The following is a 57,671-nucleotide window of genomic DNA, read 5'->3' on the forward strand; positions in this document are numbered from 1 at the left end:
ACCTATCCCGGTTCAACTAGAGAATTATTTCATCATAAGTTAGAACAGCAACATAAATACATAAATCGGGATTACTTTTTATGTTTTTCACCTGAACGGATTGATCCGGGCAATGCTACGTTTCAAACCAAAAATATACCCAAAGTAATTGGCGGGATAACGGAAGAAAGTTCTGAATTAGGCCAAGTCCTCTACGGTTCAATATTAGACCAAGTGGTGGTGGTAAGCTCGCCTGAAACAGCTGAAATGAGTAAATTACTTGAAAATACCTTCCGCAGTATCAATATTGCGTTTATCAACGAAATGGCGATGATGTGTGAACGGATGGATATTGATATTTGGGAATCGGTCGATGCGGCTGCCACAAAACCGTTTGGCTATATGCCTTTTTATCCCGGTTCAGGAGTTGGTGGACATTGTATCCCGCTTGACCCGATGTACTTGTATTGGAAAGGGAAACAAAGCAAGTTTTTCAATAAATTCATTGAACTGTCGCAAGAAATCAATATGAATATGCCATTTAATGTCGTGGATAAAATTCATGAAGCCCTAAACATGCAGGAAAAATCAGTGAAAAACGCCAAAATCTTATTAGTTGGTTTGTCTTATAAATCAGATATTAGCGACATCAGAGAATCACCAACCTTAGATATCTTTGAACGATTACGAGAAAAACACGCCGATGTAGCTGTTCTGGATCCATATGTTTCTTCATTTAAAGACCAACATGGGGAAGAGATCCCAGTGATTCAAGCAACTACCTGCGATTTTGCTTCATATGATTGTGTCGTTATTTTAACAAAACATAGCTCCATTGATTATCAAACGTTACTAAACGAAAGCCAAACAATTGTGGATATGAGTCATACCTACAAAAAAGCCAAAGAGAAGATTTTCAGAATTGGCGGTGGAAAACATCCGCGTCAGGTAGTCAAAAAAATATAGAAACTATTACTGTTATCTTGCCTCACCTTCACTTTTTTACATTCCTGATTGATTTTTGTTCAAAGAGTAGTTGAGTTCAAATTACATTTCTAATATCTCTAAAATATAATTACTAGTCTAGTGCGAAAAGGAGAGATTCGGTGGCAAGAAAAGGAGAAAATATTTATAAAAGAAAAGATGGGCGCTGGGAAGGACGATATGTAAAAGGAAAAAAAGAAAGTGGCAAAGTACATTATGGATATATTTATGGTACTAAGTACTCCATAGTAAAAGATCAACTTATACTAAAAAAATTTGAAAATCAAACAAATAATAATAATTCTTTTATAGAATATGATGGTAATTTCCAAGATTGGACAAATTATTGGTTAGAATTATACGTGCGACCGAATGTCAAACAAAGCACATTTTCTAGTTATAAAAATAAAATGAATGTACATGTAATCCCAATTATAGGGCACTTGAAATTAGAATCAATACGAAAAAAAAATATTGAAGAAATATTGAAAACAATGGCGAAAACTTTACAACCAAGCTCAATCAGAACAGTTTTCTCTGTTTTACAAAAATGCTTTAATCAAGCCGTAGAGCATAATTTTTTGTTTGTAAATGTGTGTACGGATGTTGAGCTTCCTAAGATAAAAAGAAAAGTCAACAAAGTATTATCGATTAAGGACCAAGAAGTACTTGTTAAAGAAGCAAACAAAGAGCTTAAATATTTTTCAATTATTCTAGCTTTAAATACAGGGCTAAGAATTGGGGAAATATGTGGTTTGAAGTGGGAAGATATTGATTTTGTTAATGAAACATTAGAAGTTAATCGAACTATACTGAGGATTTATAAAAGAAGTGGGGACAATGGTAAAACAATAGTTGTTGAAACCATGCCTAAAAGTTATAGTTCTCATAGAAAAATTCCTATGACAAGTTTTTTGATGGAGAAATTAACAGCTGTTAAAAAACAGTCTAAGAGTGAATATGTTATTTCGAATAAGTATGGAGCTTTAGAACCTCGTACAGTTTCATATCGTTTTAAAACAATATGTGAAAAGTGTGGAATCAAGGACATTACTTTTCACTCTTTAAGGAGAACCTTTGCGACTAGATGCCTAGAGTTAGGTGGAAATATTGCTGCAATAAGTTCACTTTTAGGTCACTCGTCAACGAAAATGACGTTGGATTTCTATGTAACATCCTTTTTTGAAGAAGAGAAAAAAATAATTAATAAATTGAATCATTTTAATTAATTTTAAAAGAGGATCAAACTTTAGCAAAATTTTTGTAGATGTCTACTTACATTAAATGTGAACTTTGTTTTAGGTATAGTGGAGTATCTATTATAGAGTTACTCGTTAAATAAGGTGTTTTTTATAAAAAGTAATAAGCATATATAACAACGTAATTAGATTTTGAAGAAACTAATCCATACTTATTAAATTATAATATATTTTTTTTATGATTATGTTCGTACGTAAGTTTCGATAGCTAACCATTTAATCCACAGTAGTTTAAAAATAAGGGAAAAGCCAAAATAATTTAACTTTTTCTATTGAAATTTCAACCGATATATATTATTTTAAATCAATTTTTTAGTACAAAACAGATAGATACTTATTTTATATAATGTACTCTAATAATAAAGAAAATAGGAGAGTTAAAAAAATGAAGAAAAAAGTGGTAATTATATTACCCTATCTATTTGGTGTTATATTCATTACTGCCATATTTTTCTTTAGAAGATTCAATTATTCAGAATATAAATTTGTATACTTATTTTACTCAATTAATTTTGTATACTTATTTGTCAAAATAGTGTTGTCATTTTCATATAAACCCTGTTACCATCCAGTAAAAAAATTTAAAGTATCAGTAATTGTGCCCAGCTATAATGAATCTGTAGAATCAGTAGTAAATTCTATAAGGTCAATTTTGAAGCAAACTTATGAAATACACGAAATAATATTTGTTGATGATGGAAGTAGTAGTGATGAAGCTTTTAAAGCAGTTAAAAATATTGATATAAATAAATTGAAAAATATAAACCCATTAAATAGAGGGACTAGCTTAATCAGCATTCGTTTAAAACAAAATCTAGGAAAAAAAGAAGCTCAAGCTATTGCTTTTCAAAGAGCCACTGGGGAGTTATTTTTATTATTAGATTCTGATGGAGAAATTACTACTAATTCACTTGAAGAAATGGTGAGGCCTTTTTACTCGGATAAAGTGGGTTCAGTAGTTGGACGAATTGAGGTTAGAAATGTTAATGAAAGTTATTGGACTAAAGTTCAGGATATATTTTACTCTAATTCCTTTCAATTAGGCAGATCTGCCCAGTCTCAAACGGGTTCTGTAATTGTATGTTCAGGAGCATTAAGTTTACATCGTGCCAGATTTGTCAGGCGTAACTTAGATGTGTTTAAGAAAGAAAAATTTTTTGGTGTACCTTGTTCAGCGGGTGATGATAGGTTATTGACAGATATTTCCTTGGAAAGATGTTATAAAACAGTTTTTCAGTATACCGCCGTATGTTATACAGATGTTCCAGTTACTTTTAGACAATTATTTAAGCAGCAATGTCGGTGGGCAAAATCAGCACATATTATATCCCTTTATTCAATTAGATATGCATTTATTAGACCAATTGCGATTATGTGGTCAATGACCGAAACTTATCTCTGGTTATATAATTTGGTTGGTATGTTTGTTGTGTTATATAAAGGGGGCCTTAAAATTACGATAGATATAGCAATTATAGCGAGTATATATTTTATATTGGTTAGCTACCTAACCAATATTTACTATTCTAAGAAAAACATTCTTACGTATATTTTTTCAATTTATTATTCATTAGGTTATTCAGTAGTATTGCTTTTTGTTAGAATATATTCACTCTTAACGATTTTTAGAACAGGTTGGTCAACTAGATAGATATAGAAAAATGGTATTGTATTTTGGAGATAATCATCTTTTAAATAAAAACATACTTAGAGAAAGTAGCTCTATATTTCTCAATTTAAGTCGAACATATATTTTTAAACTAGATTTGTTACTCTTACAAAAATTTATTTTTTAGTTGCTTATTGAGTTTTTTTGAATCTTAAAAACTATTCTATTTAGAAAGTTTATCGCTAAAATTTCTTTTCACATTAGGAAGAAATAGCAAGTCATGATAGCTTTCTCCAAATTTTACAAGCGATTGGCTACCGCGTTCTACTGTTAATTATTGGAAAAAAGCCCTAATAAAGGTCACTTGAAACAGAATCTCAATAAGTGATCGACCTACAATCCGCTTCTGTCATCTATAGTATGACAGGCGATAGCCTGTAGGTCGATCACTTTTCTTGTTTTCATTCTGCTTAGTGAGGGTAACGCCCTTATGAGTGTTTGTCTCGATCTCCAGAAAGTTTAAGATGAGCAGCAGCAAATTGGCTTTCTTGATCATTTGAGAGAGAGGTTACTTTTAAATTTTCATTTTACGTCTGCTGAAATTGACTATTATACAACGATGCATACAATGAAGGCTGGGCCAGCAATTCCTGATGAGTACCCTTTTCTACAATATCGCCATCTTTCATCACTAAAATCAAATCTGCATTTTCAATCGTAGATAAACGATGGGCAATCACAAAACTGGTACGATTACTTGTCACTTCATCCATCGCTTTTTGAATATGAGCTTCTGTTCTTGTATCCACGCTGGAAGTTGCTTCATCTAAAATAACAACTGGCGGATTTGCTAAAATAATTCTGGCGATCGTTAATAATTGTTGCTGACCTTGAGATAACGAGCCATTTTCACTGGAAATGATGGAATCATAACCATTTGGTAAGGTACGGATAAAGTGATCACATTGAGCAATTTTAGCTGCTTCAATAATTTTTTCTCTAGTCGCATCCATTTTACCGTAAGCGATGTTTTCAGCAATAGTTCCTTCAAACAACCATGTGTTTTGTAGAACCATTCCGAACATTCCCCGTAAATTCATCCGTGAAAGATCTGTAATATCAACGCCGTCAAAAGTGATTTTTCCGCCATTTAATTCATAAAAACGCATCAATAAATTAACTAATGTTGTCTTTCCTGCTCCTGTTGGCCCAACGATTGCTACCATTTGTTTTGGTTTAACTGAGAAGTCAACTTGCTTCATCAAGATTTTTTCTTCAGAATAACCAAATTTTACTTTATCAAAAGCAATCGCTCCTGTCGGCTGATCGATCACTTTAAGGTCAGTATTTTCAGGTATATCTTCTTCGGCGTCTAAGATTTCAAAGATTCGATCAACTGCGGCTAATGCAGCCTGAATGGAATTAATCACATATGAAGCGGTAGAAATTGGTTCGGAAACTTGATTGATGTATTGTAGATAAGCTTGTAGTAACCCAATACTAATACCGCCTTGTACGACTAAAAATGCACCCAGAATCGCACTAATTATAAAAGCTAATTGATTAATTAAACGAATCGCTGGATAAATCGCAAAGTTCATAAATTGAGCATTTAAAAATGCTTTATAATGATTTTGATTTGTTTCAGCGATAATCTGTTTTACCTGATCTTGTTGGTTAAAGGTTTTGGTTACCAAATTTCCAGATAAAAATTCTTCCGTTTGGTTATTCATGATGCCAAGTTCAGCTTGACTTTTTTCAGCTAATGCTTTGTTTTTATTAGATATTTTTCCAGTTAAGAATGAACTTAATGCAATTAAACCAATAACAATCAATGTTAATTTTACATCGATATAAAAGAGCATGATTCCTGCAAAAAGAATTGTTGAGATTGATGTGAAAAACTGATTGATCCCAGTTAAGAAAACTTGTGAAAGCTGGTTTAAACTTGTTGTTGTTCTGCTTAAAATGTCCCCAACTTGGTGTTGGTCAAAAAACGACATAGGTAAAGCTTTGAATTTTTTGGTGACTTCTTTTCGCACTCTTAAAGTAATTCGTTCACTTAGAGAAGCCATTACTCGCTCTTGAATGAATGACATTAAACTGCTGAAAATTGAAAATACAATCAAAAGAAGTACAGGAATCAGCATAGCGTCTTGGATCATTGAGAAAGTTATTTGTCCGATTCCTTCCGTTTTGATAAGCGCTAATAAATCATCTATTGCAATCCCCATAACAAAAGGCATGGCAATTACTAATGCATTACCGATCAGACTACTTAAGATTAATCCTAAAAATATTGGACGTTCCTTTCTAATTAATTTAAAGAAACGTTTTAAGGTTTGTTTATTTACTTGTTCTACTTTTTCCATTATGCTTGCTCCTTCCATGAGATTCCTTGTGAGCGGGCAAATTCTTGATAGGTTTGGTTGCTATTTAAAAGTTCAGCGTGAGTTCCTTGACCGACAATTTTACCTTCATCCAGAACGATAATATTATCTGCCTGCTGAATTGTGCTTAAACGTTGAGCAACGATTAATAATGTTTTATCAGACATTTCATTTTTTAGTGCTTGTCTAAGTGCTGCATCTGTTTGATAATCAAGGGCAGAAAAACTATCATCAAAAATGTAAATGTCAGCAGGTTTAATTAACGCACGAGCAATACACAAACGTTGACGTTGCCCGCCGGAGAAATTTGTCCCGCCTTGAGCAACAAACGAATCATAACCTAATTCCAATGTTGATAAAAACGTAGAAAGTTGAGCTATCTCAGCGGCATGGTTCATCTCAGTCGGTGTTGCATTAGGCAATCCCATTTCCAAATTACTTTTAATAGTTCCGCTAAATAAAAATGCTTTTTGTGGAACATAACTGATTCTAGAACGCAGTTCCTCTTGTGTAAGATCTCGAATATCAACGCCATCAAATAAAATTTTTCCGCTAGAAATATCGCTAAGGCGGAGTAAAAGTTTGGCTACAGTACTTTTTCCTGAACCAGTTCCGCCAACGATTGCTGTGGTTTTACCTTTAGGAATCTTAAAATGAATATCTTCTAAAACAGGTTCATCGGCATGGTCATAACTAAATGTCACATGATTTAGATCAATTAAAGTTGCTTCAGCATTCTGTTTTTCTATCAGAGTAACAGCTTTTTCAGCATCCAGAATCTCAGCTTTTTTATTAAGGACTTCTTCAATCCGTTCCACGGAAGCCAGCGATCTTGGCATCATAACAAGAACCATCGCGGCAATCATTAGATAAGCTAATGTTAATAAAGAATATTCCACCACAGCTGAGACAGTACCGATCTGAAGGGTTCCAACGGCGACTAGATTTCCGCCAAACCATAAAATAGAAGAAAAAACGATTCCCATTAATAAGAAAGCAAAAGGAGTAATAAAAGAAAAGATTTTATTAACTCGAATCATGCCATCCGCATATTCAGAAAAACGTTTATTTGTCCGTTCTTCCTCATAATCTTGATTGTTAAAAGCACGAATCATATTAATTCCTGTGAAAAATTCTCGTAGCGTAACAATGATTTTATCCATTTTTGGTTGAATCTGTAAAGATAACGGTGTGCCTTTTTTCATTAGAAGATACACGATCAAACCAAAAAGTAAAATCGCAATTAAAGGGACTAAAGCAAGCGTTGCTGAATAAGTAAACGTCATATAAAGTGAAAATGCCGCAATAATTGGTGCAGGCAAGATTAATTGTAGAAACAAGACAATCATTTGCTGGATATTATCCACATCATTTGTCATTCTCGTTAATAATGAGCCAGTACCGAAATAGTCGGCATCTTTCATTGAGAATGTTTGAATTTTATCAAAAAACATTTTTCGTGTTTCAAAACCGAATTTCGCTGCTACTTTAGCAGAAAGATAACTTCCGATGATAGCTGAAATGGCACCAAATAATGCCATAGCTAGCATTTGTAAGCCAATAATCTGGATAGAGCGACTATCTCCACTGGCGATCCCTTCGTCAATTAGTTTAGCAACTAACATTGGAACGCCTAGTGTTCCAATGATTTGCAAACAAAGACTAAGAATTGTTACCAAAATTAATTTAATGTTTGTTTTAATGAAAAAATGAATGATCTTCATTATAAATTCCTCCTTTTACATCAATCCTAAAGAATTCTACACCTTCAAGTGGCTTGAATGTCAATGTTTTTTGTTTATAATTAAAAAGAAGAGGTGATTTTATGGAAAAAGAGAAGTTATTAACTGTCGGACAAGTCGCTGAGATGATGAATTTACCCAAGTCTAAAATCCGCTATTGGGATGATATGAATTTGCTGACATCATCAAGAAACAGAGATAATGGCTATCGTATGTTTGATATGGAAGATTTATTGACGTTGAGTGATATTGATTTTTACCGTAGATTGGATATTCCTATTAATAAAATGACGAATCTTTATCGTAAATCTCCTGAGGAATTATGGGCAATTTTAGATGAAACGGAAACTAGAGTAGCAGCGGAATTAGCTGAACTTGAAAAAAGACAACAAGGGATCAAACGTAGAAAAGAGCAGATCCTTAGTTTAATAGAATTAAAAGAAAAAGGTTTTACAGATGATCCGCTTGATGTAGAAAGAATTATTCCGATTGATTTAAATGATCCTAATGAGTTAAAGGATTACATTGAAAACCCGGCAAATTTAATCGTGTATAATGAAGGGAAAACAAGCAAAGAATTTATTTATGGTTTTTCTGTTAAAAAAGATGAGTTTGTCGAAGAACAAACGCTTTGGCAAAAATCAGATCAACCAGAAAAACGGAGAAAACAGTTTTTATTAACGATCCAGTCAGATAATCCGCTAGAAAACAATTTTAATCAAGTCCAACAACTACTCAAAGAGCAAGGATATCAAACTGGTCCGGCGATTGGTCGTTATATTATGACTGCAGAAGACAAAGAAGGACGTTATATTGATTTTTACAAAACTTGGATTGACGTGAAGAAATAAAATAGAGTTGACAGATAACGAATGGGGACTAGTTAAAATGAAGAAAAGATGGGGCTTGATTCTGCTAGCTGTTATGCTAGTAATCTTTGTAATATTTTATTTTACAAGGCAAAAAAATGATAAACCAGAAACGTTGTTTAACAAAGAAAATATTGAATTCTGGATTCTCAGTGACCCACACTATTTTGATAAAAGCTTAACCGATTCAGGAGAAGCTTATACTAAAATCAAACAAACTGCAGCTGGTAAAGAATTGGATTATCAAGCAGAAAGCTGGCAAGCACTAATTGACAATGCGATCAAACAAAAGCCGGATATGTTAATTGTAACAGGTGATTTAACGTTAAACGGTGAGAAAGTCAGTGCGGAAAAACTAGCAGAGTTATTGAAACAACTAAGCGATCAAGGGATAAAAGTATTTGTAATTCCAGGAAATCATGACGTAAATGACGGCTGGGCACGAAAGTTCGTTGGCGATAAACAAGAAAAAACAGAGGCAATTTCCATAGCTGATTTCAAAGAAATATTTGCTGCTTGCGGTTATCAAGGCGCAACTAATTATGATCCTAATTCGTTAAGTTACTCAGTAGCAGTGAATCAGACCTATGATTTTCTTTTTCTCGATTCAAACATTTATACAGAAGACGGGCATCAGTTAACTAGACCTACCACAGGGGGAACAATTCGTGGACGAACGATGAATTGGGCAAAGAAACAGCTAGAAAAAAGCCGACAAGCAAAGAAAAAGACCTTAGTTTTTATGCATCACAATCTGTATCCTCACAATGAAATGCTGTCTAACGGATTTGTGCTTAATAATGCTGAAGAATTTAGGCAAGTATTGGCGGACTATCAAGTTCAATTTGTTTTCTCTGGACATATTCATGCACAAGATATTATGACTAAAACGATTGATGAACAGCCGATTACAGAGATTGTGTCTAGTTCATTTGCAATTGCGCCGCAAAGTTATGGTGTTGTAAATTTAACCAATACGACCTTCGATTATCAGAAAAAAGAAAATAATGTTGATCTTTGGGCGAAGGAGAATAACATCCCGAATCCCGATATATTGAACTATAAAAAGTACATGAAAGAAATCTTTGTCGAAGATGGCAGAAAATTAGGTTATGCTCAGCTGATTGAAGCTGGTATGGAAGATGGCAAGGAATTGGATATTGCTGCAGATTTCGTGGGTGAAATGAATTATCGCTTTTTCTCTGGGAATGATTATTCTTCAGACGAAGAAGTGAAACAGCTAAAATCAGAGCAGGGTTATCAAATTATCGCAAAATATAGTCCGTTTCTAAAAGAATATCTGGATTCAATCATGCAAGATAAAAATGAAGCAGATAATCAATTGAGCAAAGACTACTAAATAAAATTAAAAATAGGTTGTTTCTTTGTAAAGCAGAGAAGCAGCTTATTTTTTTGAAAAAATGTCTTGATAGCTTTTAGTTATCATACCTTGGAATTAACTATTAGTCCTTTTTAGATTTTTATACTATTATGATAAGAAAAACAGCATTAAATAATCAATGTCATTTAAAAAGGAGCTATCATCATGGAATTAATTTCAAGTGAAAAAGGTTTTGAACTAGTACATAAAAGTGGCAACTGGGTATTGAAAAAAGACATCGGTTTTTCACCAGTAGAAATGTTAGTTGCATCAATTGGTGCATGCGGTGCCTATGTATATGAAAAAGTATTAACCAATTCTCAGGTAGAATTTGAGTTTGAACACGTAGAAATATCTTATGAACGGGCTGAAACAAAGCCAGCTAAACCGTTGAGCCGAGTAGAAATCGTATTTTCTCTTCATGTAACAGAAGCTGATCAAGGAAAAGCGGAACGTGCCTTAAAATTAATCGCTAAGAACTGTCCGGTCATACAATCACTAGATCCAGAAATTGTGGTTGTAGAAAACGTGATTTTTCTATAGTTGATTAACTATTACAAGTACGTATAAATAGGAGGAATAATATGAAAAAGTCTCTAACTGTTAGTTTACTCGTTTTTATGGTGTTTTTGACTGGGTGTAATGCGGCAGAAAAAACTGAATCCAGTGAATCAGAAACCAAAAAAGCGGTTGTTCATTTTACTGAACCAGCTGAATTACTGACCTTAGATACCACGCAGGAAGAAGATTTTACTAGTTTTAATGCTCAAAATCAAGTTTTGGAAGGGTTGTATCAATTAAATGATAAGGATGAAACTATACCTGCAGTAGCAAAAGCCTTGCCAGAAATTAGTACGGACAAACTGACCTACACAATCTCATTACGTGATGATGCCAAATGGTCAAACGGTGATCCAGTAACGGCACAAGATTTTCTCTATGCATGGCGCAGAGCTGTTACACCAGAGACAGCGCCATCGTACGCTAGCTTATTTGTTTCGTCAATAAAAAATGCCGATGAAATTTATCAAGGTAAAATGAAGCCGGAAGAACTTGGTGTTGAAGCGCCGGATGAGCACACTCTGGTTATTCATTTAATCAAACCGATTCCGTATTTCACTTCTTTATTAACTTTTGAAACATTTTTCCCAATCAATGAAGCTTTTGCTGAAAAACAAGGTAGTGACTATGGAACTTCTAGTGAAACAACCCTTTACAATGGACCATTCACTTTAACTGGCTGGGAGCAAAATTCAGATACATGGCAATACGTGAAAAATCCTGATTATTGGGATCAAGAGAATGTAAAAGTAGATGAAATCCAAACGACGGTTGTCAAATCAACTAGTACAGCGGTCAACTTATATCAAACAGATGAATTAGATCGTGTGGTACTTGATGGCGAATTTTCAAAACAATATAAAAATGATGCTGATTTTGAAAATCAAAATGACACTAAGATGGGCTATCTTCGTTTTAATCAAGGTCAAGGCAAATTATTAAGAAATACACAGTTACGTAAGGCGATTTCATTGGCTATTGATCGTGAAACTTTTGTTGAAAATGTTTTAGGTGATGGATCAATTGCTGCAACTGGCTTTATCCCGCAAAATTTTGTTCAAAACCCTGAAACGGGCGAAGATTTCCGTAAAGAAAATGGTGTTCAGCAAACATTCGATAAAGAAGCGGCACAAGAAGCGTTAAAACAAGCAAAATCAGAGCTTAAACAAGATGAGTTCACCTTAGTTTATTTAACCAAAGATACTGATACGGATAAAAAAACAGCTGAATACTTAGCAAGTCAAGTAAACGAAGTATTGCCAGACGTGAAATTCGAGATTACTACCTTACCAAGTAATAATCTGCAAGAACGCTACTTAGCAGGAGATTATGATATTGCTTTTGGTCAATGGATGCCAGATTTTAAAGATGCAATCACTTATTTAGATATGTTTGCTTCTGATTCAGGACTCAATCACATTAACTACAATAGTCCAGCATACGATCAATTGATTGAAGCCGCTGTTAATACAGATGCATCGGATGAAGGAAAACGCTGGTCTGATTTATTACAGGCAGAACATATTCTATTAGCTGAAGACTATACAATTGCTCCGATTTATCAACAACAGACAGCTCTTTTACAAAATCCGAAGATTACGGGAGTAGTAAAACATAGCTTCGGTTCCCCTTATAGTTTTAAATATATCCAAGTAATTGAATAAAAGTGTGGAAAGCAAAACGAATCTAACCGTTTTGCTTTTTTTGTTAAATAAAATTAGTGGTTATTGCTTGACATATGAATGAACGTTCATGTATTATGGATATATAATATATGAGCAATTATTCATTTGAAAAAATAAGTTGTATCTTTTCAGAAAACAAGCAAAAGGAGGAACTACAAAATGGAAACAACTAAAACACATACACACGATTGCACGAATAACGATGGTCACAATCATAGTCATGAACATGGTCATGGGAAATCTCCAGTAATATTGTTCTTTATAGGATTAGTTCTATTTATAGCTGCATTTTTTATGCAAGAACAATCATTTCTTCAAAATATTTCCTTCCTAACAGCAATGTTATTATCTGGTTATCATATTATTTTAGAAGGCATTGTTGATACAGTGAACGAATCTGAGAAACAAAAGAAATTTATTCCCAACGTGCATATTTTAATGACACTAGCTGCATTTGGCGCTGCGATTATTGGCAAGTATGAAGAAGGTGCATTGCTGATTATTATTTTTGCTGCAGCTCATTTTCTTGAAGAGTACGCTGAAGGTCGAAGTAAAAGAGAAATTACCAACCTACTGAAAATGAATCCGACAGAAGCTCGCTTAATCCAGCCAAACGGTATTGTGAAAATAGTTGATGTTTCGGATCTAAAAATAGGTGATAAGCTTCAAGTCTTAAATGGCGATCAGATTGCAACAGATGGAGTTATTTTATCAGGTAATACTTCCATCGATGAATCATCAATTAATGGTGAAAGTATTCCAAGAGAAAAAACAGTAGGCGATGAAGTTTTTGGCAGTACTATTAATGGCAATGGCACATTTACGATGGAAGTTACCAAGGATAGCAGTGAAACAGTATTTGCTAAAATTTTACAATTAGTTAATCAGTCACAATCAAACTTATCCAAAACAGCGACTAAAATTCAAAAATTAGAACCACGCTATGTAACCATTGTTTTAATAGTAGTACCACTTTTTATTGCCTTAGGACCAGTTGTTTTCAATTGGACTTGGGATGAAAGTTTTTATCGAGGTATGGTTTTCTTGATCTCTGCTTCTCCGTGTGCGCTAGCTGCTAGTGCGGTGCCAGCTACATTGTCAGCAATTTCAAATTTAGCTAAAAGAGGTGTGTTGTTCAAAGGCGGTTCATACTTAGCTAACTTGGCAGCCATTAAAGCAGTTGCTTTTGATAAAACAGGAACGTTAACCAAAGGAAAGCCGGTCGTAACCGATTTTTATTTCATTTTAAATTCTGGAAAACAAACGGAGCAACAATACATTGATATTGTTGTCGCGATGGAAAAGACTGCCAACCATCCTTTAGCAAATGCGATTTTGGAAAAATTTACAGCAACAGAAATACTAAACTTAAGTGTTGATAATAAAATTGGCACAGGATTAGTAACTAACTATAAAAATGATACTTACCAAATTGGGAAACCAGAAATTTTCAGCTCTGTAACTTCTCAAGTCAATGCTCATAAAGAAATATACGCAAAAGAAGGTAAAACTGTCGTTTACTTCGTAAAAAATAATGAAGTTGTCGGTGTGATTGCAATGATGGATGTTCCGAATGAAAATGCGAAACCTGTAATTAGTTACTTAAAATCACAAGGAATCCATACGACTATGATTACGGGTGATGCAGAATTAACAGGACGTGCAGTAGGCGATCAAATTGGGATTGATGAAGTAGCAGGTAATGTTTTGCCTGAAAATAAAGCGGCGATAGTGAAAGATCAGCAAGAACGTTATGGTTCTGTTGCAATGCTTGGTGATGGTGTTAACGATGCACCAGCTTTAGTAACTGCTGATATTGGTGTTGCTATGGGAGACGGAACTGATATTGCGATTGATGTAGCTGATGCGGTTTTAATGCAAAATGATTTGACTAAATTCAGCTATGCTCATAAAATTTCTAAACGCCTAGATCGGGTTGTTTGGCAAAACATCATTTTCTCCATGTTTATAGTAGTAATGCTTATAACATTGAATATCTTAGGGAAAATGGATATTACGATTGGTGTGATTGCCCATGAAGGAAGTACTTTGCTAGTTATTCTAAATGGGTTACGTTTATTAATTCCTTCAAAAGAATAAATTCAGGATCAGTGTGGGGAAAACAAGATATTTGTTTTTCTCACGCTTTTTTTTGCACAACACCAACTAAATTTGTTTAAGCAATTAGATTATTTATAGGTATAATTAAAAGTAAATTGCGATATTTACATCATTAATAATAAATTTGTTTTGATTATAAATGCTTGTATATTACATTTATGAATATCATTTTCAAAAAGAAAAAATCCGTTGTTTTATGATTATTTCTTTTTTTTGTTTAAAAACTAGTAATATAATTCATCTTTTTGAGCACAAATCTATTTGTTAATCGTTTAATATAATTACATACGTACAAAAAAGCACTTCCTATTCTACACAGAAACAGGAAATGCTAAAGGCTGAAAAAGAAAAATACTACAATTTTATTGGGGAAGATATTTTTCTTGAAAAAATAAACGGAAATTTTCTTATTTATATATAATATATATCCGTAAAAAACAAAAAATTGATATCGAAATTATTATAACTTACTTTTCAAAGGAAAACTTATCAATTTTTTGTATTTTATTTGAAAATTTTGAGAAAAAAGATGTTTATTTTAAGCCGTCATGATAGCCGTCAATAATTTTTTAGGAAAGGAAGATCAGCTATGGCTAAAAAAGGCGAAAATATTTATAAACGCAAAGATGGACGTTGGGAAGGAAGATACATAAAAGGCAGGCGTGCAAATGGTTCAATCTACTATGGATATGTATACGCATTGAACTATAAGGAAGTCAAAGAAAAATTAGTAATAAAAAAAGCCGTAACTTTTTCAACAAGTAATGTTAATGAACGTTTTTATGGGACCGTGAATGATTGGTTTGATTATTGGCTTGAAGCAGTTGTGGCTGCTCAGGTTAAACCAAGTACGTTTGACAGTTATAAGAGCAAAATAGATTGTCATATACGACCTACAATTGGCAATATTCATTTAAGTGATTTAACTTCAACAAAAATTGACCAGTTCATCAATACAACTAAAGAAAAAATATCTACAAATTCACTCCATGCCGTATTTAGAGTACTTAAGACTGCTTTGAAATATGCAGAAAAATTAAAGTTTATCAGCAGATCACTTTATGAAAACATTAAACTTCCAAAAGCTAAGAAGTCCCACATCGCTACATTGACACAGTCCGAACATAAATTTCTTGTCAGCGAAGTGAAAAACTTACCTCAGGGATTACCAGTTTTAATGTCATTAGAGACAGGTATGCGCATTGGTGAAATTGCAGGATTAAAATGGGAAGATATTAATTTTGAAAACCAGACAATCACGATTCGCCGCACTTTGCAAAGAGTCAGTACGCCGTTAAAAGAACAATTTAAAACGCATATTATAGAAGAAAGACCCAAATCAGAAACTTCAGAACGTGTTATTCCCTTATCCTCAACTTTATTAAAACGACTACTTAATGATATAAAGACGAGCCGTAGCGAATATGTAATATCAAATGGTGTTAAATACATGGAACCGCGAACGATTCGCTATCAATTTAGACGGATACTGGAAAAGCTAAGATTACCCAACTATTCTTTCCATGCATTAAGGCATTCCTTTGCCACACGTTGTCTAGAAAAAGGTGTAAACATAGCCGTGATTAGTTCGCTAATGGGACATTCATCTACAAAAATGACCTTAGATATTTATACAAATTCAAATTTGAACGAAGAGCGTTTAGCAATTAAAGCAATTACTTATTTATAATTGGCAATTACAAATAAGCCGTCAAGTAAGCCGTCAAAAAATTAACAGGTCTTTGCTATGCAAAGATTCCTTATAGTTTATCCCATTCCTGTGTATAACAAGAGAAAAATTATACTTGTTAAGATGAGCGTGTAAAAAAACTAATCCAACGTAATTTTACAATAAAAAGTAAATAATAACTATTCTACTGCTCCGTCTTTAAAGCTTCAGTAAGGGAAAATAAGCGACAAGCATTAAATAAAAAAGCTACCTAATATTATTGATACTGAATTCTAAAAATAAGGAGGAAAAAAATGTTTAACATAGCTTTAGTCAGTCATTCTCAAGGCGGTCACTCTCAGTACATAGAGGCTTTAAACGAAAAAAATTGTTCTATTCACTTTTTTGAACCTCAAGACTTAAATGAGCAGATAAAAAATATGGACGCTGTCATGATTAAAGAAGCTTCTTTAGAAGAAATTGGGCAAACTTGTGAGTTAATTATCAGAATCAGGAATTTGACTAGTCGGTTTATTTGGGTGTTATCGGATTGCTCAACCAAAATAAATAGAATGGTCTATCTTCAATTAGGTTCTGATGGAACCTTTGACGATCGGTACGATTCAGATGAGTTTGGATTATATGTACAAACAGCACTTGATCGTAGAAAAGAAAATACAGAAGTTCTTTCCTCCAAAATTGTAAGTGAAGGAGGGACAAAAAATCATGAGAAGGATCCAATTTGTTTAATTCCTAATAATTTTTCTGTTGAAGTTGAGGGAATAGGAGAAGTTAGCTTAACAAAATTGGAATTTCAAGCATTAGAAATTTTAATTGGCCATAAAGGGGAAGCTGTGAGCTACGAAGAAATGTATCGAACAATTTGGGGTAAAGAGACAGAGGACCAGAAATATCGTATTTCTAATCTTATTTTTCATCTAAGAAAGAAAATAGGTGATGATCCGTTTAAACCTAAATATATTAAAACTGTACGTTCTAGAGGCTATATGTTATCCGTATAGTGTAATACCTCTCTTAAATTAGTTTTCTCTTTTTTAAATTAGCATATTTTTATGTTGATTAAAAAATTGAAATATATGTTTCTATAATTGAAACAAAATTATTTTAGGGGAAAGGAGGAAAATAAATTAATGAAGTTAAGGAACAAAGGTTACTTTGTCGGAATACTTTTTCTAGTTATTAGTATTTTTAGTTATGTTTCATTAAAAGAGATTAGTCCCTTGCTTGCTGCGGATAAAAACTATTCATTAGAACTAGGTGATTTGTCTAGTGAAGATAAAAAAGCTATACCAGTAAAATTGACTATTAATAATCCGAAGAATGAGGAGTTAACGTTTAAAGCAACAGGATTGGCTGGTATTTCAGCAGAAGATTTTTTAGAAGGTAAAACAGAAAGTGATTTATCAACTAGCAGCATAATTGATTTTTCAGAAGATTCTTTTACGATCAAAACTAAAGAATCTAAAAAAACATTAGTTGTACAGTTTTTTGTGCGAACTTTTGCAGGAAACGAAGCAAAAAATGGTCAAGTTTTCCTATCGAATAAGTCTGGAAGGGTGGCCGAATTAACGTTTGATTTACCAAAAATTGCTGCTGAAAAAGAAGTCAAACAAGTAGAAAAATCAGTTGAGCCGCTAGCAACATTTAGTTTGCCAGAATATTCAGTAGTAGCAGCCAATGAAAAGTCAGTTTCAACGTGGACAGCTTTTGCCAGTGCTCTAGCTGATTCTACAGTAGATAAGATTACCTTAGCAGCTGATCTTTCTGCAACAACCAACCCATCACTTGCGGCTAGAGCCTCTTTAGAGATTGATGGACAAGGACATCAAATCGATTTTACTGGAACAACTGGGCGATCAATCAATATGGCTCAAGGTAGTACGACAGGTAGCGTTCTAACAGTGAAAAACTTGAAATATACTGGAAACAACGCAACAGCTGTTTTTAATGCCAGCGCAGCAAATAGTAATAATTGGACAGTCAATTTTGACACTATTACCACATTATCAGGTAATTCCAGACCGTTGATTACAGCTGTAAATAGTGTAGTAAGTATCACAGGAAAGAATGTTTTAAGCATTGTTCGGGCAACAAATATGATTGCTGCTAAAGAAGTTTATGTTCAAGGGACTGAAACAGAGCGAGTAGCAATTGAAATCAATGATGGTGGTAATTTTGTTAATTCAGCTATTGCTAATGGGAAATTTCTTGTTGAAAATGCTGATTTAACTGTGCCTTCTGTATCTAGCCTTTACAATGTGACAGGGGCAACTACGCAACTTGATATTAGAAATTCAACAATTTCTGCAACAACAATTGCGAATTTTATTTTTGGTACATCTATTAATACTACAATCAGTAATAGCAAAATAGATTTTCCAAATATAACAGCTAATTTCCATAGAAACAATGCAGCGGTATCTTCTCTGTTAATTGATCAAAAATCAGAAATTAATATAACAAGTAACGCAACCGGGGACATAATTGATGCATCTGGAACAATGTCTTTTACTGTGGATGATTCAGTTTTCAATACAAATACAGGTGGACAAATCTTTAATAATTCAGCTGCAGGAACTGATATGAATGTGCAAAATAAAGCTACATTTACAGGTTATAGTAAATCAAGTAATGCAGTCAGAGCGACTGAACAAATTGATATTACAGTTAAAAATGAAGGTACGACACTTAATCTTTCAGGGAATTCTACACAAACAGCCGATAGTGGTGGTATCATCTCGATTGCTGCAGCGAATTCTACGTTAAATGTAGAAGACAAAGCATACTTTAAAATTCATTCATTACAAGAAGGAACAGCTACTCCAGCTGTTATGATTCAAAGTAGTGGTGGTAGTTTTAATGCGAGTGGTGAATCAATTCTTGATATGGTTTCAGAAGGGCAAAGTAATGCATATGCTGCTACAGTAAGATTTAGATTAGAAGGAAATATGTCATTTAATGTTTCTGGAAAATCACAGATCAACATTAACAAGATGCGTGGCGGAGCACCGGGGATTCGGATGTACGGTGCAAATAATAATATCCTAGTTTCTGAAAACTCGGATTTTACTGTTCATAATGTTGGGACAGGCTCACCACAGGCACCAGGAGCGGATAATCGGGGACAAGGAATTATTTTCTACGATTCAAGTGCAAGTGGACCACACAGTTTTACGCTAAAAGATCCGGGAAGCCGAGTGAAAATTTGGGCGGAAAATGGCGCTGGGATAGACACTTGGCGTCCGAATACTGTTTCGGCAACAGAAGGAACGTATTTTGAAGTGATTGGTAATACATCAAGTGGGGCGATTTTCAATACGTATGGAAGTAGAGATCTAACGTTTATTTTAGACAAGCCAATGTACTATGACTTTAGAAATAATGGTGGTAAAGAATTAATGTCACCAGGTTCTGCTTCAACGTTTGAATCAATTCACTCAGATGTTTCTTTCTGGATACCTAAATCGGGACAACCGAATTATGGTAACGATGGGAATCCATTCAGAGCATGGACATTGCTGGATTATAGTTTGAAAGGTAGTACTATGCTTTTAAATACGTCTAGTGATTCTACTTTTAATACTAATACAGATTCTTTTGGAAATAGTGGAATTAATCGTTTTTCAAGGATGTCAGGAAATAATGCTAATCCAATTGTAGATGAAATAAGAACTCCGACTAACTCTGATAAATATATCTATGGTCATGTCAGTATACCAGAAGGTAAAGATGGTTTTCGGGATGCATGGACAGATGAAGTACATGTAGAACTAGAGGTGAAATTACCAAACGATTCTGTTACCCACAAAATCTATGGAACAACTGTTCAAGATGGTGATACAGGTAAATACAGTATCTATGGTGAAACAGCTAGAGCCGGCATTTTCAAGGCGGATATGTCATCTATTATTCCAGATGGACAAGAATTTATTCCAACTGGTACGGAAGTGAATGTTGTTCGCGCTTGGCGTGGATCAAGTGATGTACCGCAGGCTAATGACTCAAGTGTACACATTGGTAGTCCTGATGATCCGGTTCATGGCGATTTGTGGGCAACAGAAACAGTAATTTCAAAAGATGTGACACCGCCAACTCAACCTGTAGTTACAACTGACTTAACTAACGCGACGAAACAATTATCTGGTACAAGTGATGAAAATGGAGCAAAAATTTTTGTCAAAGTCAATGAGATGTGGTTAAAAGATGCTAATGACGTAATTGTTACGACATTAGTTGAGGATGGTGAATGGATAATTAACTTGCCGAATTATGTTACTAAAAATGATAAGGTGGACATTTATCTAAAAGATAATACAACTATCGATCCAGTTCCAACTTTTGAATTGCCCAAAACATACACTACTGAGCCTGATGGAATCAACGGTAACATCAATGAAGAAGTCACAGGTTATGATAGTTATGCTGGTTATCATGATGCGGTAAAAAATGGATCAGAAGATAAACGTTTTAATTCTGCTAAAAGGCTGATTACAAAAGATATTATTCCAGATCAACCGTCTCTTTTAAAATCTGTTGAGTCAAGTGGAGGAACCTCAACTTCAGTAGGTGATGTTTTGACATACAAACTAATAGTAGGAAATGCCAAAAATGATTCAGCTGATTGGAAAAATGTCTTAGTAGTTGACGCTTTGGCAGAAGGGTTAGAATTCAATCCTGCAAAACACAAAGTTACAGTCAATAATGTTGAAGTAGGTACAGATAGATACACCTACGATAAGACTTCAAGAATATTAACAATTGAAGCTGGTAATTTAAGCAAAAATACAGAAATACCAGTGACGTTCCAAGTAACTGTAGGACAAAGTGCAGTAGACAAAGACTTAAAAAATAAAGCGACTGCTCACGGTGACTCACCTCAAGAAGATCCATTTATTCCAGGCCCAATTAATCCGGATGCAACGCATAAACAGATTGAGGTAACTTCGAATGAGGTTGGCTTACCTGGTGGACCGGCATTTGGTGTTTTAACGTTTGTTTCAGCGCCGACTGCTCTCGACTTTGGTGTTAAAACAGAAAGTTTAAATGGTAAAACAGTTGCTGATAATCCACAAATTGTAGGTGAACCGCTAGTTGTTTCTGATAATCGTGGAAACCTTCAAAAATGGACGATGACTGCTACTTTATTAACACCATTAGCTAATGGAAATGCTATTTTTCCTGATGCAATTCATTATATAAACGACGATTCGGATGAAGTAATCACTGGTTTGTCGAAGCCGATTTTTACTCATACAAATGAGGAGGTTGGTGAATATAATATCAGTGAAGAAGAATGGGTGAAAAAAGGCAATGGCTTCAAAATTGAATTGGAACCTGGAGCAGTTAATAAACTTGGTAAATATCAAGCGACAATCCAATTCAGTTTGTCAGATACGCCTTAGGAATGGAGGAATAACAAATAATGAAAAAATTAAATATTCTGGTTGTGTTCCCCATTCTATGTACCCTACTTTTTCTTTTCAATCCAATCAGTGTACTTGCTGAAGAAGCGGGTAATGGTGGAGGAATTCAGACAACGGGTGAAATTGGATTTTATGAAGAAACGAAAGCAACCACAGAACCGACTGAACTTCCCGCAAGTGGGACAGAACGGCCAACAGAAAAACCAAAAGGAAAATTTCCTTCAACTGGAGAGTTAGTGAAAAAAAGTTTATCAATTAGTGGTGTTGCATTAGTTATTATTGCAGCAATAATCTTTTTCTGGAAACGTAAAAAAGCTGATGGTAAACAGGAAGAGGGGAGCTAAGGAATGAAAAAGCAACGATTGATTTCAACTTTACTTCTTCTTTCACTAAGTTTCGCAGGGCTTGTTATACCGATTGTTGGCTATGCAGATAAAGATAGTAAAGAAGGGAATGCAGGCATTGAATTGACTGAAATTCCAGACGAAGAGGGGATTCGTGATCCCGAAAATCCAGAGATTATTGTTGAGCCAGGAGATAGTCCAAGTACAGAGGGACGCTTGCGCATTGATTTTGTTCCGCAACTAAATTTTGGTCAATATGCGATGACTGACAAAGACATGTCTTACCCGGTAAATGCTCAGCTGTTTAAAGATAAAACAAGTGCAAGAGGAAATTTTGTACAAGTTTCTGATTATCGAGGTGGGCAGCAAGGATGGACATTGCAAATTCGTCAAGAGTCTCAGTTTAGAAATGAACATGCGAAAAATCCAGAACTAAATGGGGCAGTAATCTCATTTGATAAATCATGGATAAATTCTACCCGTAATCAAAGTGAAGGACCGATTGTCTCAAAAGAGATTATTAGATTAAGCAATATTGGTGAAACCTATAATCTGGCTGATGCAAAACAAGGCACCGGTTTTGGAACTTGGAGTATTTCATTTGGAGCATCATTTGATAATAAAAATGGTGCACCAGCAACGTTAAGTCCACGTTTATTAAAGGACAAACCTGTATTGGATTCGGCATTTGGTAACCAACAAGTGTACGAAAACAGTGCAATTACCTTAAGTGTGCCTGGATCTGTTAAACGTGATCCAGTACCCTATTCAACGGTGCTAACTTGGATTATAGCCGAGTTACCATAAATTAAGTACAAAGAAAACTAGGAGGAAATACAAATGAAATTAACACACAAATTATGCGGAGCTGCTTTGTTAGCAGTAGTAGGCGTAGCAGTAGCTGCTCCAAGTGCAACACAAGCTTTGGAAGGAACTAGAAACGGAACAGCAGATATCGAGTTCACAAAAAATACTTCTGAAGATACAACAATGACTGATCCAACTGGTACAAGACCGGTTGATACTGGTAGCGAAATTGATCCAACTCACGTTGATGAGTTCGGTATTATCGCAGTAACACCTTTAGATTTTAAAGCACATTCAGCAGTAGTAGGAGCACAAGAATATGAAGCATCACCTCACGTTGCAAATAAAGGAAATGACGATGAATATAATGTAGAAAACTACGTAGCAATTAAAGATGTACGTTCTACAGTGGATCACACTTACAAATTATCAGCAGCTTTAACAAAACAATTTTCAGCTACTGTTGAAGGTACTGAAGTTAAATTAGACGGTGCAACGTTGACATACAAAAATATCAATGTAGCAGCAACAATGAACCCAGATTTACAACCAGCAGACGATAAAAAAGTATTTGGTGATGGAACTGGCGTGCAAACAATTTCAGAAACTAGCGGTTCAATGCCAGTTTATACAAACACTGATGCTAACGGTGGTAAAGGTCGTTATGAAGTAACATTTGGTGACGATGCAAAAGGAACTGATGGGAACTCAGTTGTTTTAAATATCCCAGCAACAGTTGACGTTCGTACTGCAGCTTACAATGCAACAGTAACTTGGACGTTATCAGATACATTATAAAAAAGGATTCAACATGGTGTAATTAAAGACCTACAGAAACAGGTTCACCGACTCAAATAGTCGGTGACTTGTTTTCATGTTTTGAGAGAAGGGAAAGATAGTGTCCATGAAAAAAAGAATAGTCATTTGTTTAGCCTTATTCGTATACATAGCTTTTGGGGTAGGTTTTTCAGAAACTAGTTTCGCTGAAGACGAAAATACTCAGGCAGCAGACCTTGGCTTAGGATTCACATATAAAGTTGTAAAACCAGAGAATCAACGTAGCAGTGTGGGATATTTTGATTTACGTATGAATTCAGGACAAAAACAAACCGCCGTAATTGAGTTAGCTAATGGCTCCGACGAGGAAATTACGATAGGTGTTTCTTTGAATGGTGCTAAAACTAATGGCAATGGAGTGATCGAATATGGCCCATCTGCGATTGAAAAAGATAAATCACTAAAATACGATTTTATTGATATTGTAACAGGCCCCAAAGAAGTAGTTTTACCACCAAAATCAATGGTGCCGTTAAATTTAGAAATTGCAATGCCTGAGTCAAGCTTTGATGGCTATATTTCAGGTGGCATTCAATTAAAACAACTAACAAAAGATGAAAAAAAGGATACAGAAAAAACCGGTATAACTAATGAATATGCTTTTCTAGTTGGAATGTTATTAAGTGAAACAGATACGGTGGTTGAACCAAACCTTGAATTAAATAAAGTTTATGCAGGTTTAGCTAATTATCGTAATGCTATCTTTGTAAATTTTTCTAATATTGAAGCAGCTTATCTTGAGGACATGACAGTTGATGTTCAAATCATGAAAAAAGGTTCTGAGGAAGTTTTATACGACACTAAAAAAGCTGGGATGCGGATGGCGCCTAATAGTTTAATTGATTTTCCTGTTGAAATGAATGGTGATCGAATGGTTCCGGGGGACTATAAAGCGCATATTTTAGTAACGGCTGATGATAAAAAATGGGAATGGACGAAAGATTTTACGATTACAGACGAAGAAGCGGATAAGTTTAACGATCAAGATGTTTCCTTGACGCAAGAACGAGGAATTGATTGGAAATTAATTGCTGGAATCGTGGGCAGTGTATTAGCAGTTGTGGTGATTATTTTCTTACTTGTCCGTTTTGTTCAGAAGAAAAAACTACAAAATCAAAAGAAGCAAAAAAGAATGAAAAAGAAAGCTACTATGAAAGAATAAATTTAATGGAAGAAAGGGGATAGAAACTTTTGAGCATATTAGATATGTCTTTTATAGGTTTATTATCCAGCGCTATCCTCTTTTTGCTTTTTGGAGTAGCGCTGATCTACTTTAGCATTTCTACAAATAAAAAGTGGCAAAAGCTTAAAGGTCGACGTGAAAAGAATAAAAAAAAGCAAAAAAGACTTCAGCGTATACGGCGAGAATTGCAACAAAAAAAGAAGAAACAATCACGGATAGCAATCCTTTTCATTACATTATTTTTGGTGACAGCCAGTGGTGCGGTTTATGCCAGGTATTATCAATTAACCAATCTAACTGCGGAAGATGCTGATGCGGTTGCAAAAGCCTATTATCTAGTTGGTGAAATGGAAAAGCAAATTAAATCAGTAGAAAATGGTGCAAGTCCGGAAAAAACGGTTAAAAACTTACGTAATTTAAGTGCTCAATTAGCTAGTGCTAGTGTTAAAACAGCCTCACAAGGTATGTCTGTCGAAGGTCAAAAACTATTAAATAGACACCTCTCTTTAACCAGAAATCTGGCAGTAAATATTAGTAATCAAAATCAGGAAGCGTTAGCCAATCCAACAATTCGAGAGATTTATTTGAAAGACATCGATAAAGTGACCACTAGCGAACAAAAAGTTTTCAAACACTTTAAAGTTAATGAATCAGCTTTGCAGCAAAAGAAATAAATCTTGAGAGGTGAGGGTATGACACACAAAAAAAAGGCAGTGAAAAAGCCTGAAAAACAGCGCTCTTCCTCTCTAGGAAAAAGAAAGAAACAACGCTCAGTAAAAGAACGGCAACAACCTGAATTAAAGGCTAAAAAAAAGATTAGTCAAACTAAGTCTTCAAGAAAAATAACAGGTAAAAGCAAACGAACAAAAAGTTCAACAAAAAAGAGATACCAACAACAAAAACGACGTAATAAGAAATTAAAAGTATTACTTATCCAATTAGGTTTAACGTTTGTCATTAGCCTGACACTGTTTTCAACGATTAGCTATTTTACAATTCGAACGCCAAAAATGGAAGGATATGCAATGACGGCGACATTAACGAATAATGATCGAGTCTTAGTTAATAAGCTTGGAACCACTAAAAGATTTAAAATGGTCTACTTCAAGCATCCTGTTACTAAGGAAACATCTCTGAGAAGAATCATTGGTTTACCAGGAGATGAACTTTATTACAAGAATGATCAACTATATATCAACAATAAACTAACACCAGAGCGGTTTCTTGAATCTGCTATTGTCGAAGCCAAACAATCTGGTTTTTTACTAACTCAAGATTTTACCTTAAAACAAATTACGGATGAGACTCGAATTCCAGAGGGGCAATATTTTGTTTTAGGTGATAATCGGCAATTTTCTACAGATAGTCGTGATTATGGTTTGATTGATGAAAAAAATATTATTGGTGTCGTTGAACTCCGTTTTTTCCCACTACATACAGCGACCCGTTTTTAAACAAGCGTTACATAAAATAGAAAAAGTCAAAAGAAAGAGCAAGCAAAATGACCAAGCGAAAATTAAAAAAACAACATAACGTTCGAGAACAAAGCCAGCAAAATAAAGATTATATGCGTTTAAAAAAAAATCATTCAATTATAAAGAATAGTGTAACCATTTTTATCATAATTTGCTGTTTCCTATTCTTATTTCGCGTAAAGCCCCACAGCGTCAGCGGCCAATCAATGGCTCCAACTTTTGAGAATAACGATCGTATTTTTGTTACAAAAGGAAAAGCCCCGATCAGATATGATATTGTCACTTTTTCTCCAAAAGATAAACCCAAAGAGTCGTATGTAAAAAGAGTTGTGGGTCAGCCAGGAGATACTATTTGGTTTGAAGAAAATAAACTTTTTATCAATCACCAAATGAAAGCACAGTCGAAAGTTCCTGTTAACGATACAGATAAACGGGCAATTGATCTACCAGATGGAACCATCAAAATTGATGTTTCAGTTGCAGTGATGAATCAACTAAAAGAGCTAAATAAAATTCCTGAAGATGAGTACTTTTTATTAGGAGATAATCGAAATCACTCAACCGATAGCCGTATGATGGGACTTATCCCGAAAAAACAAATTGAAGGAGTCGTTTCATTTAGGTACTACCCAATTAATAAAGTGGGATTTGTACGCTAGAAATAAGGTGTTGAAAGCGAGGAGCATATGGAAGCTGTAAAAAAATGGCTACAAAAAAATAGCGGTTGGCTATTGTTAAGTATAATTTTGCCAATAGGGATTATGGCACTAGCTTATTATCTTATTGGTATTTATCCTGGAAGTGAGCGGACGATTTTAGCGAGTGATGCTTTTAGTCAATATGCTAATTTCCATGCCAGTTTTAATAATGTACTGCATGGAAAACAGAATATTTTTTATACTTGGTATGGTTCTTTAGGGTTAAATTATTGGGCTTTTTCTGCTTATTATCTGAATGGAATTTTTACTCCAATTGTCTACTTTTTTGATAATCAGTCAATGCCGGATGCGTTGTACGTAATTACATTAATTAAATTTGGAGCAATGGGTGCCTCTTTTTGGGTATTTTCGACCCAGACTTTTAAGTTACCTAATTGGCTACATGTATCTTTCAGTACAGCCTATGCCTTAATGGCTTATGCAACTGCGTATTCTGAAGTAATTATGTGGCTAGATGCGTTTGTTTATCTACCATTAATTATTTTAGGCATTCATCAAATTATGGACAAACGAAAACCAGTATTATTGTTTATTAGTTATTTACTGTTGTTTCTGTCTAATTTTTATCTGGCCTTTATTATTGGTGTATTTAGTTTCCTCTATTTCTTTATACGGTTATTGACAGATCGGCAACGGTATAAAAAAAGTATTCTGCCTTATTTTGTTACGTCCTTTTTAGCTGGGGGCGCATCAATGGTTACGATCTTGCCAACTATTTTGGATTTGAAGAATAATGGTGAAAGCCTAAGTGAGTTTCATCAATTTTGGCAGCCGGATACGGGTATTTGGGATTTGGTTACTAAGTCGATGGCAGGTGTTTATGATACAAGTAAGTACGGTAGTGCACCGTTTATTTATGTGGGGTTACTGCCTTTAATTTTTTGCTTATTTTATTTTGTCAGTAAAAAAAATTCTCTTCGTAATAAATTGTTGTATGGCAGTCTATTTTTAGTATTAATAGCAAGTGTCTATGTATCTTCGTTGAATTTATTTTGGCATGGGCTTCATGCGCCAAATATGTTTTTATATCGTTTTAGTTTTCTCTTTTCTTTCTTGATTTTACTATTAGCTGGTTATAGTTTGGAAACGTTCCGGAAAGAAGATGTTGAAAAAGTAATCAATGTGGTTTTGGTTTTACTAGGTTTATTTTTGGCAGCTTACTTTTTTGCGAATAAACAACGCTATGACTATGTATCAGCTTCAGCGTTTATTATGAATATAGTCTTACTAGTTCTTTATCTTATTTTGTTCGTGCTTTATCAAAAAGAAAAACTGAAAATGTTACTGCCCATGTTAGCCGCAGTTGTAATGATTTTTGAAACTGGTTTTAATGCACAAGCAATGATTACAGGAATAAAAGACGATTGGGGTTACCCTAGTCGTTATGTATACGATCAAAATTACGAAAAATTAACGGAACTGATTGGACAAACCAAAGTAGACAATCAAGGTTTTTATCGTTTAGAAAATTTAGATGCTGTGACTCGAAATGATAGTTTTAACTATGGCTACAGTGGTGTAACTATGTTTTCTTCAATTAGAAATCGACATTCATCCGCGTATTTAAACAATCTTGGTTATCGTTCTTCAGGGAGTAATCTGAATATTACTTATTCAAATAATACCATTATCATGGATTCACTTCTGGGGACTAAATACAATCTGTCCAAGCAACCAGTTATGAAATATGGTTATAAAAAAATTGCAACAAAAGGCGATTATAGCTTATATGAAAATAGTTACGCGTTGCCATTAGGAATGTTAACGGATGAAAAAATCTATAAAAAAGATGCTGTTAATAATCAAACCGAATTAATGAGTCATTTATCGGGAATAGAAGAAAGTCTCTTTAGCTTTGGAACAGTAAAAGAGGCGAAGTTGGAAAACGTAGTTTTGGAATCTAACGGCGAAAGCTTAGTTTACGGAAAACAAGATATAACCAAAGATGCAACGATTAAATGGACTGTAGATATACCTGCAAATACACAAGCTTACTTAAGTTTAGTAGCATCAGATCAAAATAATATGGCTAAAACTGATGTTGTTGTAACGGTGGATGGTGTATCAAGAAGAAGTAGTATTCTCGAATCAGGACAATATTATAACCTTGGCTACTATAAAACTGCTGAAACTGTAGAAGTAACAACAACGTTTATTTCTTCAAATGCTAAAATTACTATTTATCAGCCCGATACAGCTCTTTTGAATATTCCGCGTTTTGAGGAATCTATAGAACAAGTGAAGAAAAAAGGAGTGACCTTTGAAACAAGTGGCAGAAAAGCTAAAGCTGAAGTGACGTTAAATGAAGATTAAGTAATTTTAACCACAATTCCTTACGATAAAGGTTGGACTGCTTATATTGATGGTAAGAAAACAGAAATTCCAATATTCAAAGAAGCATTTCTAACATTGCCAGTTTCCAAAGGGACTCATGCTATTGAATTTGTCTTTTTACCACAAGGCTTTATTTTAGGAGCAAGTCTGTTTATTCTTTGCATCGGATTATTTTTGATTTTTGTTTGGAGATTAAAAAAAACATCAGATTTAACGGAGGAGCATTGGAATGAAGAATAAATTGGTACATTTTTTATTACTATTGATAATCAGTGGTTTAGCCGGCTGTTCAGCTAAATTATCAGATATAAAGGAAGCTTTTTCAGCACAGGGAATGGCCTTTACTTTTCAATTGCCAAGTTCATGGGAAAATGATCCGAAATATCAAGAAAATTATGGACAGAACGCGGTTTTTGCAGCAGCAGACACGAAAAGTAATTCCAAGATGTTCATTAGTGCAACACGTAAAGACATGATGGATTTAAAAGATTTTGGTAATAAAACTCGGCAACAACTTAGTCAGACATACGATTATAAGAATGTTGAAGATGTGTATATGAAAGAATTTAAACTTAACGAGTATCCAGCATATAAATATACGGTATTTACTAAACTTAAGGAAAAAGAATTCTGGGCGCATATCTATTTTATTGAAACTCAGACTGGTCTGGTTCAATTAGTGTATTATTCTGCTGATGACAGTAACTATGAAAATAGAGCAAAAATTATTGATAATTCTGCTCGTTCTTTAGTAGAAACCAAAGCGGATGAAGCATATGAAGAGACTAGCACAGATCAACAAAAAGCCGATGTCTCTGATAGTGTAAAGGTAGCAAACGACAAATACGTATTTGAAATCAAAGGATTTCGAAAAATAAAAGGTACAAATAACGAGGAATTGCTAGTTATTCGTTTTGAAACGACAAATAATCTGGAAACCAATATTCTAGCTGACATCATGAAAGAAGTTGTCAAAGTCACTCAAAATGAACAGCTATTGAGCGAAACTACTTTACCTTCGAGTGAAACAGACACACCTCTGGGATTGCTGGAAACACAAAAAACACAAGCTGTGACAAAGGACCAATCCGCTGAAACAATCTTAGTTTATAAATTGAAAAAAAACTCAGGAGAAGTAATCTTAACTTTCTTACCAGAGCAATTTCCAGAGCAAGAGCCAGTTATTTTAGACTTAGATTTACTGAAAGGATAGAAAATTCAATAGGGAGCACGTTTAGATGAGAACAAAACTATTTATTTCATTCTGTCTCTGTTTAGTATTTATCGTAGGCTGTAAAAAAACAGAGTTCAGTGAACCATTATCTGTAGCTGACAAAGTGCTGGTTTGGGAAAAGTCGCAAGAGAAAAATTTTGGTAAATTTGACTATCTTGATATCACAAAAGAAGAAGCGATTAAACTGATGACAGAAAAGTTTGAGGTTGAGATGCCTAAATTATATACAGAAGCAATTCCAATTATAGAAGAGGCGTTGCAAACGGATGAAAATGATCAAGAAGCCCCAGTTTATACAGTTAAGGCTACAGGAAACACATTAAGCATGAGGGCAACTTACCCATATAAAAATAAAGCAGACGGAAAATATTACTCTTATGGTACAGTGGAACTAATTTATGAATTTGATGAAAAGAAAAAATTAGAATGGTTAAGCTCGCAAGAAATCACGCTAGTTAATTATCCAGAAACTCAAAAACTTTATCTTAACGAACCGATTAAAGCAATTGAAAAGTTGTCTGAATTAGCTGGTGTGACAGAATTACAGCAAAAAGTAACAGCTTTCAACAAAAAATTCAATCAATCACCAGAAGAGTTGGAAGGACAAACTCTTCAAATTGAAAATTCGCTAAAACAAGCAGAAAAAGAGCATCAAGTTGGAAGAAACCTTGGAATGGAATTTAATGAAAATGGAACTTTAAATTTGGTTCGTGTTTTTATAAAAAACTATACAAAAACTTGAATGAATGACGTCCATTAATTAAGCAATTTGCCTGAAAATAGAAAATGAGGTCAACATTTTACAAAAAAACAATAATTACGGAAGTAATTTTATGAAAGAAAAACAATTGGTAATATTAATGATTATTATAAATATAATAACAAATAAAAGTGATGGTTTTTTTGTAGAGTAAATAGATTTTTCTCAATAATTTAGAATGTTATGGATTTTCAAAAGGAATGATTGTCAAAAAAACGGCAGACATTCCTTTTTTTTGAACGTTAGATTATAATTATAATTACATGAAACTTGTTAAAATAAGCTTTTTTTAGTTTCTTATAACTCGGACGATCCATTTTAAGGATCGATAATAACAAAAAATGATAATTTTAGTTTAATGATAAATTTAAGGTTTAAATCATTGTTATTTATTAAAATTATAAATATTAACAATAAAAAAACGTCCGTAAAATTTGCTGATGGCTGTGTTTTTTTGAAAAATGCTCAGGGTTACACTATTAGTTACACAAAAATAGAAATAAATGGGTTATTCGGTTTGTTTGTTGAGTCATTTTCTGCTAGAATATATAGAGGTAGGTGTTTTTTTAGAAACTTCTATTGGCGTGTTTTGTTAAGTAGGTTCAGTAAGTAATTGTTAGAGAAGCAAATGAAGAATCAAAAAAACAAGCTATTGAAAAAGTGTTGATTATTTTTAAAGTATAAAAAGTTATGTTATTTGTTACTACGTTACATAGAAAGCTAATTTCAATTAGTATTAAGCTGTTCAATTGGTATAAGTAAGAATAATCATTTGCTGTTTAATTTGGTATAAAAAAAAACAAGAGACAGACCCATTAAATACAAGGAAGTGAGCATATGCTAAAAATTTTTGGTAAAGGTAAAAAAAGAAAGAAATACGAAGATTACGACGAATATGATGACGATGAGTACTATGATGAAGACGAGTACGATGATGAAGACTACGACGACGATGATGAATATGATGATGACGAAGACTACGACGATGATGATTACGATGACGACGAAGACTACGACGATGATGATGAATATGATGACGACGAAGACTACGACGACGATGATGAATATGATGACGATGAAGATGACGAAGAAGAAGAACGTTCATTATTCAAATCGAAAAAGAAACAACCAACTCCAGCTCCAAGAAAGCTGAAGCAAGCAGCTAAACCAAAAGCCAAAAGACCACCAGTTAATCAAATTATTGATGATGAAGAATTAGAAGAACTTCAAGACGAAAATGAACAACTTCAAGATCAACTAAGAGAGTTAAAATCAGAATTACGTAAGAATAAACGTGAAACAGCGCAATTACAAAATGAGTTGGAAGCAGCTCAACAAACAAATGAATCTTTAGAGAATGAATTATCAATGGTTCAAGCTGTGCCAAAAGATTATGAAGCTCGAATGACTGAACTTGAACAAGTGAAAAGCAAATATAATAAACTTTTACGTGAAAGTAATCGTCAAATTGATGAAACGGACTTAAATCGTAAAAAAGCTGAACGCTTTGCTAATAAGGTTAGACAATATGAGCAAGAGCTGCTAGCTAAACAAGAAGAAATCGATAAACTATCTGAAGATCGTATTGTTATCATGTCATCAGATACAACAACTGATTCTGCTGTTCAGGAAGAACTAGAGAGCGTTCGTCGAGAATTAGAAAATACAAAACGCGAGTTAGCTCAAAAATCAATCGAAGAAGATCAACAATTATCGAAAGAAGATATTGGTGAAGTCTTATTAGATGCGAAGAAACAAGCCAAAGAAATTGTCGGACAAGCAAATCAACAAGCGCAATTAATTGATACTGAAACGAAGAAAAAAGCTGAAGTATTAAAACGTTTAGAGCGCGCTGAACAAGAATATCAAAACTACTACAAACGTATCAAAGATGTTAAAGAAGAATCAGAACAGGCCTTTAACCAAATCATTAACTTGGTAAAAGACGATCCGTATAGAAAAGACGACTCATTTGAATAAGAAAGAGAGGACACGAAATGAAAAAAAGAAATCTAAACAATAAAAAAATACGTATGTTAAGTGTTGGGTTGCTTGCTTCAAGTGCTGTCCTTTCTGTTACCGATGTTCAGCCGATTGTTGCCAAAGAAATTGATAGTAACGCAACAGAAGGAACCGAAGAACAAGAAGATGTACCGATTTTATCTTCAACTGAAGAACATGAAACAACAGAAAGTACAGTTGAAGGGACTGAAACTAGCTCTTCTACAGAATCTAGTTCAGAATCTTCAACAACTGATAGTACGAGCAGCGATTCTACAAGCTCATCAAGCAGTACAGAATCAACAACGTCTGATAGCTCAACATCAACAACGGATTCATCAACGAGTACAAGTTCTAGCTCTAGTACTACAAATTCTAGTTCAAGTACAACAAATAGTAGTTCTACAAGTCCATCAAAACCACAGCCAAAACCTCAACCGTCAAAACCAAGTCAACCGGTTGAAACAAAGCCGTCGGTTCAACGACCTGTTCAAGGACCAAGTGTAAATACTCAACCGAGCCGTCCAAGTGGGACAACCTCTGGGGCGACTGGCGGCAGCAGTTCATCTGCTTCAGATCAAGTTTTTCATGTAAGCCCTAATTTGACAACAAAAAGCTTTATTGAAGTTATCGCTGAGGATGCTCGTGTCATTGCTGGTGAGAATAATCTATACGCATCGGTAATGATTGCTCAAGCAATCTTGGAAAGTGCTTCAGGTAACAGTGCGTTAGCGTCTGCTCCTAACTATAATTTATTTGGAATTAAAGGAAGTTATGAAGGAGCAAGTGCTAATTTCCTTACAAGTGAGGATAACGGTTCAGGCAGTATGTTTACTATTCGTTCTGATTTCCGAAAATATCCATCTTATAAAGAATCACTGGAAGATTACGTAAAACTAATCAAAGGTGGAACTGATTACAGTAATTCTTTTTATAGTGGTACTTGGAAAACAAATACGACTTCGTATAAAGATGCAACAAAGTATTTAACGGGTCGCTATGCTACAGATACAAGCTACAATTCTAAGCTAAATGGTTTGATTGATGCTTATGATTTAACAGAATACGATACGCTTAAGGATAAAAATTCAAGTAAAAAAGCTAAAAAAATCACTTTAAATACCTCATTCAATAGATTAGAGAAAAAAGATGATAAAAGCGATCAAAACAGTGAATATCTGACTCATATTGTGAAAAAAGGTGAATCACTAAAATCAATTAGTGATCTATATAATATTTCAACATTAGCGATTCTTGAGAAAAATCAATTAGATCGCCGGATGCTATTTATCGGACAAAAATTGAATGTTCCTAAAGAAGAAGATAAAGTAACTGTTGTACTAAAAGAAGAAGCTGTGGATCGTTCATTAGATATGGCGCAAAAACTTTCTAGTGCATTCACAGGAAAAGATACTAAACAAACAACTGCGAAAAAAGAAACTAATAGTACTAAAGACTCAAAAGATTATCAAGTGAGTGCAACACGCAAAAAGACTAAAGAAACGTATGAAGTGAAAAAAGGAGATACTTTAGCAAGTATTTCTAAAAAGACTGGTATTTCTGTATTGTCGTTAAAAGAGTGGAACGACTTGGATCAATATTTCTTAACAGAAGGTCAATTACTTGTTCTGTCACCAATCTATGATCTTCAGTCATAAAAAACAAGAGAGGAGAACGGTTTAATGAATGATTATTTCGATGTATTTTTTCATCAGCAGGCAATCCCAGTCACTACAGGGACCGTTCTCTATCAAAAAGATAGTTTAGACGAGATTAGTGATGCGTATGAAACACTCTACGAGCGTATCACAGATAGATTCCTTACAATGCGTGAGAATGATGAAATTTCTCGAAAACTTATCTCAACACCTGTAAAAAAACATTTAGAAATTCAGTTTTTTCAAACTCAACTAAATTGGGATGTATTATTAGAAGAACTAGAAGAACTATTTCCACAATTCATTTGGACTAAAATAATTGAAGAAGTTGACGATGCTTTTAGTACATATTTCTGTGAATTAATCCCCTTGTCGTTTAGAAAAGATGAAGAACCAGTATATTTTAGTGTTTCAGATAGTTTAGAACAAATGGGGTATTCAAAATCTGATTCTGTCAGCAGTATTTTAGAAGCTAAGCTTCTTTCTGAGTTCCAAGAAGAAGATAACTCTGTTGACGAAGAAATATTAAGTTTTCCAGTAGAAGTTTCTATAGAAGAGAACATTGAAGAAGACCCAGTAGAATTTGAATATGAAGACGAAGTTGAAGAACTTGAAATTGAAGAAGTCGAACCAGAACCAATGGATGAAGACGAAAGCCCAGAAACCGATGTAATCATTGAGCCGAAAGAGGATCTTGATTTCACTATAGCTGTTCGCTCAGAGCAAAATGAAGTTTTATTTCTTAAAGAAAGCTTGAAGCGTGAAAAAGCGTCAAAGGAACGGGTGCGGGTAGCAAAAGAAAAATTGGAGTTCGAGCTGCTCGCCATCGAAAATAGTATGCTGGTAAACGGATTGAAACGGTTCAAAAAGTATCAAAAATCTTCTATTGATGAAGAGGATTGGTACAAACCGGTAAGAATTGATTTAATTCAATATGATGATCTTTATAAAAAAGCCAAATTTGTTGAACAATCTTGGCGTTTAAATCGTCAGTTGGTTACAATTACAGAAAAAATGACTGTGACGAGAGATCAATGGGTTTATGAACGTGCACGCGTGGAAAAAATTAAAAATAGTGTTTCTGAAATGGATTTACAATCTATGATGGAGCAATGTCATTTGATTAATGAACGTGTTAAAATTCGTCCAGGCTTCCTATTTTTGAAACCACAAGTGAAGTTATATCAAATTGATTATGAACAATTAGAAAAAATTAGTGCATTTTTCGATATTATTCAAACAGAAAATCGATTATTAGAGTCTGTAATTGAACAAAAAGATCCTGAAGCAAATTAAAAAATGACTATAAAAGAGGCAATAAAACAAACAGAATTGGTTTGTTTTATTGCCTCTTTTGCTTTAAATAGATGGGATTTTAACTATTATTTATTGAAAGAATTAGCAAAAAAGAGATAGATTATCACTTATTTTTGATATAAATGTCATATATAATTTGTAATAATTCCTTATTTTTTGTAACATAACAGATGTTGTTTTATTTGTTTGATAAAAATTTCTGAAAAAAACATGATTTTTTCCAAAAAATATATCATTAAAGAAGCTAGTGCGAACAAGTGTTTTTAGCCGTTTTTTTTGTGAGCTGTCATGGAATGAAAACACTCGTAACGAATTGTCACTGGATTTTCACCTATGAAATATTTTTAGATGTTAAAGTATGCAAAGTCGATTAACAAACGACAAAATACTTTTTTACAAAGGAGAAACAACATGAAATCACTTAAAACGATTTTATTAGCAACAACTTTGACTGCAGGATTTGGAATTTTTATGGGAACGACTGACGCACATGCCGATAGCTTATATACAGTAAAATCTGGAGATACTTTATCTACTATCTCTCATCAATTCAGCGGAGACAGCAGCTTAATTGATTTAATCGCAAAAGATAATAATATTGTTGACATAAATATGATTTTTGAAGGTGAAGAGTTAACAATCCGTACGGACAAAGAAGCAGCTCCAAAAGAGCAAGCTCCTGTAGCACAAGAAGCTACAGCATCAACAGCTACATCAACAGAAGCCGCAGCTACTACTGCAGTAACAACTTCTTCTGCAAAAGAATGGATTGCCCAAAAGGAATCTAGCGGTTCATATACTGCTACTAACGGACGTTACATTGGTAGATACCAATTAGATTCATCGTATTTAAATGGTGATTATTCTGAAGCTAATCAAGAACGTGTAGCTGACAGCTATGTTGCTGGACGCTATGGTTCATGGGAAGCAGCTCAAGCTTTCTGGATGGCTAACGGCTGGTATTAAGAATAACTATTTAGAGATACATAAACTAAGTTAGACACATAGTTTAAGTTCCTATCATTCAACTAGTTAATAGAAAAAAATTAATTTTGAGTTTAAACCATTACTAAATTTTAGTGTTGATTTAAGCTCTTTTTTATTGTAAAAGCACGTAAGGAAAGGATTTGATAAAAATAGGGTATAATATGTTAATAAACAAAATAATTGTATGTTAAATAATTTACTCAAGAAAGGGTGTTATTGATATGCCAAAATTTTATAAGAATTTGAAGACCGGTGCAATCATTAGTGAGGCAGAATTTAAAGAAAAATTGATGTCTAATGTAACGGAAGTGGGATCTGATTTTGGTATGATGGGGATGGGTTCTGGAGCTTATAGCAATTTTGGAAATGAAATTTTTGAAGGAGAAATCGATAATTATAGCGAGTATGTTCCGTATGACCCCGATCAAGAGGAATAAAACTATAGGCTATAAGATGTGAAAGGAGAAATGAGGAAATGAAAAAGCAATCATTTTTGAATAGTATTTTTCGATTATTACGTTTTATTTTGATTGTATTTGTTGGTTACATCGTTTATCAAGCATTATTTTCTGAGATTTTAACAAAAAGGATTCATATTTTTGCTTATATATTTTTCTGGTTGTTTAGTTCATATATTATTTTACCATTCGTTAATAAGTTACTTACAGGACATTATTTACCTAATTACTTTATTGGTCGCTCGAGAACTGGTGATGGGCTTTTAGGAGATCCGATCAATTTAGCGTTTATTGGTGATGAAAATGAATTAAAACAACTTTTCTTGGATTCTGGCTGGACGATAGCAGAACCTTTAACACTACGATCTAGCATCCATATGGTTGCGGCTAGTGTATTTGCTCGATCTTATCCTAGTGCACCAGTTAGTTCGCTATTTTTATTTAACAAAAAACAAGATTTGGCGTTTGAAAAAGAAATAGAAAATAACCCTAGACGAAGACATCACGTTCGTTTTTGGAAGACACCAGAAAAATGGTATTTACCTGGTGGTCGAAAAGCTGATTGGTTAGGTGCAGCAACGTACGATAAAAAAGTTGGCTTTTCTATTTTTACGGGACAGTTTACGCATAAAATTAATTCTGATATTGACCAAGAGCGGGATTTTGTTTTAGCTTCCATTAAGGACTCTGCTCATAATATTGAGGTTGAAATGGTAGAGCATTTTACAACAAGTTATCACGGTCGTAATGGTGGCGGTGACCGAATTTTTACAGATGGTTCGCTACCATTTATTCAAGTGACCAAATCTAAGTAATAAAACCAACAGAGAAAAAGCAAATTCGCTTTTCCTCTGTTGGTTTTATACTAACTTTCCACTAATTTTTTTCTAAGCAGTCGGTTTTCATAGCCTAACTTAGTTAGTGAAATTGTGCCGGATAATAAAAACAAACTAATTACAGTCCCTTCTCTTACAAAAATAGGTAAGTGATAAAAAAGAGAGAGCGCTAAAGAAAAAGTGACTGAGAAAAGATCAATGCCATATCTAAAGCGTGCAAATGAGTAACCAGTTAATTCGGATAACCGAATACAAACACTTTCAATTGGAAAAGGCAAAACATTTAATGAAATCACTATTCCCGTAGCAAAACCTGCGATACAAGTCCCTAAAATGAAAATAAGAACTTTTAAAAGATAATTTTCTAAAACAAAAGAGGCAAGAACTGTATAAGAAAAAAAGTTAATAATGCTGCCCAATGAAAATATTGCAAGAAACATATAGAAGTATTTTAGATAAGCTTTTTGTTTGGATAAAAGGATATAAAGTAGGAGAAAGAGTGTATTCAAAATAAAAGTAACTGTGCCGACTTTGATATTGCTGATTGCAGCTAGTGCTACATTTAAAGAATTAAAACTACTTACTCCAATATCTGCTTTAATCGTTAAGCTTATACCAACTCCGCTTAGAATATAGAAAAAAAGTGATGCAATTGTTTTTTTCATAATAAACCTCCTGAATTAATTTGATCTCCCGAATAACTATAAGTAGTAATTTAAGGGATTTTGCTACATAATAATAGGAGATATCTCATGTTTTTAGGAGGAGAAATGAAAAAATATCAATTAAAGGATTTAAACGGATTAAAAACGACCAAGACAATCGATTTTAGAACCTATTTTTCTGAGGAATTATTAGCTAAGGCTGAGCTCTTCGTCTATGAAAAAAATGATTATATCGTTCGTTTAGATCAAAAAGTGGAACATTTATTCTTTTTGCTCGAAGGCCGAGCAAAAATATATAAGATTCATGAAAATGGCAAACGTTCATTATTGCAGTTTTTAGGCACTGGTGATTTTATTGGCGAGTTAACACTTTTAGATGTTGAAGATCAAGTCAAAGATGTCCAAGCAATTGACCGTTGTTTATGTTTGGCATTTCCTTATACGACTGCTCAAACAGAGCTACTAGATGATAACCATTTTTTGAGAATGATTTCCAAGTATTTGGGGCGTAAGGTTTTATTAAGAGTAGAACATTTTTCCAACAATCAAAATTATGAACTAAAGTATCGGCTAGCGGCTTATATGTTGCAAACAGAAGTCGATGGTATTTATCATGAAAGGCAAACTGAAACAGCAGAATTTTTAGGAGTAAGCTATCGACATTTGATGTACACTTTAAATGAATTTATGGAAAATCAGCTTGTGGTAAAATGTGGAAAAAGTTATGAGCTTAATATTACAGAACTGAAGAAACTTGGCGAAGGACTAATGGACTATTAGGAAATGAATGATTGTGCTAAAAACAAGTAGGAGATGCTATACCTATTTGTTTTTCTGGAGTTGCATTTATAAATGGTGGAATAAAAAAAATAATATTGAAATGTTATTGTTAGCTTTTTATTCCAAATTATTTTATTCTAAAAGAGGAATTTGTAAGCGTTTTAAAAATGTGCTTACAAGCCAATCAGCAACAAAACATACAGCTCCATTGTTGTATGAATAATAAAAAAGAGGTGGAGAGATTGAAAAAAGTGTTTAGAAAAAATGTCAACGGTTTATCAGCTCTAATTCTTCTTATGTCTAGTTTGGTGCTGGCGGTTTCAGTTTTAGTACCAAATAAACAGGTACAAGCTGCAGAAACACAGCAGTATCGCAATGTGATGTACTATGGTGATTGGTCGATTTGGGGTGGTGAGGATAATTTTTATCCTAAAGATATTCCGGCAGATCAATTAACTCATTTAAATTATGCCTTTTTAGATTTTGATAGCAGTGGTAATTTGAAGTTTACCGATAAGGACGCAGCTGTTGGTGCACCAGTCGGTCAAGACGGTGTTCAGTGGAATAGTGCAAGTGCAGGTGTGTTGAATGCGATTCAAGATCTTAGGGCTAAAAATCCTAATTTGAAAATAGGTGTTTCGATCGGCGGCTGGTCTAAATCAGGTGATTTTTCTGATGTCGCAGCAAATCCAACGGTTCGAGCAAACTTTGTCAGCAACATTGCTAAATTCATTAAATATACAAACATGGATTTTGTTGACTTGGATTGGGAATATCCAGCATCAGTGAGAGAACCAGACAAAGTTGATAACACTAACGATGAAGGAACTCCCCATGCAAAACCAGAAGATAAACAGAATTTTATTACACTTTTACAAGATATTCGGACGGCAATTGATAAGCAAGGAAAAGACTTAGGCAAAACCTATGAATTATCTGTTGCTTTGTCAGCAGCGCAAAATACATTGAAAAATGGCGTTGATGTAGCTGAATTATTTAAAGTTGTCGATTTTGCTAATGTGATGACCTATGATATGAATGGTGCATGGACACCAAATAGTGCTCATCATACAGCACTTTATGGTAATCCGGCAGATCCCAACTACGATAGTGGTTTTTCGGTCGATCAAACCGTAAAATATTTACAAAAAAACGGTGCGCCTTCTAGTAAAATTGTAATCGGAGCAGCTTTTTATACTCGTGGTTGGAATAAAGTAGCCGCAGGAACAGACAGTACTCATCCCGGTCTATTTCAAGCGGCAGAAAAAAATAATAAAGATGCTGATTTAACACCGACGTATGGCGCTAATAACAAAAATCCGCTTAAATCAGGTGATGGCGGACGTGCAGGTGGTGTTTGGCCATATCGTAATATTGCTGATCTGAAAGTTAAATCACCAGATCTGAAAGAATACTGGGATGATGTAGCAAAAGCACCTTATATGTACAATCAGAAAACAGGAGAATTTTATACCTATGACAATACACGCTCTATTGGTTATAAAATAGAATACGTTAAAAATAATCAATTAGGTGGAGTCATTTCATGGATGCAGTCTCAAGATAAACCAACAGATACAACAAAACGCGATGAATTAACAAAATCAATCAAAAATGGTTTGTTTGGAGCAACAGCTTTACCAGGAAATAAAACAATCTATGCTGATTTAAATGTGAAAGCAAGTATTGTGCCGTATAGTGAAAATGGCGCAGGTTACGAAATTACTGTTAAAAATAATGAAACATCCAATGAAACGGGTGACGTGTTAAAAGCAGTAGAAGCAGCTTTTGAAACAGTTAAACTGCCAAAATTGTATATTCCAATTAATGCAGCAGAAAATTTAACTGCTGGTGACTATAAAGCTGGTACAGTAACTGTAGAAAACGGCTATGTTGTTGTTGATTTATCGTCGGTATATGATGCCCAACAAATTCCGCAAGGAGCAAGTTACACATTTAGACTAAAATCAAGCGCAGCATCAGTTGACGTGAATCGAATTGCAAGTATTGAATTAACCCAACGAATTGCTAAAAATGGAGCAGAATTAAGCAAACAAACTATTTATGGTGGTGGTGCAGTAAATCCAGATCCAACTGATACCACTCCGCCGACAACACCGCAAAACTTAGTAGCTGGAACAATTACTGATTCGACCGTGGCTTTGAGTTGGTCAGCGTCTACAGATAATGTGAAATTAGCTGGCTATAAAATATACCGTGATGGTGTACTTGTCGCAACTGTTGCTGAAACAACGTATACAGATGCTAATTTAAAAGCGAATACGACCTATAATTATACTGTGAAAGCATACGACGCAGCTGGTAATCTTTCAACTGAAAGTAATGCTGTTGCGGCTAAAACCAAAGAAAGTACGACTCCGCCAGCAACAAATGAATGGAATGCAACCAAAGCCTATAATGGTGGGGAGATCGTTACCTACCAAGGAAAAACTTACAAAGCAAAATGGTGGACCCAAGGCAATGTTCCCGGAGCGGAACAATGGGGGCCGTGGGCATTAATAGGATAAGGCTACTAAATATTTAACTTGTTTAGAAAACTAAAAAACGGATCAAGCGATGCCTAGTTGTAATGACCAAAAAAGTTAGATTTCAGTTTAACCTTTTTGCATCATTATATAGTCAACATCAATGATCCGTTTTTTTATTTAGTTTTCCCAATCAAGTTTTCTATTCCAGCGAACCTGATTGATAAAGGCAATAAGTTCACGCCAAGTTCTAGGATTACTGTGATTTTCAAAATAGTACTTATAGATAGAAGGATAGTTACCTTCGTAAGTATCAGAAATCAGGATATCCATGTGGTCAGGATTAGTCGTAAAAGCAAAACCTTCTTGAGGAATAAAATCTGCAATAGTCTTTTTAATCGCTTGACCTAAATAAATATTGCTGGATATTTGAATCCCAATTTTAAGCGGTTGGTCTTTTTTAGCAATATACATACTCCAACTTAGTAAATAAACAATTTGTTTTAAAGTCTTAGGGTCCTTTAGATCAATACCTAATTTTAAAAGTTCTTTTTGCGAAAGAATAAACGTTTTCAAACTATTTTCAAAATGCTCGTATTTTGGATTTAGTGTTTTAAATTTTTCAACGGATGGCTCTACATCATAAAAATCGGTAAAATCGACATTTATATATTTTGCATAAAAAATTGTCAATAAAAGTGTGTAATAAGTTTCTATATAATTCGTATACGTAAATGTAAGAGAAAAACTATTTTCAAAATTATGTAAAAAAGCAGCTAAATTTTTAGCAATTGCTAATTGAGAATGTTGATATTTTTTAACAACTGCTTCTTTATGTTCAAAAGTATACAGATCATCAATCAAACCTTGGATAGCAAAGTAAATTAACTTTTTTTCTTTTAATAATATATCTGCAGGAATTGCTTGTTCGATTTCAGGTTCAAAACAAAAATTAGGATCGTAACACAACTCAATTTCTTCATAGAATGTGGAAGGAAGATTCGTTTGTTTACCCATAAAAATTATTCGATACAAGCTAATGGATTGGATGATTCTTAGCTTGGTTTCGATAGATAAAGTTATGTTGCCTGTAATTGCTAAACTCTTTTTCAAAGCAGTTATATCAAGGTAGTTATCCGGGACATAAGAAAAAAGCTGAGTAAATTTTTTAGTCCTAAAAATCGACCACAGTAAAAAATAATTTGCAAAGCGGATCCCCGTTTCATTTCCAGCAAAATTATCACGACTAGTAGTTAAAGTAATCTGAGCATCAAATAGTTCTAGAACTGAATTTATTTTTACGATGGAAGCATAGATTTTAGACGGGCTTATATCTAAGTTGAGCGCTAATTGGTTAGCAGAAGAATAGTTTTTACTTAGGATTTCTAAAGTAACCGGATATAAACTACTTTCCTGAATATATGCCAGCCTGACATAATCAATAATATAGTCAATATCAAGATTTTGAAGGTTTGCGATAAAGTATAAGTCTGTATTTTCCCACTTTTTTATAGATAAATCTGTTGAAGGAAATAATTTATTTAGGTCTTCTGTTAATTCGGTGATATAGCGGATTTTGGTACTGTAAGACACTTCGTATTTTAAAGTTAGCTTTTGGATAAACACTCCTTCTGTAACAAAAAGAAGTTCTTTAAGGATATCAAGTTTGCTTAAGTTTTTACTGGATAAGAATAACTCTCTCATTTTCTTTTCCTCCTGCGCAAGTCTCTATACAACAATATACCATTTATTTTCCTCATGATGCAATTTTGGTTAAAACTTTCACATGTATAGTTTTTGAATTTTTTTAGTAGCATTTAGTCCAGAATTGCATAAGTCATTTGTTTATCTAAGGTTGTGGAAATGATAAATTATCAGAAATAACGGATCTATATAGCAATTTGAAGTTATCTATACTTCACTATTAGTTTTGTATAAATGCAAAGGATGATAGTCAAGGTAGTTTTTTTATAGTTTATAAGTTTTTGCAATTGTGGTAAATGGAGCAGAACAATTATTATGGAACTGCAAGCAAATGAAGAGGTTGGATTCTGCTACCAGCCTCTTTCCTTTTTCTTTAAAAAAATCAAATACCCCCATAATTTTCTCCGTTTATATTTTTCTTAATGATAAAGACTTGCATAACGACGTACAAAATAATCTAAGAAGAAGGATAGTGGATAATTCCCGATCCGTACATAGTTAGTTTTAGTCACATTGACTGAAAGATCAAATAAATTTGTTACTGTATTTTGTGTATGCTGGGTAATTAATATTGATTTGGCTGAACTATCTGTGACTTTTCGGATCAAGTTACTGCTTCTAGTGAGAATAGAGCCGTAAGAAGAAATTACAATAACCACTGATTCAGCTGTTAATTCATCAACAAAGGCATGTTGTGTTTCTTCGGTTTCACCAACAAAAACGAGCTTTCGACTTAAAAAAAACGAGGTTTGCAGTTCTTTGGCTAATTCTAATGTCGAACTATACCCAATGATAACGACTTCTTTAGCTTGGTAGACATCAGCTAAGACTTGATCGACTTGCTTAATATCAATGGTTTGTAAAACATCATTAATGGCATTAATGATTTCAGTTCCGTAAGTTTCTAGGTATGCTTCGGGATGATCCTTTAGGTTACTTAATTCTTGTTCTTTCATGCGGAGTCCATTATGCTTTTTCATGGTGCCTAAAGACACGATAGATTCTCGTAGTGACTGAAAACTGGCAATGCCAAAATGGCGACAAAAGCGAGTCAAAGTAGCTGGTGAGACAAAACAACGTTCAGCGATTTCGGTGATTGTTAAGGTTCGCACTTCGTTTAAATGGGAGAATAAATAAATAATAATCCGGGAATAAGTAGCATCTCGCTTGTTGGTATTCAGATAATGAAGAAAATCGAACAAGTCAATCATCTGCAAATGCCTCCTTTAGAGTATCCATTTTCGTAAATATGAAAATGAGTAGAAATAATGAAAATAACACCAAAAACAAAAAAATGATTTTACCATTTTTCATGCTAAGATAAGTTTGTTAAGTCAATTATACACTAAAATGGATACCGAGAGGATGAAATAAGATGAGTGGATTTCCACAAAATTTTTTATGGGGCGGAGCAACAGCTGCCAATCAATTTGAAGGAGCATTTTTAGAAGACGGGAAAGGCTGGTCAACAGCAGATACAGCAAGATTTATTAAAGAAAATGGCATCAGCATGACTGAATTATTAAAACCGACAACGAAAGCAGATGTCGAATTTGCGATGAATGACAAAGAAGGAGTTTATCCTAAACGTCATGGGATTGACTTTTATCATAGATATAAAGAAGATATTGCACTATTTGCAGAAATGGGTTTTAAAACGTTTCGTTTATCAATTTCTTGGCCGCGTATTTTCCCAAATGGAGATGAACTGGAACCGAATGAAGCAGGATTAGCTTTTTATGATGCAGTGTTTGACGAATGTTTAAAATATAACATTGAACCTCTAGTGACAATTTCTCATTATGAGTTTCCGTTAGGCTTGGCTTTTAAACAAAATGGCTGGGAAAGTCGGGAAACAATTACTGCATTTGAAAGTTATGCTCGGGTATTATTTAATCGTTACAAAGATAAAGTTAAATATTGGCTAACATTTAATGAAATCAATATTATTGGTATGACTGGTTATTTAAGCGGCGGTATTTTAGCGGATGAAGGAAAAAATATGTTGGAAGCACAGTATCAAGCGGCTCATCATCAATTTATTGCTAGTGCTTTAGCTGTGAAAGCTTGTCACGAAATCATTCCAGATGCAAAAATTGGGTGTATGTTAGCGCGGATGGAAGCTTATCCGGAAACCTGTAATCCATTGGATGTGATGGAAAGTATTAATAGCGATCATACGAATTTATTCTTTTCGGACGTACAAATTCGTGGTTACTACCCAAGTTATATGAATAAATTCTTCCGAGATCATGCTATTACCATCAAAAAAGAAGCAGGAGATGACGAAATTCTTCGTGAAGGAACTGTTGATTTTATGTCTTTTAGCTACTATATGAGCAGTATCGCCTCTCATGAAAAAGACGGAGATACTACCGGCGGTAATCTTTTGGGCTCTAAGAAAAATCCCTATTTGGAAGCGAGTGATTGGGGTTGGCAAATTGATCCTGTCGGCTTACGTGTCACATTGCATAAGTTGTATGACCGTTATCAAATTCCGCTGTTTATTGTGGAAAATGGCTTAGGCGCTAAAGATGTGGTTGAAGCAGAGGGTAGCATTCATGATAGCTATCGGATTGATTATTTAAGAAGTCACATTGAACAAATGGAACAAGCGATTGATGAAGGTGTTGATTTAATGGGATACACACCGTGGGGCTGTATTGATTTGGTGAGTGCTAGTACAAGTGAAATGTCTAAACGTTATGGTTTTATCTACGTTGATTTAGATGATGAAGGAAAGGGGACTTTAGACCGCTCAAGAAAAGATTCCTTCGCTTGGTATAAAAAAGTTATTGAAACTAATGGCGCTGATTTGGACTAAACTAGTACCTAAAATATATCCATGAAAGCGTTGCATATTTAATTTGGATGCTTTATACTAAAAACAAGAAAAAAAACATTAATGGCGATGTAGTCATTTTATAGAGTATGTTACTGATTAAAGCAGGCAGAACTCAAACTACCTAGGAAAGTCCTTTTCTAGGTAGTTTGAGTTTTTTTTCTGGAAAGGAGTAGAAAAAGTGAAAGTAAGTCAAATTTTAAACAACAACGTAGCAATCGTAAGTAGAGGAGGGAATGAAGTCATTGTTTATGCAAAAGGACTAGCTTTTAAAAAGAAAGTTGGGCAAGTAATTTATGAAAACGAAATAGAAAAAACCTATGTGCTGGATTCTAATGATATGCTGGAACATTTTAGTTATTTATTAGCCCATTCTGACGCGAATCATATTACTTTAATTAATCAAATCATTGCTTACGGGGAAGAAAAGTTGAGTGAAAAATCAAATGATTATCTTAGTTTGACTTTGCTGGATCATATCGAATTTGCGTTAAAACGTGCAGCCAAAGGACAATTTATTCGCAGCCCGTTAACGTGGGAAGTAAAGAAATTTTATCCGCAGCATTTTGAGATTGGAATGTACGCGTTAAATTTAATCAACGAACAATTTCAGATGACATTTCCAGAAGATGAGGCTGTATCAATTGCGCTTCATTTTGTCAATTTGCAAGAGGATAAAAATAATTTAGACGAGACGATTCGTTCAATGGAAAGTTTAAGAGATATTTTATCGATCATTCAGTATCATTTTCAGATCAAATTAGATGAGGGTTCATTGAATTACATGAGGCTAATGACTCATTTACAGTATTTCATTCAAAGAGTACTTACTAAAAGTACTTACGAAGAAAGTGACGTAACTTTAAATGAACAAATTAAATTATTATATATAGAATCTTTTGAATGTGTGCAAAAAATCAGAGTCTATGTTCAACAAAAATATGCCTGTGATCTGACGATCGATGAAGAAACATATCTTATGCTTCATATCCATCGAGTAACGAATCGAAGTCAAACAGGAAGGACATGAAGAAATGAAATATCAAGCTTTTAATGAAGAAATTATTCGTCTTGTTGGCGGAAAAGATAATATTCAAGCAGTTGTTCATTGTATGACTCGCTTACGTTTTACCTTAAAAGATCGTTCTAAAGCCCAGACAGAAGAACTGAAGAAGCTGGATGGTGTGATTGATGTTGTGTCTAATAATGTTGCTTATCAAGTTATTATTGGAACACATGTTAATGAAGTTCATGCTGAATTAGTTAAGATGCTGGGACTAACGCCTAATACTGAGGAGGATAATGAAACGACAGTAAAGAAAAATCCACTGAAAGCGATCATGGATCTCTTATCTGAAACGATGACACCAGTAATTGAACCGATCATTGCTTCTGGTTTATTAGCAGGTTTTTTATCATTATTTTCAATTACAGGACTAATTTCTGCAGGTAGTCCCACCTATCAATTATTAGATTCAATCCGTGCCGCTGTTTTCTTCTTTTTACCAATATTTATTGCGATGTCTTGTGCTAAACGATTAAAAGCCAGTCCGTATTTAGCAGTAGCCTTGGCAGCAACCTTGGTTTCGAGTACGATTAATGATGTATCAGGGTTAAGTATCTTTGGTATAAAGTTACCACAAATGGTTTATGCAAACTCGTTTATTCCGATTATCTTAGCTGTATGGTTTATGGGACAATTAACGGTATTTTTAAAGAAATATGTCCCTAAGTTTTTGCAGTATTTTTTAAATCCTCTGTTAATCATGGTGATTTGTTTGCCTGTAACATTATTAATTTTTGGTCCAATCGGTATTTGGATTGGAGACGGGATCGGCTGGTTCTTTGAAATTCTTCATAACACATTTGGTAGTTGGATTGTTGTAATGCTGTATGCAGCTTTTCAGCCATTTTTGATTATGCTAGGTGCGGGTAATTTTATGATGCCACTGGCGTTGAACTTTGTAAATAAAATGGGATATGATCCAATTTTCTTAGCAGCAGCAACGATTTCTGATTTAGCCGTTTCAGGAGCAATGCTTGGTTATTTTTTACGAGCAAAAGATGCGAAACAAAAACAATTGTTTGGAACGGTTAGTTTTAGTGCCTTAATGGGAGTGACTGAACCAGCGATTTATGGGGCTTTTATTAAGTATAGAAGACCTTTTATTGCCGTAATGATTGGTGGTGGTATCGGTGGATTGTTTGCAGGATTGATGAATGTTAAAACCTATTCAATTGTTTGGGGTTTGATGGGATTACCTTCTTATGCCGATAATCAAGATTTTTCTAACTTAGTGTTTATGATTATTAGCGTAGTAATCGGCTTCATTGTTGCAACGGTAGCAGCGTATATTTTAGGAATTCCGCAAGAAGATCAAGAGGTAGCATCTGAAGAAACTAGGGAAGAATCCGTATCAGTAAAAAGTAATGTATTAAAAAAAGTTTCGTTAACAACAGTAGCTGAAGGAACGTTTGTCCCTTTGGAAAATATTAACGATCAAGCTTTTTCTACAGGAGCTTTAGGGAATGGTTTTGGAATTATTCCAGAAAACAATCAAATTTTTGCACCAGTTTCTGGTGAAGTTTCTGCTGTTTTTCCAACGAAACATGCTATTGGTATTCGAACGAATCAGGGTGTGGAAGTCTTGATTCATATTGGCATTGATACTGTTGAGCTGGATGGGAAATATTTTGAGACGGTTGTTGTACAAGGGGATCAAGTGAAACAAGGACAATTACTCTCAACGGTGGACTTTGCTAGTATTCAAAAAGAAGGCTACGATCCAACAGTCATTGTCGTTGTGACCAATACAATGAATTATTTGGATGTTATTCCGACCTTTCATGAAGCTGTAACGACGGATAGTGAGTGTCTAACTGTTGTTTTATAATATCTAAAATAAGGAGCGTATTTGGATGAAGAAAGATGAATTATTTTTATGGGGTGGTAGTATTGCTGCACACCAATGTGAAGGTGCTTGGAATCAAGATGGTAAAGGAATCGCAATTATGGATTTAGTAACCCAAGGAACATATGAAATCCCACGTGAAATTTGCCAAACTGTTGAGAAGGGAAAATATTATCCTTCACACGACGGAATTGATTTTTATCATAGATATAAAGAAGATATCGCATTGTTTGCAGAAATGGGTTTTAAAGCTTTACGTATTTCGATTGATTGGTCAAGAATTTATCCAAAAGGTGATGAAGAAACACCAAATCAATTAGGGGTCCAGTTTTATCAAAAAGTAGTAGACGAATTGTTGAAAAATGGTATTGAACCGATTGTTACATTGTATCATTTTGAAATGCCAGTTCATTTAGTTAAATCTTATGGTTCATGGACAAATAGAAAAGTTATTGATTTTTATTTAAACTATTGTCAGACGATGTTTGAAGCCTTGAAAGGCAAAGTACGTTATTGGGTAACATTTAATGAAATGAATCATATTGATCCTCAAACAGAGGCATCTGATATTTTTACGTATATTATCGCTGGATTGAAGTATACAGAGATGGAAAATCAAAAGCAGACGTTAGCAACAATTAGTTATAATATGACGTTAGCGAGTGTAAAAGCTGTAAACCTGGCGCACACAGTTGACTCATCAAACCAAGTAGGCTGTGTATTTGGTCTAACACCTGCTTATCCATTGAATTGTGATCCACAAAATGCGATGAATTCTTTGAAAGAAACGGATCGTGAATTTTATCAAATCGATGCAATGTGTATGGGGAAATTTCCTGAGTATAAATTAAAAGAATATCATGTGAATGGGATTGATTTAGTTGTTTCAGACGCGGATAAATTAGCTTTTCAACAAGGAAAACTAGATTTTATTGGACTGAATTATTATTCTTCCAGTGTTGCTCATTATGAAGGCGATGATGATAATGAAGAAACGTTATTTGGAGGTATCCAAAATCCTTATTTAAAACAAAGTAAATGGGGCTGGGCGATTGATCCAATAGGATTAAGATATTTACTGAATTATGTATACAGACGTTACGCTTTACCAATTATTATTACTGAAAATGGCTTAGGGGCTATCGACCAGATAGATGAAAATGGCGAGATTCAAGATGATTATCGGATTGAATACCTGCAACAGCATATTGAACAAATGGAAAAAGCGATTGTAGAAGATTATGTTGAGTGTTTCGGTTATCTTATGTGGGGTCCGATTGATTTAGTCAGCGCTACAACAGGTGAAATGAAAAAACGCTATGGTTTTATCTATGTTGATAAAAATGACGATCAAACGGGAACATTAGAGAGAAGGAAAAAGAAATCGTTTAACTGGTTTCAAGAAATAATTAAGGAAAAAACGTCATTTACGAATGAAAACGTATGATTTTGAAAAAATTGAACTGTAACTATGTTATGGTTCATTTTTTTTATTTTACGGAATAATGTTCTTTTTTTGTGTACTAAAATCTGTTTTTAAGAAAAAACTGTTATATAAAATATTAAATACCCTTATAGATTAACGCTTTTTTGAGCAAATATATGTAATTTTAATCGAAGTTTTGTTAGACTGACGGTGTTATTGGAATAATCAGAAATCTTTCCGATAGTAAGTGAAAGTACTTTTATAGAAAAGAGGAATACTATGTATTATGTCATAATGCCTTCTCTTGATATACGTCGAAACTTAGCGACAGAACAATATTTGTTAAATCAGCGGACTTTTGATGAGCCAGTTGTTCTATTTTATATTCAGAAACCATGTGTGATTGTGGGACGTAACCAGAATGTCCGGGCGGAAGTGGATTTAGCCTATGCTCGGAAACATCAAATCACGGTTACACGAAGATTATCTGGCGGTGGAGCAGTTTATGATGATTTAGGCAACCTTAGTTTTAGCTTTGTCGTAAACGCGGACCATGAATCATTTGGCAAGTTTAAATTATTTACGCAGCCGATCATTGATGCTCTACACGAAATGGGCGCAACAGGAGCTGAAATTAGTGGTCGCAATGATCTATTAATCGATGGGAAAAAATTTTCGGGCAATGCGATGTATACGAAAAATAAAAAAATGTACTCACACGGGACTTTAATGCTGGATGTGGATTTAGATGAAGTTAGCCATGTGTTAACTGTATCTGAGAAAAAATTAGCGTCTAAAGGTACAAAATCAGTTAGAAGCCGCGTGACAAATTTAAAGCCATATCTTTCAAAAGAGTATCAAGATATTACGACGGAAGCATTTCGAGATCGTTTATTACTACAACTTTTTAACGCAAAAACGTTGGAAGAAATTAAGCCATTTGAATACCAGCTAACCGAGACGGATGAACAAGCGATCGATCAGTTAGTTGAAGAAATTTATGGCAATGATACGTGGATATTTGGTGAAGAGCCGAAATTTACCATTAAACGCGAAGAAAAATTCAAAGGTAGATTAATTGAAGCTAATATTTCTGTTGAAAAAGGTCGAATTGAAGCGATTACGATTTATGGAGATTATTTTAATCAAAAGGATACCCAAGAAATTGAGCGTTTGCTGATTGGGTCAAACTATGAGCGTGAGGCTATTGAACTTGTGTTGGCAGCTGTAGAAATTGGTGACTATTTCAACAATGTTTCTAAAGCCGAATTTGTCCAGTTACTTGTCGATTAAGTTGGAGGAAATAAATGATTACATTTGAGCAAGTATCAAAAATCTATCAACATCATGGAACAGAGATTACCGCGTTAGAGAATGTCACTTTAAAGATTGAAAGAAACGAAATATTCGGTATTATCGGTGAAAGTGGCTCTGGTAAATCAACGCTATTACGTATGATTAATACCTTAGAACAACCAAGTCAAGGTCACATTTCAATTAATGATACAGAATTAATGCAATTAAGTGAGGTTGAAAAAAGGCAAAAGCGCAAAAAAATCGGTATGATTTTTCAGCAATTTAATCTACTTTATAATCAATCGGTGAGTGAAAATATTGCTTTACCGTTACGTTTAAACAAAACTTACGATCCTAAAAAAATTGAAGAGGTTTTAGATTTTGTTCGTCTATCAGATAAGGGGAAACATTTTCCAAAGCAATTAAGTGGTGGCGAAAAACAACGTGTAGGAATTGCGAGAGCTTTGATTACTCAGCCGGAAATTTTACTTTGTGATGAACCAACTTCAGCGTTAGATGGACAAAATGCGTATGATATTACGGAATTACTAAAAAAAATCAACCAAACTTTTGGTACAACAATGGTGATTGTCAGTCATGAACTTAATTTGATTAAGCAGCTATGCAACCGTGCAGCGATTTTGGAAAAAGGACAAGTTTTAGAAACACTGGCTATTCAAAAAGCACCACAGCAACAGCAATTTAGTTCTTACTATGAACGAGTACGGGAGAGTTTAGGATGATGACAGCTTATATTGATAAAATCAGTTATTATTTGCCAGAGCTGACCAAATCGTTGACCGAGAGCGGTCTGATGATCCTAATATCGATAGTTGCTGCCATAGTTGTTGGTTTGCCATTAGGAACTTTTGTTTATTTAACGAAAAAAATGCCAACGAAACCGAATCAATTTTTGGGAGTTTTTTTGAATGGCTATATTAATATCGTACGCTCATTTCCATTTTTATTATTTGTTGTAGCATTGATTCCATTTACCCGTTTGGTTTTAGGGACAGCTTTTGGAACGTATGCGGCGGCCTTGCCGTTGAGTTTTGTAGCGATTGCTTTATATGCCAGATTAACGGAACAAGTATTGCTTGAGGTACCAAATGATATTTTAGAGTTGGCGCAATCTTTGGGATGTACCAAAACACAGTTGATTTTTCGTTTTCTCTATGTAGAAGCACGTTCCGGTTTAGTTTTAGCACTAACTTCAGTTATTATCAGTATGGTTTCTTATTCCACCGTTATGGGTGTAATTGGCGGTGGCGGGATCGGTGATTTTGCTTTACGTTATGGTTATCAGCGCTATGAGTACGCTGTGATGTATACAGCGATCGTATTAATGATTTTATTTGTCAGCTTGATTCAAATTAGTGGAAGCTTTCTGGCAAGGAAAATAAATAAAAAATAGTCGTTAGGGGAATTAGATGAAAAAGAAATTATTATTCAGTGTATTAGTTGTCGCAGGTTTAGCAATTGTCGGATGCAGTGGTCAAAAGAATGCAGCGGATTCAGATAAAAAAGAAGATAAGGTTATTAAAGTGGCTTCTCATATTCCATCAACAGTTGAAGTAGTTGAGTTGGCTGGTAAAGAAATTGAACCAGGTTATAAAGTTGAATTAGTTCAAGTGAATGATAATATTCAATACAATGAATTACTTAATGCTAAAGAAATCGATGCGAATTTCGCCCAACACGAACCTTTTATGCAAAAGTTTAATGAAGAAAAAGATGGTAATTTAGTAGTTGTGCAAAAAATCTATAATGCTAAAGTCGGTTTTTATTCAAAAGATTATAAAAATATCGAAGACTTGCCGGAAGGTGCTAAAATCGCGTTGCCAAGCGATGTTTCAAACGAAGGTCGTGCATTGGCAATTTTGGATAATGCTGGTTTGATTAAGCTAAAAGATGGCGTTGGATTCAATGGTACAATCAAAGATATTGTTGAAAATCCGAAAAATTTTGAATGGGTTTCTGTTGATTTATTAAACTTAGCAGAAGCATACAATGAAAAAGATATCGCAATGGTTTACAATTATCCAACTTATATTGCCAAGATTGGCTTAACACCGAAAGATGCAATTTTATTGGAAGAGAAAGTAGATGATCGTTTTGCGATTAGTTTGGTTGCCAGAGAAGATAATCAAGATTCCGATGAAATTCAAGCACTAAAAAAAGCAATGACTAGTGATAAAGTCCGAGAATTATTAGAAACAAAATACAGTGAAACCTTGACTCCAGCATTTTAATTGAAAAAAAACTAAAACAGAACCAACTCTGAGAAACTAAAAAGAGCTGGTTCTGTTTATTATTCGAAATTATAATTTTTTATAACAAAGAAATTTCAAATATAGAATTTATTTTAAATAATTATTTATCTACTTAAAAAGATGGGAACGTTACCATTGTACGGGGCTTTCGCAACATTTTTTTAAAATAAAAATCATCAATTAGCTAATTAAGATCTGACAAGATGGCGTTTCAAAAGTAATAATATGTAAATTATCCTTTTCGTAAGCTAGATTATATAGTATAATTTAAATAGTAAAAAAATTGTTAGGAGAATATTGATGAAAAAGAATATTGGAAAAGTGTTAGGTTTATTTTTTTTGTGTACTATTTTAGTTTTAAGTGCTTGCAGTGGGGGCAGCACTGGTAAAGATGGGGAAAAGAAAGATTCTGCTTCAAGTAAAGTTGCAGCTATAGAAATTGAGAATGGCTCATATGTTGTCCCAGAAGGCGAAAGTGTAACTGAAGATACAGGTTTTCTTGCATTAAATGTAAAGATCAAAAACATGGGGAAAGACACGTTGAGTTTATCTTCGGATGAGATAAATCTATATGATGAAGATGATAATAAGATTTCTCAACAAAGATTTTATACAACAGATACGAACTTTAAAGAACTTCAATTTGAATCAATCTCTGGTGGTAAGAGTACAAATGGTTATGTAATCTTTAAAGTGGATAAAGATAAAAAATATGAGCTTCACTACGCACCAATTAGTTATACAGACGATAAAAAAGAAGATATTCAGTTAGATGTGAATGCTAATAATTATGAAGATAAATCTTCTGACGTAGAAAAATTTGCTGAAGAGTTTGTTAACGAAGTATTCTTAAATAAGAAAAGTGAAGAAAAATCTGAAGTATTAAGTAATAACTTAGAAGAAGAACATGCAGCGTTTAACAAAACTTTTGCGCAAGCACTAGGGAAAGACTTCTACTATTACAAACCTTCAGAAGCAGAATTAATGACAGCAATTGATGCTTTTGAAGTAGCAAATGGTAAAAAAGCAAAAATTACGTATTCTATTAAAGAATTTTATCCTGATTCAGCAACTGTTTACGTAAAACCCGAAACAATTCATTTTGACAGCTTAGATACAGAGTCGATTATTAATGACTTTGTTGACCAAAATCGCGATAAATATTCCGATTACGAAAAAGCTGAAATCGATGCAGAAAAATATTTATTAGAACAATTACCTACAAAATATGAAGCAGCTTCTGTTAGTACAAATGATAGCTCAAGTGGTGAAGGATATGAGCTTCACCTAACTAAAAAAGATGATAAATGGACTATTGATACCACAGATGGTAGTAATAATTATACATTCAAATATCTAAAACAAGCATTTATGGGAGATCTATATTCTTAATGAGAAATCGGCGATCACTCATTGTTGCTACGTTACTTGTATGTTTTATAGTAATAATTGTTATAGTGAATAATATTAGGAATAGCTATAGTTCACCTGAAGCTGTAGCGAAGCGTTTTGCAGACTCAGTAAGTAAAAAAGATTTTGCTACGGCAAAGAAAATTTGTCCGACCTATTCAGATGATTCGAAAATCTCTGAAGAAGCATATGAGCTTCTTTTTAATGAGCTATCTGAAAAAACAGATGATAAATTATTATTAGATAAGTCTAATTTTCGTATGGTTACAACGAATGGGCTCGTTCCAAAAACGTTCTTTTTACCAGAGAAACGTTATATCAGCTTAACAACTGCAAACAGCAATGAACAAATTTCTGCTTTTCAAAAAAATAGAGAAGTTCAGCTGAAAGATAATAAAATAGGACCACTTATTTCGTATCAGTATACATTTGAATTTGAGATTGATAATCCAGTGTTAGGTACAGTTACTAAAAAAGAAAAGGTTTCTCTGAAAAAAGATAGAGACATAACTTTAACGGGCAACTCAACCTTTTTAGAAAGCACGTCTTTACAAAAACAGTTTGTTGGCGTTGTATCTGATTTTTATCTTTCTTACAATGAAAGTATCCGTAATAATTTTGACTTTGCCTCGCTTTCATCTATTGATAACGAAACAAAAAACGAATTGAGTGAAACAATGTCTGCACTAAAACCATTTATTGAAACGTATTCGCAAAGTTTTCAAACGATTATAATGAATGCTACAAGTTTGAAGCTTGATAGTGATTTACAAACAGTCCACTTTGATGTTTATATTGATCGGATGATTAGTGTTAAATTAAAAAAAGAGTGGTCCGATTCATCAGATGCCATTCAAGATGATAGTAAAAATGCTAAAGTTACACTATCGTATGATGTGAATTCAAAAAAATGGGGTGTTTCAGAAATTGATTATGAAACATACGACCAAGATCCCGCAAACTGGAAAAAAAAGCAGCAAGTAAAATTAGATCATAGAAATGAAGCTACTTGGAATGAAAATACGTCTGGAAATGCAATTTAGACTCTAAATGAGAATATCAGATAATTTATTTCAAGTATAATTGAAAAACCAAAGAGGTGAATGCCTCTTTGGTTTTTTCTGTATAAACAAGGACAAGGGTTAACTTATCAAAGTGAAAGGAAATTAATAAGCTTAAAACTATCCCATAATATTATTATTTTCAGCCACATGCTCAATCTCTTTCACATACT

The 57,671-nt window shown here is 34.0% G+C and carries 44 protein-coding genes and 1 pseudogene (1 of these 45 running past the window's edge); 39 read left to right on the forward strand and 6 right to left on the reverse strand.

Going from position 1 to position 57,671, the window contains the following annotated elements; all coding sequences use genetic code 11:
* From C240_RS03745 to C240_RS03755, 3 genes are all read left to right on the forward strand, one after another.
* The coding region (locus C240_RS03745) for a nucleotide sugar dehydrogenase (protein ID WP_271491165.1) at positions 1-945 on the forward strand (945 nt) is incomplete at its 5' end.
* 140 nt (positions 946-1,085) lie between these two features.
* A complete protein-coding gene (locus C240_RS03750; protein WP_271491168.1) occupies positions 1,086-2,192 on the forward strand; it encodes a tyrosine-type recombinase/integrase in 1,107 nt (368 codons plus the stop codon).
* A gap of 415 nt (positions 2,193-2,607) precedes the next feature.
* Positions 2,608-3,873, forward strand: coding sequence for a glycosyltransferase (locus tag C240_RS03755; RefSeq protein WP_271491170.1), 1,266 nt, complete (start codon positions 2,608-2,610; stop codon positions 3,871-3,873).
* 545 nt (positions 3,874-4,418) lie between these two features.
* On the opposite strand, the gene C240_RS03760 is transcribed toward C240_RS03755, so the two are convergent.
* Together C240_RS03760 and C240_RS03765 are read right to left on the reverse strand one after the other, a co-directional pair.
* Entirely contained in the window at positions 4,419-6,203 is a 1,785-nt protein-coding gene (locus tag C240_RS03760) for an ABC transporter ATP-binding protein (protein ID WP_271491173.1), read from the reverse strand.
* A complete protein-coding gene (locus C240_RS03765) occupies positions 6,203-7,945 on the reverse strand; it encodes an ABC transporter ATP-binding protein (protein ID WP_271491176.1) in 1,743 nt (580 codons plus the stop codon). Before C240_RS03765 ends, C240_RS03760 begins: the two co-directional genes overlap by 1 nt.
* Positions 7,946-8,046: 101 nt before the next feature.
* On the opposite strand from C240_RS03765, the gene C240_RS03770 reads away from it, so the two are divergent.
* From C240_RS03770 to C240_RS03885, 24 genes and pseudogenes are all read left to right on the forward strand, one after another.
* Complete coding sequence (locus C240_RS03770) at positions 8,047-8,814, forward strand: MerR family transcriptional regulator (RefSeq protein ID WP_271491178.1); 768 nt, start codon at positions 8,047-8,049, stop codon at positions 8,812-8,814.
* Positions 8,815-8,851: 37 nt separating this feature from the next.
* The gene (locus C240_RS03775; protein WP_271491180.1) at positions 8,852-10,192 is read left to right on the forward strand and encodes a metallophosphoesterase; all 1,341 of its coding nucleotides are present in this window, start codon (positions 8,852-8,854) and stop codon (positions 10,190-10,192) included.
* A 186-nt stretch (positions 10,193-10,378) separates the two neighbouring features.
* Positions 10,379-10,756: an OsmC family protein gene (locus tag C240_RS03780; RefSeq protein ID WP_271491182.1), complete on the forward strand. Its 378-nt coding sequence runs from the start codon at positions 10,379-10,381 to the stop codon at positions 10,754-10,756.
* A gap of 41 nt (positions 10,757-10,797) precedes the next feature.
* Positions 10,798-12,438 (forward strand): peptide ABC transporter substrate-binding protein, encoded by a 1,641-nt coding sequence (locus tag C240_RS03785; protein WP_271491184.1) that lies wholly within the window; start codon positions 10,798-10,800, stop codon positions 12,436-12,438.
* Between the two features lie 180 nt (positions 12,439-12,618).
* Positions 12,619-14,559 (forward strand): heavy metal translocating P-type ATPase, encoded by a 1,941-nt coding sequence (locus C240_RS03790; RefSeq protein ID WP_271491187.1) that lies wholly within the window; start codon positions 12,619-12,621, stop codon positions 14,557-14,559.
* Positions 14,560-15,169: 610 nt separating this feature from the next.
* The gene (locus tag C240_RS03795; RefSeq protein WP_271491189.1) at positions 15,170-16,270 is read left to right on the forward strand and encodes a tyrosine-type recombinase/integrase; all 1,101 of its coding nucleotides are present in this window, start codon (positions 15,170-15,172) and stop codon (positions 16,268-16,270) included.
* A gap of 293 nt (positions 16,271-16,563) precedes the next feature.
* Positions 16,564-17,271: a winged helix-turn-helix domain-containing protein gene (locus tag C240_RS03800; protein WP_271491193.1), complete on the forward strand. Its 708-nt coding sequence runs from the start codon at positions 16,564-16,566 to the stop codon at positions 17,269-17,271.
* Positions 17,272-17,400: 129 nt separating this feature from the next.
* Entirely contained in the window at positions 17,401-21,672 is a 4,272-nt protein-coding gene (locus C240_RS03805; RefSeq protein WP_271491198.1) for an isopeptide-forming domain-containing fimbrial protein, read from the forward strand.
* A 20-nt stretch (positions 21,673-21,692) separates the two neighbouring features.
* On the forward strand, positions 21,693-22,037 hold the full coding sequence (locus tag C240_RS03810; RefSeq protein ID WP_271491200.1) for an LPXTG cell wall anchor domain-containing protein: 345 nt from the start codon (positions 21,693-21,695) through the stop codon (positions 22,035-22,037).
* 3 nt (positions 22,038-22,040) lie between these two features.
* A complete protein-coding gene (locus C240_RS03815; RefSeq protein ID WP_271491203.1) occupies positions 22,041-22,844 on the forward strand; it encodes a WxL domain-containing protein in 804 nt (267 codons plus the stop codon).
* A 33-nt stretch (positions 22,845-22,877) separates the two neighbouring features.
* On the forward strand, positions 22,878-23,642 hold the full coding sequence (locus tag C240_RS03820) for a WxL domain-containing protein (protein WP_271491207.1): 765 nt from the start codon (positions 22,878-22,880) through the stop codon (positions 23,640-23,642).
* A 106-nt stretch (positions 23,643-23,748) separates the two neighbouring features.
* A complete protein-coding gene (locus tag C240_RS03825) occupies positions 23,749-24,843 on the forward strand; it encodes a DUF916 and DUF3324 domain-containing protein (protein ID WP_271491210.1) in 1,095 nt (364 codons plus the stop codon).
* Between the two features lie 29 nt (positions 24,844-24,872).
* Positions 24,873-25,538 carry a hypothetical protein gene (locus C240_RS03830; RefSeq protein WP_271491212.1) on the forward strand — a complete coding sequence of 222 codons (666 nt, stop codon included), beginning with the start codon at positions 24,873-24,875 and terminating at the stop codon, positions 25,536-25,538.
* An 18-nt stretch (positions 25,539-25,556) separates the two neighbouring features.
* Positions 25,557-26,318: a signal peptidase I gene (gene lepB / locus C240_RS03835; protein WP_271491213.1), complete on the forward strand. Its 762-nt coding sequence runs from the start codon at positions 25,557-25,559 to the stop codon at positions 26,316-26,318.
* A gap of 113 nt (positions 26,319-26,431) precedes the next feature.
* Positions 26,432-26,998, forward strand: coding sequence for a signal peptidase I (lepB, locus tag C240_RS03840; RefSeq protein ID WP_271491617.1), 567 nt, complete (start codon positions 26,432-26,434; stop codon positions 26,996-26,998).
* Between the two features lie 27 nt (positions 26,999-27,025).
* Positions 27,026-29,632 (forward strand): annotated as a pseudogene (locus tag C240_RS03845) (YfhO family protein).
* Complete coding sequence (locus tag C240_RS03850) at positions 29,622-30,605, forward strand: DUF5067 domain-containing protein (protein WP_271491214.1); 984 nt, start codon at positions 29,622-29,624, stop codon at positions 30,603-30,605. The pseudogene C240_RS03845 and the gene C240_RS03850 overlap by 11 nt, the downstream one beginning before the upstream one ends.
* A 25-nt stretch (positions 30,606-30,630) precedes the next feature.
* Positions 30,631-31,368 carry a hypothetical protein gene (locus C240_RS03855; RefSeq protein WP_271491216.1) on the forward strand — a complete coding sequence of 246 codons (738 nt, stop codon included), beginning with the start codon at positions 30,631-30,633 and terminating at the stop codon, positions 31,366-31,368.
* A gap of 855 nt (positions 31,369-32,223) precedes the next feature.
* Positions 32,224-33,366, forward strand: a complete 1,143-nt coding sequence (locus tag C240_RS03860; protein WP_271491219.1) for a hypothetical protein — start codon at positions 32,224-32,226, stop codon at positions 33,364-33,366.
* A 17-nt stretch (positions 33,367-33,383) separates the two neighbouring features.
* Positions 33,384-35,045 carry a glucosaminidase domain-containing protein gene (locus C240_RS03865; RefSeq protein ID WP_271491222.1) on the forward strand — a complete coding sequence of 554 codons (1,662 nt, stop codon included), beginning with the start codon at positions 33,384-33,386 and terminating at the stop codon, positions 35,043-35,045.
* A 24-nt stretch (positions 35,046-35,069) separates the two neighbouring features.
* The gene (locus C240_RS03870) at positions 35,070-36,341 is read left to right on the forward strand and encodes a hypothetical protein (RefSeq protein WP_271491225.1); all 1,272 of its coding nucleotides are present in this window, start codon (positions 35,070-35,072) and stop codon (positions 36,339-36,341) included.
* A 432-nt stretch (positions 36,342-36,773) separates the two neighbouring features.
* Positions 36,774-37,328, forward strand: coding sequence for a LysM peptidoglycan-binding domain-containing protein (locus C240_RS03875; protein ID WP_271491228.1), 555 nt, complete (start codon positions 36,774-36,776; stop codon positions 37,326-37,328).
* Positions 37,329-37,570: 242 nt separating this feature from the next.
* On the forward strand, positions 37,571-37,786 hold the full coding sequence (locus C240_RS03880) for a hypothetical protein (protein ID WP_271491231.1): 216 nt from the start codon (positions 37,571-37,573) through the stop codon (positions 37,784-37,786).
* A 38-nt stretch (positions 37,787-37,824) separates the two neighbouring features.
* Positions 37,825-38,622, forward strand: coding sequence for an LssY C-terminal domain-containing protein (locus C240_RS03885; protein WP_271491234.1), 798 nt, complete (start codon positions 37,825-37,827; stop codon positions 38,620-38,622).
* A gap of 50 nt (positions 38,623-38,672) precedes the next feature.
* Here the strand turns inward: C240_RS03885 and C240_RS03890 are convergent, their stop codons facing one another.
* Positions 38,673-39,308: a YczE/YyaS/YitT family protein gene (locus tag C240_RS03890; RefSeq protein ID WP_271491236.1), complete on the reverse strand. Its 636-nt coding sequence runs from the start codon at positions 39,306-39,308 to the stop codon at positions 38,673-38,675.
* 105 nt (positions 39,309-39,413) lie between these two features.
* Between C240_RS03890 and yeiL the strand changes: the two genes are divergently transcribed.
* On the forward strand, positions 39,414-40,088 hold the full coding sequence (gene yeiL / locus C240_RS03895) for a transcriptional regulator YeiL (protein ID WP_271491239.1): 675 nt from the start codon (positions 39,414-39,416) through the stop codon (positions 40,086-40,088).
* Positions 40,089-40,303: 215 nt separating this feature from the next.
* Positions 40,304-42,616 (forward strand): glycosyl hydrolase family 18 protein, encoded by a 2,313-nt coding sequence (locus C240_RS03900; protein WP_442896573.1) that lies wholly within the window; start codon positions 40,304-40,306, stop codon positions 42,614-42,616.
* Between the two features lie 138 nt (positions 42,617-42,754).
* Here C240_RS03900 and C240_RS03905 read toward each other — a convergent pair whose 3' ends face one another.
* The gene (locus tag C240_RS03905) at positions 42,755-44,278 is read right to left on the reverse strand and encodes a helix-turn-helix domain-containing protein (RefSeq protein ID WP_271491241.1); all 1,524 of its coding nucleotides are present in this window, start codon (positions 44,276-44,278) and stop codon (positions 42,755-42,757) included.
* A gap of 419 nt (positions 44,279-44,697) precedes the next feature.
* Complete coding sequence (locus C240_RS03910) at positions 44,698-45,489, reverse strand: MurR/RpiR family transcriptional regulator (RefSeq protein WP_271491245.1); 792 nt, start codon at positions 45,487-45,489, stop codon at positions 44,698-44,700.
* Positions 45,490-45,653: 164 nt separating this feature from the next.
* Here C240_RS03910 and C240_RS03915 point away from each other — a divergent pair, with 164 nt between their 5' ends.
* From C240_RS03915 to C240_RS03960, 10 genes are all read left to right on the forward strand, one after another.
* Positions 45,654-47,102, forward strand: coding sequence for a glycoside hydrolase family 1 protein (locus tag C240_RS03915; protein ID WP_271491248.1), 1,449 nt, complete (start codon positions 45,654-45,656; stop codon positions 47,100-47,102).
* 199 nt (positions 47,103-47,301) lie between these two features.
* Positions 47,302-48,150: a PRD domain-containing protein gene (locus C240_RS03920; protein ID WP_271491251.1), complete on the forward strand. Its 849-nt coding sequence runs from the start codon at positions 47,302-47,304 to the stop codon at positions 48,148-48,150.
* Between the two features lie 4 nt (positions 48,151-48,154).
* Complete coding sequence (locus C240_RS03925) at positions 48,155-50,014, forward strand: beta-glucoside-specific PTS transporter subunit IIABC (protein WP_271491255.1); 1,860 nt, start codon at positions 48,155-48,157, stop codon at positions 50,012-50,014.
* A gap of 25 nt (positions 50,015-50,039) precedes the next feature.
* The gene (locus tag C240_RS03930) at positions 50,040-51,479 is read left to right on the forward strand and encodes a family 1 glycosylhydrolase (protein ID WP_271491258.1); all 1,440 of its coding nucleotides are present in this window, start codon (positions 50,040-50,042) and stop codon (positions 51,477-51,479) included.
* Between the two features lie 258 nt (positions 51,480-51,737).
* Positions 51,738-52,751, forward strand: coding sequence for a lipoate--protein ligase (locus C240_RS03935; RefSeq protein ID WP_271491261.1), 1,014 nt, complete (start codon positions 51,738-51,740; stop codon positions 52,749-52,751).
* Between the two features lie 14 nt (positions 52,752-52,765).
* Positions 52,766-53,497 carry a methionine ABC transporter ATP-binding protein gene (locus C240_RS03940; RefSeq protein WP_271491264.1) on the forward strand — a complete coding sequence of 244 codons (732 nt, stop codon included), beginning with the start codon at positions 52,766-52,768 and terminating at the stop codon, positions 53,495-53,497.
* Positions 53,494-54,168 carry a methionine ABC transporter permease gene (locus tag C240_RS03945; RefSeq protein WP_271491267.1) on the forward strand — a complete coding sequence of 225 codons (675 nt, stop codon included), beginning with the start codon at positions 53,494-53,496 and terminating at the stop codon, positions 54,166-54,168. Before C240_RS03940 ends, C240_RS03945 begins: the two co-directional genes overlap by 4 nt.
* Positions 54,169-54,184: 16 nt before the next feature.
* Positions 54,185-55,006, forward strand: coding sequence for a MetQ/NlpA family ABC transporter substrate-binding protein (locus C240_RS03950; RefSeq protein WP_271491270.1), 822 nt, complete (start codon positions 54,185-54,187; stop codon positions 55,004-55,006).
* Between the two features lie 321 nt (positions 55,007-55,327).
* A complete protein-coding gene (locus C240_RS03955) occupies positions 55,328-56,419 on the forward strand; it encodes a DUF4352 domain-containing protein (RefSeq protein ID WP_271491274.1) in 1,092 nt (363 codons plus the stop codon).
* On the forward strand, positions 56,419-57,480 hold the full coding sequence (locus tag C240_RS03960; protein ID WP_271491277.1) for a histidine kinase: 1,062 nt from the start codon (positions 56,419-56,421) through the stop codon (positions 57,478-57,480). Before C240_RS03955 ends, C240_RS03960 begins: the two co-directional genes overlap by 1 nt.
* A gap of 138 nt (positions 57,481-57,618) precedes the next feature.
* On the opposite strand, the gene C240_RS03965 is transcribed toward C240_RS03960, so the two are convergent.
* A protein-coding gene (locus C240_RS03965; protein WP_271491280.1) for a hypothetical protein crosses the window boundary here: on the reverse strand, positions 57,619-57,671 show its final stretch. Its footprint extends 130 nt past the window's final position; only the last 53 of its 183 coding nucleotides appear in the window; its start codon lies beyond the right edge, outside the window; the stop codon is at positions 57,619-57,621.

It is taken from the genome of Enterococcus sp. 5H (assembly GCF_028128615.1).
Classification (GTDB): Bacteria; Bacillota; Bacilli; order Lactobacillales; family Enterococcaceae; genus Enterococcus_L.

What these genes read in the sequence shown, in the direction of transcription:
- C240_RS03755 (WP_271491170.1), top strand. Translation starts at nt 2,608, where the DNA reads ATGAAGAAAAAAGTGGTAATTATATTACCCTATCTATTTGGTGTTATA.
- C240_RS03760 (WP_271491173.1), bottom strand. Translation starts at nt 6,203, where the DNA reads ATGGAAAAAGTAGAACAAGTAAATAAACAAACCTTAAAACGTTTCTTT.
- C240_RS03765 (WP_271491176.1), bottom strand. Translation starts at nt 7,945, where the DNA reads ATGAAGATCATTCATTTTTTCATTAAAACAAACATTAAATTAATTTTG.
- C240_RS03770 (WP_271491178.1), top strand. Translation starts at nt 8,047, where the DNA reads ATGGAAAAAGAGAAGTTATTAACTGTCGGACAAGTCGCTGAGATGATG.
- C240_RS03775 (WP_271491180.1), top strand. Translation starts at nt 8,852, where the DNA reads ATGAAGAAAAGATGGGGCTTGATTCTGCTAGCTGTTATGCTAGTAATC.
- C240_RS03780 (WP_271491182.1), top strand. Translation starts at nt 10,379, where the DNA reads ATGGAATTAATTTCAAGTGAAAAAGGTTTTGAACTAGTACATAAAAGT.
- C240_RS03785 (WP_271491184.1), top strand. Translation starts at nt 10,798, where the DNA reads ATGAAAAAGTCTCTAACTGTTAGTTTACTCGTTTTTATGGTGTTTTTG.
- C240_RS03790 (WP_271491187.1), top strand. Translation starts at nt 12,619, where the DNA reads ATGGAAACAACTAAAACACATACACACGATTGCACGAATAACGATGGT.
- C240_RS03795 (WP_271491189.1), top strand. Translation starts at nt 15,170, where the DNA reads ATGGCTAAAAAAGGCGAAAATATTTATAAACGCAAAGATGGACGTTGG.
- C240_RS03800 (WP_271491193.1), top strand. Translation starts at nt 16,564, where the DNA reads ATGTTTAACATAGCTTTAGTCAGTCATTCTCAAGGCGGTCACTCTCAG.
- C240_RS03805 (WP_271491198.1), top strand. Translation starts at nt 17,401, where the DNA reads ATGAAGTTAAGGAACAAAGGTTACTTTGTCGGAATACTTTTTCTAGTT.
- C240_RS03810 (WP_271491200.1), top strand. Translation starts at nt 21,693, where the DNA reads ATGAAAAAATTAAATATTCTGGTTGTGTTCCCCATTCTATGTACCCTA.
- C240_RS03815 (WP_271491203.1), top strand. Translation starts at nt 22,041, where the DNA reads ATGAAAAAGCAACGATTGATTTCAACTTTACTTCTTCTTTCACTAAGT.
- C240_RS03820 (WP_271491207.1), top strand. Translation starts at nt 22,878, where the DNA reads ATGAAATTAACACACAAATTATGCGGAGCTGCTTTGTTAGCAGTAGTA.
- C240_RS03825 (WP_271491210.1), top strand. Translation starts at nt 23,749, where the DNA reads ATGAAAAAAAGAATAGTCATTTGTTTAGCCTTATTCGTATACATAGCT.
- lepB (WP_271491213.1), top strand. Translation starts at nt 25,557, where the DNA reads ATGACACACAAAAAAAAGGCAGTGAAAAAGCCTGAAAAACAGCGCTCT.
- lepB (WP_271491617.1), top strand. Translation starts at nt 26,432, where the DNA reads ATGCGTTTAAAAAAAAATCATTCAATTATAAAGAATAGTGTAACCATT.
- C240_RS03850 (WP_271491214.1), top strand. Translation starts at nt 29,622, where the DNA reads ATGAAGAATAAATTGGTACATTTTTTATTACTATTGATAATCAGTGGT.
- C240_RS03855 (WP_271491216.1), top strand. Translation starts at nt 30,631, where the DNA reads ATGAGAACAAAACTATTTATTTCATTCTGTCTCTGTTTAGTATTTATC.
- C240_RS03860 (WP_271491219.1), top strand. Translation starts at nt 32,224, where the DNA reads ATGCTAAAAATTTTTGGTAAAGGTAAAAAAAGAAAGAAATACGAAGAT.
- C240_RS03865 (WP_271491222.1), top strand. Translation starts at nt 33,384, where the DNA reads ATGAAAAAAAGAAATCTAAACAATAAAAAAATACGTATGTTAAGTGTT.
- C240_RS03870 (WP_271491225.1), top strand. Translation starts at nt 35,070, where the DNA reads ATGAATGATTATTTCGATGTATTTTTTCATCAGCAGGCAATCCCAGTC.
- C240_RS03875 (WP_271491228.1), top strand. Translation starts at nt 36,774, where the DNA reads ATGAAATCACTTAAAACGATTTTATTAGCAACAACTTTGACTGCAGGA.
- C240_RS03880 (WP_271491231.1), top strand. Translation starts at nt 37,571, where the DNA reads ATGCCAAAATTTTATAAGAATTTGAAGACCGGTGCAATCATTAGTGAG.
- C240_RS03885 (WP_271491234.1), top strand. Translation starts at nt 37,825, where the DNA reads ATGAAAAAGCAATCATTTTTGAATAGTATTTTTCGATTATTACGTTTT.
- C240_RS03890 (WP_271491236.1), bottom strand. Translation starts at nt 39,308, where the DNA reads ATGAAAAAAACAATTGCATCACTTTTTTTCTATATTCTAAGCGGAGTT.
- yeiL (WP_271491239.1), top strand. Translation starts at nt 39,414, where the DNA reads ATGAAAAAATATCAATTAAAGGATTTAAACGGATTAAAAACGACCAAG.
- C240_RS03900 (WP_442896573.1), top strand. Translation starts at nt 40,304, where the DNA reads ATGAATAATAAAAAAGAGGTGGAGAGATTGAAAAAAGTGTTTAGAAAA.
- C240_RS03905 (WP_271491241.1), bottom strand. Translation starts at nt 44,278, where the DNA reads ATGAGAGAGTTATTCTTATCCAGTAAAAACTTAAGCAAACTTGATATC.
- C240_RS03910 (WP_271491245.1), bottom strand. Translation starts at nt 45,489, where the DNA reads ATGATTGACTTGTTCGATTTTCTTCATTATCTGAATACCAACAAGCGA.
- C240_RS03915 (WP_271491248.1), top strand. Translation starts at nt 45,654, where the DNA reads ATGAGTGGATTTCCACAAAATTTTTTATGGGGCGGAGCAACAGCTGCC.
- C240_RS03925 (WP_271491255.1), top strand. Translation starts at nt 48,155, where the DNA reads ATGAAATATCAAGCTTTTAATGAAGAAATTATTCGTCTTGTTGGCGGA.
- C240_RS03930 (WP_271491258.1), top strand. Translation starts at nt 50,040, where the DNA reads ATGAAGAAAGATGAATTATTTTTATGGGGTGGTAGTATTGCTGCACAC.
- C240_RS03935 (WP_271491261.1), top strand. Translation starts at nt 51,738, where the DNA reads ATGTATTATGTCATAATGCCTTCTCTTGATATACGTCGAAACTTAGCG.
- C240_RS03940 (WP_271491264.1), top strand. Translation starts at nt 52,766, where the DNA reads ATGATTACATTTGAGCAAGTATCAAAAATCTATCAACATCATGGAACA.
- C240_RS03945 (WP_271491267.1), top strand. Translation starts at nt 53,494, where the DNA reads ATGATGACAGCTTATATTGATAAAATCAGTTATTATTTGCCAGAGCTG.
- C240_RS03950 (WP_271491270.1), top strand. Translation starts at nt 54,185, where the DNA reads ATGAAAAAGAAATTATTATTCAGTGTATTAGTTGTCGCAGGTTTAGCA.
- C240_RS03955 (WP_271491274.1), top strand. Translation starts at nt 55,328, where the DNA reads ATGAAAAAGAATATTGGAAAAGTGTTAGGTTTATTTTTTTTGTGTACT.
- C240_RS03960 (WP_271491277.1), top strand. Translation starts at nt 56,419, where the DNA reads ATGAGAAATCGGCGATCACTCATTGTTGCTACGTTACTTGTATGTTTT.